This window comes from Actinoplanes sp. NPDC048988 (assembly GCF_043197815.1).
Classification (GTDB): Bacteria; Actinomycetota; Actinomycetes; order Mycobacteriales; family Micromonosporaceae; genus Actinoplanes.
The window spans coordinates 1,477,632-1,534,053 of record NZ_JBICTW010000001.1 but is presented as its reverse complement, the minus strand read 5'-3'; the positions used below and the strand labels follow the sequence as shown (position 1 = coordinate 1,534,053).

Annotated in this window: 53 protein-coding genes (1 of these 53 running past the window's edge); 35 read left to right on the top strand and 18 right to left on the bottom strand. The window is 70.1% G+C overall.

Features of this window, described 5'->3' with window-relative positions:
- The first annotated feature begins 339 nt into the window (after positions 1-339).
- From dacB to folE, 6 genes are all read left to right on the top strand, one after another.
- On the top strand, positions 340-1,566 hold the full coding sequence (gene dacB, locus ACGFJ7_RS06970; RefSeq protein ID WP_360247291.1) for a D-alanyl-D-alanine carboxypeptidase/D-alanyl-D-alanine-endopeptidase: 1,227 nt from the start codon (positions 340-342) through the stop codon (positions 1,564-1,566).
- Positions 1,567-1,620: 54 nt separating this feature from the next.
- Positions 1,621-2,682, top strand: a complete 1,062-nt coding sequence (locus tag ACGFJ7_RS06965) for a zinc-dependent metalloprotease (protein WP_360247289.1) — start codon at positions 1,621-1,623, stop codon at positions 2,680-2,682.
- A complete protein-coding gene (gene tilS / locus ACGFJ7_RS06960) occupies positions 2,683-3,615 on the top strand; it encodes a tRNA lysidine(34) synthetase TilS (protein ID WP_392641233.1) in 933 nt (310 codons plus the stop codon).
- Positions 3,616-3,753: 138 nt separating this feature from the next.
- Positions 3,754-4,338 carry a hypoxanthine phosphoribosyltransferase gene (gene hpt, locus ACGFJ7_RS06955; protein ID WP_392641231.1) on the top strand — a complete coding sequence of 195 codons (585 nt, stop codon included), beginning with the start codon at positions 3,754-3,756 and terminating at the stop codon, positions 4,336-4,338.
- Between the two features lie 291 nt (positions 4,339-4,629).
- Positions 4,630-6,645, top strand: a complete 2,016-nt coding sequence (gene ftsH / locus ACGFJ7_RS06950; RefSeq protein WP_360247283.1) for an ATP-dependent zinc metalloprotease FtsH — start codon at positions 4,630-4,632, stop codon at positions 6,643-6,645.
- Entirely contained in the window at positions 6,642-7,289 is a 648-nt protein-coding gene (gene folE / locus ACGFJ7_RS06945) for a GTP cyclohydrolase I FolE (RefSeq protein ID WP_360248261.1), read from the top strand. The genes ftsH and folE overlap by 4 nt, the downstream gene beginning before the upstream one ends.
- On the opposite strand, the gene ACGFJ7_RS06940 is transcribed toward folE, so the two are convergent.
- Entirely contained in the window at positions 7,290-7,697 is a 408-nt protein-coding gene (locus ACGFJ7_RS06940; protein ID WP_392641229.1) for a carboxymuconolactone decarboxylase family protein, read from the bottom strand.
- A gap of 146 nt (positions 7,698-7,843) precedes the next feature.
- On the opposite strand from ACGFJ7_RS06940, the gene ACGFJ7_RS06935 reads away from it, so the two are divergent.
- Positions 7,844-8,299, top strand: a complete 456-nt coding sequence (locus tag ACGFJ7_RS06935; RefSeq protein ID WP_360247279.1) for a MarR family transcriptional regulator — start codon at positions 7,844-7,846, stop codon at positions 8,297-8,299.
- Here ACGFJ7_RS06935 and ACGFJ7_RS06930 read toward each other — a convergent pair.
- Together ACGFJ7_RS06930 and ACGFJ7_RS06925 are read right to left on the bottom strand one after the other, a co-directional pair.
- Complete coding sequence (locus ACGFJ7_RS06930; protein WP_360247277.1) at positions 8,292-8,969, bottom strand: hypothetical protein; 678 nt, start codon at positions 8,967-8,969, stop codon at positions 8,292-8,294. The genes ACGFJ7_RS06935 and ACGFJ7_RS06930 overlap by 8 nt on opposite strands.
- Entirely contained in the window at positions 8,966-11,005 is a 2,040-nt protein-coding gene (locus ACGFJ7_RS06925; protein ID WP_392641227.1) for an FtsK/SpoIIIE domain-containing protein, read from the bottom strand. Before ACGFJ7_RS06925 ends, ACGFJ7_RS06930 begins: the two co-directional genes overlap by 4 nt.
- A 644-nt stretch (positions 11,006-11,649) precedes the next feature.
- Between ACGFJ7_RS06925 and ACGFJ7_RS06920 the strand changes: the two genes are divergently transcribed.
- Positions 11,650-12,207 carry a hypothetical protein gene (locus ACGFJ7_RS06920; protein ID WP_392641225.1) on the top strand — a complete coding sequence of 186 codons (558 nt, stop codon included), beginning with the start codon at positions 11,650-11,652 and terminating at the stop codon, positions 12,205-12,207.
- A gap of 2 nt (positions 12,208-12,209) precedes the next feature.
- Here the strand turns inward: ACGFJ7_RS06920 and ACGFJ7_RS06915 are convergent, their stop codons facing one another.
- From ACGFJ7_RS06915 to ACGFJ7_RS06885, 7 genes are read right to left on the bottom strand one after another with little or no spacing between them, the layout of a single operon-like run.
- Entirely contained in the window at positions 12,210-12,809 is a 600-nt protein-coding gene (locus tag ACGFJ7_RS06915) for a hypothetical protein (protein WP_392641326.1), read from the bottom strand.
- Positions 12,809-13,921: a M23 family metallopeptidase gene (locus ACGFJ7_RS06910; protein ID WP_392641223.1), complete on the bottom strand. Its 1,113-nt coding sequence runs from the start codon at positions 13,919-13,921 to the stop codon at positions 12,809-12,811. The genes ACGFJ7_RS06915 and ACGFJ7_RS06910 overlap by 1 nt, the downstream gene beginning before the upstream one ends.
- Positions 13,918-14,466 (bottom strand): hypothetical protein, encoded by a 549-nt coding sequence (locus ACGFJ7_RS06905; protein ID WP_392641221.1) that lies wholly within the window; start codon positions 14,464-14,466, stop codon positions 13,918-13,920. The genes ACGFJ7_RS06910 and ACGFJ7_RS06905 overlap by 4 nt, the downstream gene beginning before the upstream one ends.
- Before the next feature lie 4 nt (positions 14,467-14,470).
- Positions 14,471-16,468, bottom strand: a complete 1,998-nt coding sequence (locus tag ACGFJ7_RS06900) for an MFS transporter (RefSeq protein WP_392641219.1) — start codon at positions 16,466-16,468, stop codon at positions 14,471-14,473.
- 1 nt (position 16,469) lies between these two features.
- Entirely contained in the window at positions 16,470-20,630 is a 4,161-nt protein-coding gene (locus ACGFJ7_RS06895; RefSeq protein WP_392641217.1) for an ATP-binding protein, read from the bottom strand.
- Between the two features lie 34 nt (positions 20,631-20,664).
- Positions 20,665-21,027: a hypothetical protein gene (locus ACGFJ7_RS06890; RefSeq protein WP_097317554.1), complete on the bottom strand. Its 363-nt coding sequence runs from the start codon at positions 21,025-21,027 to the stop codon at positions 20,665-20,667.
- Between the two features lies 1 nt (position 21,028).
- On the bottom strand, positions 21,029-21,322 hold the full coding sequence (locus ACGFJ7_RS06885; protein ID WP_097317555.1) for a hypothetical protein: 294 nt from the start codon (positions 21,320-21,322) through the stop codon (positions 21,029-21,031).
- 341 nt (positions 21,323-21,663) lie between these two features.
- Between ACGFJ7_RS06885 and folP the strand changes: the two genes are divergently transcribed.
- The 7 genes from folP (at position 21,664) to ACGFJ7_RS06850 (ending at position 26,142) form a co-directional block, all read left to right on the top strand.
- A complete protein-coding gene (gene folP / locus ACGFJ7_RS06880; RefSeq protein WP_392641324.1) occupies positions 21,664-22,500 on the top strand; it encodes a dihydropteroate synthase in 837 nt (278 codons plus the stop codon).
- A gap of 5 nt (positions 22,501-22,505) precedes the next feature.
- Complete coding sequence (gene folB / locus ACGFJ7_RS06875) at positions 22,506-22,877, top strand: dihydroneopterin aldolase (protein WP_360247262.1); 372 nt, start codon at positions 22,506-22,508, stop codon at positions 22,875-22,877.
- Complete coding sequence (gene folK, locus ACGFJ7_RS06870; protein WP_360247260.1) at positions 22,874-23,401, top strand: 2-amino-4-hydroxy-6-hydroxymethyldihydropteridine diphosphokinase; 528 nt, start codon at positions 22,874-22,876, stop codon at positions 23,399-23,401. The genes folB and folK overlap by 4 nt, the downstream gene beginning before the upstream one ends.
- 35 nt (positions 23,402-23,436) lie before the next feature.
- A complete protein-coding gene (locus ACGFJ7_RS06865; RefSeq protein WP_360248255.1) occupies positions 23,437-23,904 on the top strand; it encodes a DUF3180 domain-containing protein in 468 nt (155 codons plus the stop codon).
- 135 nt (positions 23,905-24,039) lie between these two features.
- Complete coding sequence (locus ACGFJ7_RS06860) at positions 24,040-25,284, top strand: ABC transporter permease (protein WP_392641215.1); 1,245 nt, start codon at positions 24,040-24,042, stop codon at positions 25,282-25,284.
- 19 nt (positions 25,285-25,303) lie between these two features.
- Entirely contained in the window at positions 25,304-25,594 is a 291-nt protein-coding gene (locus ACGFJ7_RS06855; protein ID WP_360247256.1) for a hypothetical protein, read from the top strand.
- Positions 25,595-25,650: 56 nt separating this feature from the next.
- A complete protein-coding gene (locus tag ACGFJ7_RS06850) occupies positions 25,651-26,142 on the top strand; it encodes a hypothetical protein (RefSeq protein WP_360247254.1) in 492 nt (163 codons plus the stop codon).
- 7 nt (positions 26,143-26,149) lie between these two features.
- Here the strand turns inward: ACGFJ7_RS06850 and ACGFJ7_RS06845 are convergent, their stop codons facing one another.
- Positions 26,150-27,145, bottom strand: coding sequence for an ABC transporter ATP-binding protein (locus tag ACGFJ7_RS06845; RefSeq protein ID WP_392641213.1), 996 nt, complete (start codon positions 27,143-27,145; stop codon positions 26,150-26,152).
- A gap of 2 nt (positions 27,146-27,147) precedes the next feature.
- On the opposite strand from ACGFJ7_RS06845, the gene ACGFJ7_RS06840 reads away from it, so the two are divergent.
- The 4 genes from ACGFJ7_RS06840 (at position 27,148) to ACGFJ7_RS06825 (ending at position 31,349) form a co-directional block, all read left to right on the top strand.
- Positions 27,148-27,870, top strand: coding sequence for an ABC transporter permease (locus tag ACGFJ7_RS06840; RefSeq protein WP_392641211.1), 723 nt, complete (start codon positions 27,148-27,150; stop codon positions 27,868-27,870).
- Positions 27,867-28,580: an ABC transporter permease gene (locus tag ACGFJ7_RS06835; RefSeq protein ID WP_360247248.1), complete on the top strand. Its 714-nt coding sequence runs from the start codon at positions 27,867-27,869 to the stop codon at positions 28,578-28,580. Before ACGFJ7_RS06840 ends, ACGFJ7_RS06835 begins: the two co-directional genes overlap by 4 nt.
- Positions 28,581-28,719: 139 nt before the next feature.
- Entirely contained in the window at positions 28,720-29,715 is a 996-nt protein-coding gene (locus tag ACGFJ7_RS06830) for a glycine betaine ABC transporter substrate-binding protein (RefSeq protein ID WP_360247246.1), read from the top strand.
- A 110-nt stretch (positions 29,716-29,825) separates the two neighbouring features.
- Positions 29,826-31,349, top strand: coding sequence for a hypothetical protein (locus tag ACGFJ7_RS06825; RefSeq protein ID WP_392641208.1), 1,524 nt, complete (start codon positions 29,826-29,828; stop codon positions 31,347-31,349).
- 4 nt (positions 31,350-31,353) lie between these two features.
- Here ACGFJ7_RS06825 and ACGFJ7_RS06820 read toward each other — a convergent pair whose 3' ends face one another.
- On the bottom strand, positions 31,354-32,478 hold the full coding sequence (locus ACGFJ7_RS06820; protein WP_360247242.1) for an NADH-quinone oxidoreductase subunit D: 1,125 nt from the start codon (positions 32,476-32,478) through the stop codon (positions 31,354-31,356).
- A gap of 17 nt (positions 32,479-32,495) precedes the next feature.
- Positions 32,496-33,473 carry an SAM-dependent methyltransferase gene (locus ACGFJ7_RS06815; protein ID WP_392641206.1) on the bottom strand — a complete coding sequence of 326 codons (978 nt, stop codon included), beginning with the start codon at positions 33,471-33,473 and terminating at the stop codon, positions 32,496-32,498.
- Between the two features lie 118 nt (positions 33,474-33,591).
- On the opposite strand from ACGFJ7_RS06815, the gene ACGFJ7_RS06810 reads away from it, so the two are divergent.
- From ACGFJ7_RS06810 to ACGFJ7_RS06760, 11 genes are all read left to right on the top strand, one after another.
- Positions 33,592-34,455, top strand: a complete 864-nt coding sequence (locus tag ACGFJ7_RS06810; RefSeq protein WP_360247238.1) for a Rossmann-like and DUF2520 domain-containing protein — start codon at positions 33,592-33,594, stop codon at positions 34,453-34,455.
- Complete coding sequence (gene panC / locus ACGFJ7_RS06805; protein WP_360247236.1) at positions 34,452-35,285, top strand: pantoate--beta-alanine ligase; 834 nt, start codon at positions 34,452-34,454, stop codon at positions 35,283-35,285. The genes ACGFJ7_RS06810 and panC overlap by 4 nt, the downstream gene beginning before the upstream one ends.
- Positions 35,285-35,710 (top strand): aspartate 1-decarboxylase, encoded by a 426-nt coding sequence (panD, locus tag ACGFJ7_RS06800; RefSeq protein ID WP_360247234.1) that lies wholly within the window; start codon positions 35,285-35,287, stop codon positions 35,708-35,710. The genes panC and panD overlap by 1 nt, the downstream gene beginning before the upstream one ends.
- 73 nt (positions 35,711-35,783) lie before the next feature.
- A complete protein-coding gene (locus tag ACGFJ7_RS06795; RefSeq protein ID WP_360247232.1) occupies positions 35,784-36,689 on the top strand; it encodes a septum formation family protein in 906 nt (301 codons plus the stop codon).
- A 61-nt stretch (positions 36,690-36,750) separates the two neighbouring features.
- Positions 36,751-38,397 (top strand): L-aspartate oxidase, encoded by a 1,647-nt coding sequence (locus ACGFJ7_RS06790; RefSeq protein ID WP_360247230.1) that lies wholly within the window; start codon positions 36,751-36,753, stop codon positions 38,395-38,397.
- Positions 38,394-39,242 carry a carboxylating nicotinate-nucleotide diphosphorylase gene (nadC, locus tag ACGFJ7_RS06785; RefSeq protein ID WP_360247228.1) on the top strand — a complete coding sequence of 283 codons (849 nt, stop codon included), beginning with the start codon at positions 38,394-38,396 and terminating at the stop codon, positions 39,240-39,242. The genes ACGFJ7_RS06790 and nadC overlap by 4 nt, the downstream gene beginning before the upstream one ends.
- A 33-nt stretch (positions 39,243-39,275) precedes the next feature.
- Positions 39,276-40,034 (top strand): type III pantothenate kinase, encoded by a 759-nt coding sequence (locus tag ACGFJ7_RS06780; protein ID WP_360247226.1) that lies wholly within the window; start codon positions 39,276-39,278, stop codon positions 40,032-40,034.
- Between the two features lie 54 nt (positions 40,035-40,088).
- Entirely contained in the window at positions 40,089-41,597 is a 1,509-nt protein-coding gene (gene lysS, locus ACGFJ7_RS06775) for a lysine--tRNA ligase (RefSeq protein ID WP_392641202.1), read from the top strand.
- A gap of 106 nt (positions 41,598-41,703) precedes the next feature.
- Entirely contained in the window at positions 41,704-42,060 is a 357-nt protein-coding gene (locus ACGFJ7_RS06770) for an Lsr2 family protein (protein WP_360247222.1), read from the top strand.
- Between the two features lie 480 nt (positions 42,061-42,540).
- Positions 42,541-45,063, top strand: coding sequence for an ATP-dependent Clp protease ATP-binding subunit (locus tag ACGFJ7_RS06765; RefSeq protein ID WP_097317573.1), 2,523 nt, complete (start codon positions 42,541-42,543; stop codon positions 45,061-45,063).
- Between the two features lie 89 nt (positions 45,064-45,152).
- Positions 45,153-45,752: a DUF4291 domain-containing protein gene (locus ACGFJ7_RS06760; protein ID WP_392641200.1), complete on the top strand. Its 600-nt coding sequence runs from the start codon at positions 45,153-45,155 to the stop codon at positions 45,750-45,752.
- Between the two features lie 58 nt (positions 45,753-45,810).
- On the opposite strand, the gene ACGFJ7_RS06755 is transcribed toward ACGFJ7_RS06760, so the two are convergent.
- Together ACGFJ7_RS06755 and ACGFJ7_RS06750 are read right to left on the bottom strand one after the other, a co-directional pair.
- Positions 45,811-46,845, bottom strand: coding sequence for a family 43 glycosylhydrolase (locus tag ACGFJ7_RS06755; RefSeq protein WP_392641198.1), 1,035 nt, complete (start codon positions 46,843-46,845; stop codon positions 45,811-45,813).
- Positions 46,842-49,271 (bottom strand): alpha-L-arabinofuranosidase C-terminal domain-containing protein, encoded by a 2,430-nt coding sequence (locus ACGFJ7_RS06750; protein WP_392641196.1) that lies wholly within the window; start codon positions 49,269-49,271, stop codon positions 46,842-46,844. The genes ACGFJ7_RS06755 and ACGFJ7_RS06750 overlap by 4 nt, the downstream gene beginning before the upstream one ends.
- Positions 49,272-49,383: 112 nt before the next feature.
- Between ACGFJ7_RS06750 and ACGFJ7_RS06745 the strand changes: the two genes are divergently transcribed.
- Entirely contained in the window at positions 49,384-50,334 is a 951-nt protein-coding gene (locus ACGFJ7_RS06745; protein ID WP_392641194.1) for an arabinan endo-1,5-alpha-L-arabinosidase, read from the top strand.
- A 50-nt stretch (positions 50,335-50,384) separates the two neighbouring features.
- On the opposite strand, the gene ACGFJ7_RS06740 is transcribed toward ACGFJ7_RS06745, so the two are convergent.
- On the bottom strand, positions 50,385-51,275 hold the full coding sequence (locus ACGFJ7_RS06740; protein ID WP_392641192.1) for an A/G-specific adenine glycosylase: 891 nt from the start codon (positions 51,273-51,275) through the stop codon (positions 50,385-50,387).
- Positions 51,276-51,296: 21 nt separating this feature from the next.
- On the opposite strand from ACGFJ7_RS06740, the gene ACGFJ7_RS06735 reads away from it, so the two are divergent.
- From ACGFJ7_RS06735 to ACGFJ7_RS06720, 4 genes are all read left to right on the top strand, one after another.
- On the top strand, positions 51,297-51,800 hold the full coding sequence (locus tag ACGFJ7_RS06735) for an ACT domain-containing protein (protein WP_360247210.1): 504 nt from the start codon (positions 51,297-51,299) through the stop codon (positions 51,798-51,800).
- Positions 51,797-52,324 (top strand): peptide deformylase, encoded by a 528-nt coding sequence (locus tag ACGFJ7_RS06730; protein ID WP_392641190.1) that lies wholly within the window; start codon positions 51,797-51,799, stop codon positions 52,322-52,324. Before ACGFJ7_RS06735 ends, ACGFJ7_RS06730 begins: the two co-directional genes overlap by 4 nt.
- An 82-nt stretch (positions 52,325-52,406) precedes the next feature.
- Positions 52,407-53,201, top strand: coding sequence for an adhesin (locus tag ACGFJ7_RS06725; RefSeq protein ID WP_360247206.1), 795 nt, complete (start codon positions 52,407-52,409; stop codon positions 53,199-53,201).
- The gene (locus tag ACGFJ7_RS06720) at positions 53,202-53,717 is read left to right on the top strand and encodes a 2'-5' RNA ligase family protein (RefSeq protein WP_360247204.1); all 516 of its coding nucleotides are present in this window, start codon (positions 53,202-53,204) and stop codon (positions 53,715-53,717) included.
- 975 nt (positions 53,718-54,692) lie between these two features.
- Here ACGFJ7_RS06720 and disA read toward each other — a convergent pair.
- The gene (gene disA, locus ACGFJ7_RS06715; RefSeq protein ID WP_360247202.1) at positions 54,693-55,880 is read right to left on the bottom strand and encodes a DNA integrity scanning diadenylate cyclase DisA; all 1,188 of its coding nucleotides are present in this window, start codon (positions 55,878-55,880) and stop codon (positions 54,693-54,695) included.
- Positions 55,881-55,931: 51 nt separating this feature from the next.
- Positions 55,932-56,422 carry the end of a DNA repair protein RadA gene (gene radA / locus ACGFJ7_RS06710; RefSeq protein WP_360247200.1) on the bottom strand. Its footprint extends 940 nt past the window's final position, so the window shows 491 of its 1,431 coding nt (coding positions 941-1,431); its start codon lies beyond the right edge, outside the window — the gene reads right to left on this strand; its stop codon occupies positions 55,932-55,934.

Genomic DNA, 56,422 nt, shown 5'->3' with positions numbered 1-56,422 from the left:
ACTGTTGATCTCGCTTCGCAGGTCGCGGGAGGTGGCGGGCTTGGCGCTGGGGCGGCCGGGCGGGCGGTGCCGGCCTCCAGCGCTGTTGTGCGTGACCCCGCGCTTCGGCCCGTAGCGGGCGCTACGGCCGTGACCGACGACGAACCTCGCCGGGAAAAGCCGGGGGCTGGTCGGAGGACGCGTACAAAATGGGTTTTGGCGTCTTTGACAGTAGTTTTGGTGGGTCTCGCGGCCGTTGTCGGGATTGTTCGGCCTGGGCCCGTCAAGGGGTGGCTGGGGGCCGAGCCGAGTGCGGCGCCCACGACGGCGGCGCCTACGGCTGAAGCGGCGCCTACGCCGGTGCTGGCGGCGGCCGCTGGTGGGGGGACCGCGCTGACGGCGGCCGGTGTCAAGAAGGCGCTCGATCCGCTGGTGGGGTCGGCGGCGCTGGGGAACAAGGTGCATGTTCGGGTGCTGGATGTGGCGTCCGGGGACGTGCTCTACGCGCGCAACGCCGACACGATGACCACGCCGGCCTCCACCACCAAGCTGTTGACGGCGGCGGCTGTGCTGGCCGCGCGGGGGCCGGCCTACCGGTTGAGCACCCGGGCCGTGGCGGGCAGTGCGCCGGGTGAGGTCGTGCTGGTCGGTGGTGGGGATCCGTCGCTGTCGGTGGGGGCGAAGGGGCAGTTCCCGGGGGCGGCTCGCCTTGACCAACTCGCGGCGCAGGTGAAGAAGGCGCTGGGCGCGGACAAGCCGACCAAGGTGACCATCGATACCTCGCTGTTCAGTGGGCCGGAAACGGCGGTCGGGTGGGATCCTTCCGACATTTCTCCCGGTGGGCAGGTGTCGCGGATCCAGTCGCTGATGACCAACGCGGGGCGGATCAAGCCGGTGCACAACGAGTTCGGTGGGGATCCGCGGTATCCGGATCCGGCGGTCGCGGCCGGGAAGGCGTTCGCCAAGCAGCTCGGGGTGTCGGCGGCGACCGTGAAAAGGGGCAAGGCGCCCGAGGCGGGGCGTCAGCTGGGAGCCGTTCTGTCGCCGCCGATGGTGCAGCTCACCGACTGGATGCTGGAGCAGAGCGACAACACCATGGCCGACGTGCTCGGGCGGCAGGTGGCGCTCGCGGCGGGGCGGCCGGCGACCTTCGACGGCGCCACCGACGCCATCGTGAAGAAGCTGACCGACCTGGGGCTTCCGGGGGAGGAGGCCGATCTGTACGACGCGAGCGGGCTCTCCCGGAACAACGGGATCAGCCCGACGATGCTGACCCAGTTGCTCTCGCTCGCCGCGAGCGGGCAGCAACCGGCACTGAGCAGCCTCTTCGGAGGGCTGCCGGTCGCGGGGTGGTCGGGGACGCTGACGAAGCGCTTCGTGGCGCCCAAGACCAATCAGATCGGGCAAGGGGTCGTACGGGCCAAGACCGGCACCCTGAGCGGGGTCAACACGATGGCCGGAGTGGTCACCACCCGGGAGGGGCGGCTGCTGGCCTTCGCGATCATGGCCAGTGGCTCGGGGAACGCGGTGACCGCGCGGGCGGCGTTGGACCGGGTGCCGGCTCGCCTAGTTACTTGTGGGTGCTGATCTCGGGGATTCACCTGAGGTGAAGGCTGGAAATGCGCGGGTACGGTGGGGTGCATGGCGCAGTTCGTTGATTGGGATCTGGCCGCCGCGACCGCTGGCGCGCTGTCGAAATCCGGGCCCGCGGTCTCCTACGACGACGCGATGGCGGTGGTCTCCGAGCTGCGGGCGCTCACCGACGAGGCGGCCGGGCACGTCGCGGCGTACACGGGGCTGACGTCGCAGGTCGAGGTTCCTCCGGTACGGGTCGTCGACCGCAAGGACTGGGCGGCGACGAACATCGAGGGCCTCAAACAGGTGATCATTCCGCTGGTCACCCGCCTCTCCGGCGACAAGCAGCCGGGCGGGCTGGCCGACGCGATCGGCTCGCGGGTGACCGGCGTGCAGGCCGGCACGATCCTGGCCTACCTCTCCGGGCGGGTCCTGGGGCAGTACGAGGTGTTCTCCGGCAACCCGGGCCAGCTGCTGCTGAACGCGCCGAACATCGTCGAGGTGGAGCGCAAGCTGGGCGCTGACCCGCGCGACTTCCGGCTCTGGGTCTGCCTGCACGAGGTCACCCACCGCACTCAGTTCACGGCCGTGCCGTGGATGCGGGGGTACTTCCTGGGTGAGGTGCAGGCCTTCGTCGACGCGTCGCAGAGCACCGAGCACATCCTCGAGCGCATGCGCCGCGGCGTGGCCACCCTGTCCGACGCGCTGCGCGACCCCGAGTCGCGTTCCTCGGTGCTCGACATCGTGCAGACCCCGGGGCAGAAAGCGGTGCTCGACCGGCTGACCGCCCTGATGACCCTGCTCGAGGGGCACGCCGAGTTCGTGATGGACGGCGTCGGGCCGGACGTCATCCCGAGCGTCGAGTCGATCCGGGCCAAGTTCAACCGCCGCCGCGAGAGCGGCAACCCGCTGGAGAAGGCGATCCGCCGGCTGCTCGGCATCGAGGTCAAGATGCGGCAGTACGCGGAGGGCCGCAAGTTCGTGCACGGTGTGGTCGAGCGGGTCGGCATGGACGGCTTCAACAAGATCTTCGACTCGCCGCTGACCCTGCCCCGGCTCGACGAGCTGGGCGACCCGGACGCGTGGGTGACCCGGGTGCACGGCCCGCAGCCGGCGATCGGGGGGTAGGTGGCGCGGATTCCGCCCTCGGTGGCGGCGGTGCGGCTCGCCGTGCGGCGGGCCCTGCCGGCCGACGGGCTGGTCCTCGTGGCCTGCTCGGGTGGGGCGGATTCGCTGGCTCTGGCTTCCGCGGCCCGTTTCGTCGGGCGCCAGGTGGGCTTGGTGACTGTTGATCACGGTCTGCAGGACGGGTCGGCCGCCCGTGCCGCTGATGTCCGGTTGTGGGCTGAAAAAACCGGATTTGTTCCCGCGGAGATCGCTACCGTGTCGGTCGCGGGGCGGACGGGTGGGCCCGAGGCGGCGGCGCGGACGGCGCGATACGAGGCGCTGACCGAGGCGGCTCGGCGGCACGATGCGGTGGCGGTGCTGCTGGGGCACACGCGGGACGACCAGGCTGAGACTGTTCTTCTGGCGCTGGCCCGGGGGGCCGGGCCGCGCGGGTTGTCGGGGATGCCGGCCGTGAAGGGGATCTTTCTGCGGCCGCTGCTGGATGTGGCACGGTCCGATACCAGGAAGGCGTGCGCCGCCCTGGGGTTGGTTCCCTGGGAGGACCCGCATAATTCGGATCCTTCGTACGCCCGCTCGCGGGTCCGGGGGTCGGCGCTTCCCGCCCTGGTCGAGGCTTTGGGGCCGGCCGTGGTGGCCAACCTCGCGCGATCCGCCGGGCAAATCGGTCAGGACAACGAAGCGCTCGACGCCATTGCTGCGGATTTTTCCGACAATATGGCCGTCGATGCGCTGGCGATGCTGATGCCGGCGATCCGGAAACGCGTGCTGCACTCCTGGGCGCTGCGGCTCGGTGCGCCCGGCGGGGCGCTGTCGCATCGGCATGTGGAGGCGCTCGACGCGCTCGTCACCGCCTGGCGCGGGCAGGGTTCGGTGCACCTTCCCGGCGGCATTCGGGTGGCTCGCGACCGCGGAGCACTCGTTCGAGTGCCCTGACGCTCTGTGAGAGTGGTCACTCGGCATGTCCGATTCGCCGGTACTAGCGACCCGAACTGGGTGTTTTCCTGGGGTTCCGTCCGACTTGATCGCCGCCCCGTGCGGCGGGCGGCAACCTTCATGCGGCACGCTGGTGCCATGGCTGATGGCTCCTGGTACGACGCCGACATCGACCACGTGATCATCTCTGAGGAGCAGATCCGGGAAAAGATCGACGAGTTGGCGAAGCAGGTCTCCGCGGACCACGCGGACCACGCGGACGCGGAGGGCGGCATCCTGCTCGTCTGCGTGCTCAAGGGGGCGGTCATGTTCATGGCCGACTTCGCGCGGGCGCTCGGCCACCACGGGCCCTCCACCGAGATGGAGTTCATGGCGGTCTCCTCCTACGGGCAGGGCACCACGACCTCCGGGGTCGTGCGCATCCTCAAGGACCTGGACCGGGACATCACCGGCCGGCACGTGGTCGTGGTCGAGGACATCGTCGACTCCGGTCTCACGCTGTCGTGGCTGATGAAATACCTCCAGTCGCGCTCGGCCGCGAGCGTCGAGGTGGTCGCCCTGTTCCGCAAGCCGGACGCGGTCAAGGTCCAGGTCCCGGTGAAGTACGTGGGGTTCGACATCCCGAACGAGTTCGTCGTCGGTTACGGTCTGGACTTCGCCGAGCGCTACCGCGAGTTGCCGTACGTCGGTGTGCTGCGGCCCGAGGTCTACGCCCGTAGCTGAACCGTTTCTCAGCCTCTTCTCAGAAATCCGTCCTTATGGGCGGTTTTGCTCCGAAACCTCGCTGAACGGGCGGGGGCCGGGAGGTGTCCGGCCAGCGGGCTCACGGGTTCGCAACCGGCACCCACGGTGTACCGTCGAGTGACCGAAGGCGCGGTGTCACAAGCGCTGGAGGGCCGGGATGATTCACCGTCATCAGGCGGGGTATCGCTCCGGCAGCCGCCGTGGGCGGCACCGTTGAGGTGACCAGGACGCCGATCAGGAGGGTCCGGGCGCTTGGCGCCCGACAACAGTATGGAACGTACGCGTTTCTTCCGCCGCCCGGTGGTCTGGATCATTCTGGTGATCATCGGCGTGATTGCGCTGAGCTCGTTCTTCACCAGTGGTCCGAGCTACCAGCGCGTAGATACCTCGGTGGCGCTCGAGCGCCTCAATCAGCCCGGCATCAAGAAGGTCGTCCAGAAGGACAAGGAGCAGACGCTCCAGATCGACCTCGCCTCGCCGGAACGATTCGATGGCAAGACCACTGACAAAATCGAGACCCAGTACCCGTACGAGGTCACCCAGACGATCTGGAACGAGGTCAACGAGGCCAAGACCGCGGGCCGGATCACCGGCACGGTCGACGCCACGGTCTCGGGCGACAACATCCTCTTCAGTCTGCTGATCAACCTGCTGCCGATCGCCATCCTGGTGATCCTGCTGCTGCTGTTCATGTCGCAGATGCAGGGTGGCGGCTCGCGGGTGCTCAACTTCGGCAAGTCCAAGGCGAAGATGATCACCAAGGACACGCCGAAGACCACCTTCGCCGACGTCGCCGGCGCCGAGGAAGCGGTCCAGGAGCTCCACGAGATCAAGGACTTCCTCCAGAACCCGGCGAAGTACCAGGCCCTCGGCGCCAAGATCCCGAAGGGCGTGCTGCTGTTCGGCCCGCCCGGAACGGGTAAGACGCTGCTGGCCCGCGCGGTCGCCGGCGAGGCCGGTGTGCCGTTCTACTCGATCTCCGGTTCGGACTTCGTCGAGATGTTCGTCGGTGTCGGCGCCAGCCGTGTCCGCGACCTGTTCGAGCAGGCCAAGTCGAACGCGCCGGCGATCGTCTTCGTCGACGAGATCGACGCGGTCGGCCGTCACCGCGGCGCCGGCATGGGCGGCGGTCACGACGAGCGCGAGCAGACGCTCAACCAGCTGCTCGTCGAGATGGACGGCTTCGACACCAAGGGCGGGGTCATCCTGATCGCGGCCACCAACCGGCCCGACATCCTCGACCCGGCGCTGCTGCGTCCCGGCCGTTTCGACAGGCAGATCGCCGTCGACAACCCGGACATGGAGGGCCGCAAGCAGATCCTCCGCGTGCACGCCAAGGGCAAGCCGTTCACGCCCGACGTCGACCTCGACTCGGTCGCCCGTCGTACGCCCGGCTTCTCCGGCGCCGACCTGGCCAACGTCATCAACGAGGCCGCGCTGCTGACCGCCCGTAACGAGAAGCGGGCGATCTCCAACGAGTTCCTCGAGGAGTCGATCGACCGGGTCATCGCCGGTCCCGAGCGGCGCACCCGGGCGATGAGCGACAACGAAAAGAAGATCACCGCCTACCACGAGGGTGGTCACGCGCTGGTGGCGTACGCGCTCCCGCACTCCGCCCCCGTGCACAAGGTGACGATCCTTCCGCGTGGCCGCTCGCTGGGCCACACGCTGGTGCTGCCGACCGAGGACAAGTACACGCAGACCCGCGCCGAGATGATCGACACCCTGGCCTACGCGCTGGGTGGCCGGGCCGCCGAGGAGCTCGTCTTCCACGAGCCCACCACCGGCGCCGGCAACGACATCGAGAAGGCGTCGGGCCTGGCCCGGGCCATGGTCACGCAGTACGGCATGAGCTCCAAGCTGGGCGCGGTCAAGTACGGCACGAGCGGCGACGAGCCGTTCATGGGCCGCAACATGGGCCACGAGCGGGACTACTCCGACTCGGTCGCGGCCGACATCGACGCCGAGGTGCGCGCGCTCATCGAGCTGGCGCACGACGAGGCGTGGGAGATCCTGGTCGAGTACCGCGACGTGCTCGACAGCATGGTCCTCGAGCTGATGGAGAAAGAGACCATCACCCGCGAGGACATGGACCGCATCTGTGCCCGGGTCGTCAAGCGCCCGCCGATGTCGCCGTTCAACGGCTTCGGCAAGCGCATGCCGTCCGAGGCGCCGCCGGTGCTCACCCCCGCCGAGCGCGAGAAGCTCAAGGCCCAGGCCGTGGCTGACGGCCAGGCTGCCATCGGTTCCAACCCGAACGGCAGCGCTCCGGAAAGCAGCAACTGATCAGCGACGACGACGCCCTCGACTATCTCGCCGCCCGCCTGGTCGACGGAAAGCTCACCGGTGCTCCGGTCGAGCAGTCCGTCGACCTCGGGCGGATCGAGAAGGCGGTCCGGGAAATCCTTATCGCGATCGGTGAGGACCCGGACCGGGACGGGCTGGAGCGCACCCCGGCCCGGGTCGCCCGCGCCTACGCCGAGCTCTTCGCCGGCCTGCGCGTCGACCCGGCCCAGGTTCTGAAGACCACCTTCGAGGCCGACCACGAAGAGCTGGTGCTGGTACGCGACATCGAAGTGATGAGCATGTGCGAGCACCACCTGCTCCCCTTCAAGGGCGTGGCCCACATCGGCTACGTCCCCGGCACGCACGGCCGGATCACCGGTCTCTCCAAGCTGGCCCGCCTGGTCGAGGTCTACGCCCGGCGCCCGCAGGTGCAGGAGCGCCTCACGTCGCAGATAGCCGATCTGCTGATGGAGAAGCTCGAATCCCGCGGCGCGATAGTCGTCCTCGAGTGCGAGCACCTGTGCATGGAGATGCGCGGCATCCGCAAGGTCGGCGCCCGCACTGTCACCTCGGCCGTCCGCGGCGCCTTCCAGACCGACGCCAAGATCCGGGCCGAGGCCATGGCCCTGATCAACGCGCGCTGATCAACGCGCGCCGACCATCCGGTTGGCCAGGGTCGACATCGTGTACGTCCCGATGCCCAGCACCACCTCGAGCGCGTTGCGCCGGGTGTAACCGGCCGCGAGGAAGCCGTCGACCGGGGTGTCCCCGGCCGTGGCGAGCACCTCCAGCGTGAAGACCCGCAGCGCCTCCAGCCGCGGGTCGGCCAAGGCACGCTGCTCCCGTAGCGCCGTGATGAGCTCCGAGCCGGCGTTCAGCTTCCGCAGCCGGCCGGTGTGCATGGCGAGGCAGATCCCGCAGTCGTTGCGGGCTGCGATGGTCATGACCACCACCTCCCGGGCGAGCGGGTCGAGCGTGCTCGCCTCGAAGAGGTGGCTGGCGTGCAGGAATCCGCCGAGCATCTCCGGTGACTCGGCGAGCCGTCCCACCACGGCCGGCAGGGGACCTGGAAGGGATTCCATCAAGGGCCGGGACGCGGGGGGAGCGGATTCGAGGGTGTGCTGAGCGAACATCGTGGACTCCCGTAGGATCGACAACGTGGTTGTCCAAACCGTAAACCAGGTTGTCGAGTTTGCCAATGGCTGAGGGCTACGAGCTGCCGCTGCTGCTGTTCGCCGGCTTCCGCACGCTGATCGACGAGCTGCACGCCGAACTGGCCCGGCGTGGCCACCCCGACGTGCGCCCCGCCTACGGCTTCGCCATGCAGGCGATCGGGTCACGCGGCGCCTCGGCCAGCGACATCGGGCGCCGCCTGGGCGTCTCCAAACAGGCCGCCGGCAAGACCGTCGACCGGCTGGCGGCGCTCGGCTACGTCGAACGGTTCGACGACCCGGCCGACGCCCGGCGCAAGCTGATCCGGCTCACCCCGCGCGGCCTCGACTCGCTGACCCAGTCGGCCGAGATCTTCGACCTGCTGCGGGCCCGCTGGGTCACCGAGCTGGGCGCCGAGCGGGTCGAGCTGATCGAATCGTCGCTGCGGACGGTCGTGTCCGGCCCGACCTTCCCGGTCGACGTGCCGGGTTGGTTCAGTTGAAGAACGACGCCAGCCCGACGCCCATGCACGTCAGCAGGACCGGGGTCAGGCAGGCGATCGCGCCGACGATCGGGGTGCGGTCGACGCTCTCCTGGCCGCCGCCCCACACGAAGCCGATCGTCGCCCAGCCCAGCCCGAACGCCACCAACGGCATGCTCAGGCCGCACAACAGGGCGTAGGTCGGCACCGAACCCGGCGAGGCCACCAGGTACAGCGCGATCTGCACGATCAGCACCACCACCGCGAACGGCCCGTACACCAGCAGGTTGCGCGTCCACGGTCGCCACGGCCGGCCCGGCGCCGGGCCCGTCAGCAGGGCCTCAGCGGTCTCCGCGGTCCGGCGGGCCTGTTGCAGCGCGGCCAGGGCCGCGCCGGGACCGCCGGCCACGGCCTGAGCGGCCACGTCCAGGTCGGCCCGGGTCGGTCTGAGTTCGGTCACGGGTACGCCGAACTCCGCGCCCAGACGCGCTTCCTGGTGAGCGAGCTGGGATCGTACGGCCGAAAGCTCCTGACTCGCGGCCGTGGCCGCGGCCTGATGCTCGCCCGAGCTCGAGCTGGCCGCACGGCGAACCGCGTCGAGCCGTTGCGCGGCGGCCAGGTAGTCGGCCCACGGGCCCGGCGCCGGAGGGGTCGCCTGGGCCGGGATCGCGTTGGTCTGCTGGTCGGTCACGACTCCTCCCGGTCCGGCTCGAGGAAGGGCACGAGAGTCACCGTGCGGTCGGCGTGCCGGTCGTGCAGCAGAGCGCGGTTGGGGCGCGGCTGCCACTCCAGCGGCCGGCCCACCATCGCCGCCACCTCGGCCGCGGGCACGTTCAGGAAGAGCAGACCGGCGACGTCCTGCGCCTCGTCGCCCAGCCGGCGCGGATCACGCCACCAGGAGAGCAGATGCGCACCCTGGCCGGGCCCGTCCCGCAGCAGGTCCCGCAGGCCCGGCAAACCGTTGAGCGGCGTCGCGTCCATGCCGAAGACCACCCGGTAGCCCGGCCGGTTCGGGTCGAGCTCGGCGGCCAGACCGGCCGCGTCCACCATCACGACCTCCTGCCGATGCCCGATCTCGGCGGCGAGGGCCTCGGCGAGCCGGTCACCCTCGGCGACCAGCGAGGCGATGACAAACCGGGTGGTACGGGGTGGGTGGCAGGCCGCCACACTACGGGCGGCCGCGTCGAGCACCTCCGAGCCGGCCGCCTGCGTACCGAAAATGGCCAGATGGCGTCCCGGCGAGGCGTCCAGCGGGAACGCGGCGGTGGAGAGATTGACGTCGAGCGCCCGGCCGACCAGCGCGGTGGGCCGCACCGCACGCCCGGCCAGGGCGGCCCGGTAGGTGGGATCGTCGGCGAGATGCTGCGCCGCGTAGCCGGCGAAGACGCGCGGCGGCTGCGCCTCGGGATCACGGGCACCCCACAGCCGGTGCCGCAGGTCGCTGAGCAGTTCCTCGTCGGCGTGCGGGTCGGGGAAGCGGACCACCCGCTCATGACCGCGGGTCGCGCCGCGAGGACCGCCGAGACCACCGGCCGTGTTGACCACGGCGGTACCCAGCGGCAGGCCGGCCGCGGAATCGTTGGCCGGCTCGAGAACGTCGCCGCCGCCGGGCAGGGCGATGCGCACCGGGAACTGGCCGAAGAAGTCCCGCGGGCCGTGCACCTGAACGTTCTGGCTGGCCAGGATCAGATGGATGCCGCACGAACGGCCCCGGCGGGTCAGCGCGTCGAGCAGGGCGGCGGCCTCGGTCGCCACCGGGTCGGCGCTCGCGAGAAGCACCGGGAACTCGTCGATGACGCAGAGGACGCGCGGCAGCTTCTCCGCCTCCAGCTCCGAGAACTTGGACACGCCGGCCCGTTCGAAAGCCGCCGAGCGCCGGGTCAGCTCGGCGTCGAGCTCCCGAAGCACGGCCAGCCCGTACTCCCGGTCCGCCTCGACACCGACGGCCCGGGCGTGCGGCAGCCAGGTGCGGTCGCGGCGGGTCGGCACGAACTCGGCGAAGGTCACGCCCTCCTTGAAGTCGAGCAGGAAGAGCGAAAGCTCGGCCGGGCTGTACCGGGCGCCGAGCCCGTAGAGAACGTTCACCAGGAAGGCGGTCTTGCCGGCGCCGGAACGGCCGCCGACCATCCAGTGCGGAGTGAGATCGTTGAACCGCAGGACCAGCGGCGTCTCCCCGTCGTGGCCGACCACGGTGCTCAGCCCCTCGGCGGCATCACCGGCCCACAGCCGCTCACCCGGCTCGGGCAGCAGATCGGCGAGGGTGACATGCGAGGCGGCGGCCGAATGGGCGGCCAGCTCCCGGCAGACGGCCTCCACAAGATGAGGCGGCGGGTCCTCGTCGAGGAACACGGGGGCGTTCAGCCAGGAGACGCTGGGAATCGACCCGTAGGTGGCGCCGGGCGGATCACCGATGACGGCATAGGGATTACGGACGGAGACCATTGTCGTACGGGGTAGAGGCGCCTGAGTGGTCTCGGCGGTCAGCGGAGGCGGCGGCCATCCGGCCACAATGAGATGAAGCCCCGAATCGGGCCCCTGCTGAGCGAGCGCGGCGATCCGGCGCAGCTCCTCACCCTCGGTCAGCTCGGGCAGACTGGCGATGACAACAAGCATCATCCGGTCCCGGCGGCTCCGGCGCGGGGCGACCCCACGGCCCGGTCGCAGCCATTTCTCGGCCTCGGCGAGCACATCCCGCAGCCCCTGCCGGTCGGTGGCCGGAGGAGACATCAGCCCCGCATCCCGGAGCCCGGCAAAAGGCGCGAAAACCTCGCCGGCCCCGACCCCGTCGACGGCCCGCACCAGAAGAGACCCGGCCGGGGCGGCAGCGAGAAGGCGAACGAGCAGAGACCGCAGAAGACCGAAAACCCGGGAGTCGGTGGCGGTGGCGTCGACAGTGAGATGCCCGGTGCCGAGAAGAGGAACAAGGGCGGGAAACTGAGCGTCGTCAAGCGGCTGAGCGGCACCGAGCCGAACAAACTGAGGAGGATAGACGCCACCGAGCGGCGTGTTGAGCGACTGAGCCTCGAGCGGCGCCCCCAGCCACCCCGGCGCGAGGGCAGCCGCGGCAACCCGAAGCTCCTCGACAAGCCGATGCTGCTCGAGCGGATCGGGCGTCATCCCCCCGTCCCCATCGAGGACAGCCGTGGCGGCATCAGCCACAGCAGCCGCCTGCCGGTGCAAAGCGGCAGCCTGATGGACCCGCGAAGCCGGATCAGACACCGCTCTCACCTCCTGTGTGTGCGGATAAAACTTATCCCAGAGCAACCCAGCCATCGCGTTCCCGGTACACCGTCTCTGCCCGAGTCGCGAAGCTTGTGCCACTCGGTAGCCGAGAGAGCAGATACGAGTAACGAGGCACTACTGTCGTACGTGTGCAACCGCAGGAGCCCGCACCCGGCCCGTTCCCCCCACCCGAGCCGCCCCACCAGCCGGACAGTGGAGTGCCGCCGCAGGCCCCGGAAAAGCCCCAGAAGCCCCGCAACCCCCGCCGCCGCTTGTGGCTGGCGGTAGCCGCCGGCATAGTCGCCCTGCTATGCCTGGGTGGCGCCGGCGTAGCCGTCCTCCTATACGACAAGGAAACAAAAATCGACCGCGCCGCCCCCGACGCAGTCGTCGACAATTTCCTCCGCGCCTACCTCGTGAACCGGAACGAAGAAGAGGTTGCGTTGTACGCCTGCAAGTCCGGCGGCGATTTCGCCGCTCTGGAGGCGTACCGGACCGACATTCAGAATCGCGAGAGCCGGTTCTCGATCAGTATTCAGATCAGCTGGGAAGGCCTTCGAGTGGCCACCAACAGCACTCAGGGAACAGTTGACGCGGACCTGACTCGTGCCATCGGCGACGGCAGCGAACAGATCACCGACAGTTGGCGCTTCGCCGTCATCGACGAAGACGGCTGGCGCGTCTGTGGCGCTACCAAGACCGGTTGAACCTACTCCAGCCAGAGCATGTGCACTGGTACCTCCAGAGTCCTTGGCGTGCGGCCGCTCCATGCCCAGCGGTACCACTCCAGCTCGGGGGCTACTCGTACGCAGATGTCGCCGTTGTTGTTCGTGTGTATCTCGGTGACGGCTCGCAGGTTGCGTTGTTCATCGCCGGAATCGAGCATCCGCACGACGCGTAGGCCCGTGAGGCGCGCGGAATCGATTGCCTTGATGGGGCCGCGCCGGGAGGGTTCGTCGAGCGACACCAGCTTCGATGTCACGTCCGTGGCGGTCGGCGTCAGCCCACTGATTCCATACTCTTCGACCCAAACTCGTTCGACCGGGATCAAGGGAGCGAACACCTCGGTCTGCTCGGACTCGGCGCGGTACCACTCGCCTTCCTGCATGACCGGCACATAGGTGCGGCTGCCTTGCACCACCTTTTCGTCCGACCGGAGGTCGCCTCGCCAGCCATGACCAGGTGATCCGACCAGGACGCGCTTCCCTCTCAAAGACCCGCTCATGGCTGCCGGCGTGGGCACGATCGGTCGCGGCGGCTCCAGCGATCCGTCGGGCATGGCAAAGGGGTCGGGCACCGGTCCGCCGATCATCCCGCACCTCCCAGCGGCGCTCCCTGCTGTCGCATGAACGTTACGGGGTCGATGGCGCCGGCTTTCGACCGGTCGTTGTTGAGGTGCACTTCGTAGTGCAGGTGCGGGCCGGATGAGTTACCGCTGGTACCGACGCGGCCGATGATTTCGCCCGCCGTCACCTCCTGCCCCTCCTTGACGAATGGGCGCTGCACCATATGGCAGTACCTCGTCATGACGTTTCCCGCGTGCTGAATTTCCACCATCCAGCCGCATCCGCCCTTGCCCGGGTAACCGTCGGTGTTGCAGGTCTGTCGTCCATTGTGGTCTTCGTCGCACTTGACCTTCGAGACGATGCCGCTCGCCGCGGCGGCGATCGGCGTGTACCGCCCGATGATCAGATCCACGCCCTGGTGGTTCGGACGCGACGCGCTCCGGAAGCCCGACCCGACGACCGCGCTGACCGGAAGAGTCCAGCCGGAGGCGGCGATTTGACCCGCAGAGGTGCAAACCATGGCGAGTGAGCTGCCGACCGCGTTCGCCGCTCCGTCAGCCAGCTGGTTCACGATCCGGGTCGCGAGTGGCTCGTGCTTCGCGTAAGCGTCGGGGTACGCGCTGATCTGCACCTTCTGGGCGGCCTCGGTGAGTGCCATGCTTTCCCAGCCGGAGATCGTCTTAAGCTTGTCGTAGAACTTTGTGGCGGCGTAGACCGGGTCCATGACCTGGGCCGGCGTACCCCAGCCTGTGCTTGGACGCTGCTGGAAGAGACCCAGCGAGTCGTGGTCGTTCCGTGCGCCGAGGTTGCCGAGGTTGGTGAGCCGCGACTCCTGCATGGCTGTAGCGATGGCGATGACCCAGGCCCTAGGCGGCATCTTCAGGTCCGCACCGACGTTGATGATGACCGCCGCATTGCGCATCTGAGTTGCGCCGTATGGCCGCACACGCGGCAGCTTCGAATCCGGGTCGACCGGTCCGCCCTTGCCGCAGCCCATCGCGGCGTTCAGTTTGTTGCCCTCATCGGCGAGACCACCGAACAGCAGGGCCGTGGCGCTGCCTCCGCAGCACAGCAAGACAAACGTCGCAGCGAGAGCGACCAGAAGGACAATTTTACGCGGCCGAGGAACACTCACGCCGATTCCCAGTCGATGCCGTCGACCAGCCAGTGACCGTTCGGTGAAATCAGGCGGAGGCTGAGCTTGCCCGAGTCCATCGTGACGACCGCGTTCACCACGGTGGTGCCGACTGGGACGAGACTCGGCCGCCCGACGACCCGGTCGGCCGGGACGCTGGCCGGGTCCACCCCTTCAAGCTCGTTCGCGAGTTTCTTGGTGGCATTTGGCAGCAGCTGATCGCGCCACGCCTTCGGGGTGATGTCCTGGTGGTCGGCCCAGGCCGACGCGAAGGCGTAGGCGACGGCCTCCGGCTGAGCTCGTCCGGGACTTGTCGACGGTCTCGGCGGCGGCTCCGTGTCGATGACGCTGTCGTCTTCGGACGGGTCGACGCTGACAGCCGGCGCGGGCGAACCCGCACCTAACGAAGGTTGTGAGGAGTCGTGGTCACCGGCGAACAGGCGACCGAGTCCGACGATCGCCAGCACAATCACCGCGAGGACGATGGCGACACCCCACCGGGACCTGAAAATCCGGTTCAGGCCGAGTTCCAGTGACCGCGGCATTTGATCACTTCGCCTCGGAGCGCACCCGCGGCGTGGCCGGTGCTGCCGGCTCCGGCGCTGTAGTGCCAGTCTCCGGCCGGTAGATCGCGAAGGACGCTGGCCGCTCGGCCTCGTCCGGCTCCGTCCAGGTGGACGTCGGCCGCGATCGGGAGGCTGTGGTGGCTTTCTCCTTCTTGCCGGCGGAGTCTTTCTCGGAAGCCGGCGCATCAGCGATGTCACGAACAGACTCGTTACCGTCCGGCCGGGTCGGGCCGCTGTTTCGCCTCCCGGATCCAGCGATGACGGGAGCCGAATCGCCGCGGCTCGCGGCGGAGTGCGCGGGGTCCTCGAGCCTGGCTTCGGGTCGCAGGTTCGTCTGATCGACGTACACGGTGCGGCCGCCCTTGCCGACAACCTGACGATTGTCGCCATCGGCGGTTTCGGTCTTCGCCGCCTCCCGCATGTCGCGGAAGAAGTTCCGGGTCCAGGAACCTGTGGCGATCGTCCGCGCCCCATCCTTGCCGCCGAGTTGCGTGATGCGACGGTACGGCCGGAGAAGCAGCCAGCCGGCGACGCCACAGAGCCAGACCAGTGTGACCTGCAGCCAGCCCGGCAAGCTGACAGTGCTCATGATCATGTCGACCGCGAACAGGTAGATCGCCGCGCCGGTCCCGAAGATGAGGATGTTGAACACCGCGGCCACAACGGCGTTGCCGAGCCGCTTGATGCCCGCGCTCGCCGGGCGGAGAAGACCGATGGTTCCCAGGATGGGAGCCGCGATCACGGCCCAGCGGAAGACGAGGAAGCCGAGAAGAACCAGCACCGACGCCGTAAGGTCGAACATCGCGAACAGGATCGCGGCAAGCATGGCTATGAACCCGGCACCAATGCGGTCCATTCCGTTGGTGCCTTTGAGGTACTCGTAAGCTTCCGGGTCCTCCTGCTTGATCTGTTGCGCGACCGTCGCCCACTGCGTCTGCTTGGCCAGGAGTGTCGCGTCGCGTGTCTCCGGGTTCTGGCGGATCTTCTCCGCCTCGCTCCAGGAGAGCGAGCGTGCGTCGTAGAGGGCGCGTCCATACTTCTGAGCCGTGACACTGTCCGCTGAGCCGAGGATTCCCCTCAGCCAGTTGCGGTAGAGCATGGTATCCGTCACCGTGTCGCTGGCGCGAACGGCCGGCGGCCGGTTGTCCTTGCAAGCGGCCGGATCGCCGAGCTTGCAACCGGCGGCGGCGTCTCCGTCAGCGGGCCGAGGACCGACCGCGTCATGGACGACGCTCAGTGTGGAGATCAGTGTCTGATCGGCGATGTTCGCCGATTTGATGGGCCATGCGGCGATCGCGGTGACAATCACCATGATCAGGATGGCCCAGCCGGCGGTGGTCGTCGCAGCGCCCATCTCGGCCTGGCGGGAGCGCCAGAGCAGGTAGATGCCCACGACTGCCAGAGTGACAACGCCGAAGACGCTGAAGACCTTCTCGTAAACGGCCTTCGTGGCCTGATCCACCAGGGGGTCGGCCCAACCCCACAATGAGGCTGGGTTCCAGGCCCGTTCACGCAGTGCGTTGGACGCTCCGATGACCGCCGTTGCGATCATGAATTCGCCGTTAGCCACCGTCGTCTCGAACTTGTAGTCCGGGTCGATAAGCGTCGATGCGCAGCCGCTGTCCAGGTCATAGGTTGTGTAGCTGTATCCCGCATAGCCGTATCGGCTGTAGATGCCCTGCGGTCCGGGCTTGGTGGCCGACTCGGGACGTTCCGCGAACCATCCAGCAAGACCTGAATCAGGAGTGCTTGGCGTCGGTGGTTTCTTACACTCAACATCATCCGACACCGCGCCCGAGAGCCGCTTGACGCAGCCGGGGATGTCCTGCTGCCACTCCTCGACGCTGCAGGCGCCGCCTGGGACCTTTGCTGGTAGCCCCGACGGAGCGGCTGAGGCCGCTGGGGCGGCGACTGCCCATGCGATCGACGCTGTGACGATGACGAACATCGTCAGCAGCAGCGCCAATCCCCGCCGCACCATCTCAAGCCTCCAGGTCAGACGGCGACATCGGAATGGCCGTCGGTGGTGCCTTTGCGGCCGTCGGTGTCGTGTCCAGGTGTTCGAGCAAGCCCTCGACGTACGACACGTCGACCCGGACCTTCTGCACGCGCCCGTCCACGTCACGCATCACGAACTCGCGGAAACCCAGTCGCGTCGACGACGAAGTGTCCACTTGCGACAAAGAGGCTAGCGTCGCCTCGTAGCCGTCGTGCACCGGCACCCGGAGCAGGCGCAGCGCCTCCGAGGCGATCTCCTGGTCCTCCGCGATGCGGCCCACGAAGACCGTCGACACCAGGTTCTGCACGTCCAGGCCCAGGATGTCGCGCGGGTTCTGCGAGGCCACCAGCGCCGCCAGGTTCCACTTCCGGGAGTCACGGGCCAGGCGTACGAGGAACGAACGGCCCGACCGCCAACCCTCCATGAAGTGCGCCTCGTCCAGGCCCACCATCTTGCGGGACGACATCGACCCGCCGTAGCAGCGGCGGACCGCCAAGCGGTGCGCCGTGTGCAGCATCGGCAGGGCCAGCGACTCCTCGGCCGACCAGTACTCGCGTTCGATCTTCAGGTCGGGCAGGCGCAAGCCGGCCATCGTGATGACCGTCAGCGCCGCGTCCGCGCCCAACAGGTGTTGTGGCGGCGAGCCGAAGAACAGCAGCGCCAGCGGCATCTCCGCCGTGTCGAGCAGCAGGTTGGCCAGTTCCTTGCCCTCGTCGTTGTCCAGGTTCTGCAGGGTGCGGACCACGTCGTCGAGGGTGGACGTCTCCTCGGCCGGCACCTGCCGTACCGCGTGCCGCAGCAGCGTCGCCGTCGACGCCTCCTTGGCCACCTGCGGCGGCACCAGCATCGAGCAGATGTCCTGGACCAGCATGCGGCGTTCGGCCCGGGCGTTGGAGACCGCGATCTCGAACTCGCGGTCGCCGCCCGGCCCGGTCGCGAACTCCGAGCGCACCGGTGTCGGAATCAGCGCGTACGGCGCCAGCGTGCCCTGTTCAGAACCGGTCAGGTTGAGCACCCGCGAGTACGGCCGCAACTCCGGCATCTGGCACAGCCGGGCCAGCGGGCCGGACGGGTCGAGCAGGGTCACCTGGACGCCGCGGCGGGCGTTCAGATAGCCGAGCGCACCCATCAGCGTCGACTTTCCACCGCCGGGCTCGGCCACGAACACGCCGAGGCCGGAACGTTCCCGCACCTCCATCGGGAAGTGCAGGTCGAGGAAGACCGGCCGCCGGCAGGTGCCCGCCGTACGCCCGATCAGGTCGCCTCGCCGGTCGCCGACCGTGGACGCCGCCTGCGGCAGGGCCGCCGCCAGCAGCTTCACCGGCATCCGGCGGACGTAGCCGGTGTTGGCGATCGGCTCGCCCGGGATGAACTCGCGGGCCAGCTGGTCCTGGTTCTTCGGGTGCTGCAGCGAGATCCGCATCTCGCGCGAGTAGAGCTGGATGAGCCGCCGGGCCCGTTCCAGGCATTCCTCACGGGTGGCGCCGCCGACCGCGATGCGGTGCCAGCCGTGCGCGCGGGCCGACTCGACCGGCAGGCCGGTGGTCATCTCGTCGCCGATGACCAGGGCGCGCTTGGCCAGGCGCTCCAGTTCGGGCGGGGCGTCGATGCCGTGCTCGGCGTAGTCGAGCTGCTGCGACCGGATCATGCGGAGCCGGTGCTCGAGGTTCTTGAACGAGCTGCCGGAGCCGAGGATGTCGATGCGCGAGGAGATCTCCATGGGCCACGGCAGCCGCTCGTGGAAGTGCAGCCACGGCTCGTGCTTCTCGGGGATCTCCAGCGGCTCCATGCGGCCGACGGACAGCACCGCCACGTGCCTTTCCTCGCCGGTCATGCGGTTGACCAGCTTCACCGTGGAGCCGTACGGCGTACGGTAGCGCTCCACCTGCTCGGTCAGTGCCAGCAGATCACCGGTGTCCCACTGCCCGTTGGTGACGGGCGAGAGCGGCCCGGGCGGCGACATGCACAGCGCGACCGAGCGGAACAGCAGCCATTCCAGCTCCTGCGGGGTGACCCGGCGCCCGCGCATGCCGAACGCGTTGAGAACTTCGTCGAACTGCTCGACCGTACGGCCGAGCTTGCGCCTTTCGCTGTCCGACGTGCCGCGCCCGAAGATGCGCAGGATGCGCTCGGAGAACGTGTCGCCCAGCGAGCGCCGCGCGAAGGTGACGCCCAGGTAGGTCTGCCCTTCGGCGTGGTTGACCGAGAGCAGGTGCCGTTGGGCGGCGACGAGATGGTCGGACCAGCTGGTGCCGCCGCGCACGTCGGGCAGCGGTTTCGCGGTGAACGAGTCGACCGTGCGGGCCCACTCGTCGGCCGGGAAGGGCCGGTTGGTGCGGCGCAGGTGCAGCCGGAAGCCGGCCAGGCCCGCGTACTGCTCGGAGATGGCGCTGAGCAGGGCTTCCCGCTCGGCGTCGGGACGGAAGGCCCAGCGCACCTCGGGCAGCGAGTACCAGGCGGTGACCGTGCTCTGGGTGAAGGTCAGGTGCCCGGCGATCTCACTGATCTCCAGCTCCATGGCCGGATCGCGGTCGTTGAACTTCAGCTTGTGCGGCCGCAGCGGCGCCGGCCGTGCCTTCTTGTCCTGCCGGACCGGCAGGTTCTTCGGCTCCTTCTTGCGCTTGGCCGGGGACTTCTCCTTGCGCTTGGCGGGGGCTTTCTCCTGCGCGGGCACGGGGAGCGGTGCTTGCGCTTGCTGGGTGTACGGGTCGGCCAGCTCTTGGGCGTACGGCGCATCCGGGCTCGCCGCGCTCCGGCGATCCCGCACCGGCGGAAGACCGGAGCTGCCCACGGTCTGCCAGAGCGGCGGCGTCGACACCGGTGGCGCCGGCACCGGGTCGGTGGCGGGCGGAGTGGCCGCGCCGACCTGCGGCGACGCCGGCCAGTTGTCGAAGTCGGGCCAGTCGTCGTCGCTCAGGTCCCCGGTCGACTCGAAGAAGTCGGCCTGCGGCCCGATGGGCGCACGGCTGTACGGCGACACCGGCTCCGGCACACCCCAGGCACCGGCCGCGCCCTGATCGAAATCGGACGACGGGGCGGGTACGGGGGGACCGTCCACCGGCACGACACCAGGCTCGACCGGCACCGGTGAGTAGGCCGGCGGCGAGGAGTCCCGGCCCGAGTAGGCCGATGGCGAGAGGTCAGGCGGCGAGAAGTCAGGCGGCGTGGAGCCAAGCGGCGTGGAGTCAGGCGGCGAGTAGGCCGACGGCGGGAAGGCCGGGTCTGCGGAGTCCGGCCGCGACGAGACGGGCTGGGCGGAGACAGGCTGGGCGGAGCTGGGCTGCGCGGAGACCGGCCGCGAAGCGGAAGGCGGCGGGACCGGCTGCGCGGAGACCGGCCGCGAAGCGGAAGGCGGCGAGACCGGCTGCGCGGAGACCGGCCGCGAAGCGGGAGGCCGCGAGATCGGCGGGAACGAGACCGGCCGCGACGATTCGGGCGGCGATGAAACCGGCCGCGAGGTTTCGGGCGGGGACGACACCGGCCGCGACGAGACGGGCGGGGACGACACCGGCCGCGACGAGACGGGCGGGGACGAGACCGGCCGCGACGAGACGGGCGGGGACGAGACCGGCTGCGAGGATTCGGGCGGGGATGAAACCGGCCGCGACGAGGCGGGCGGGGATGAAACCGGCCGCGAGGAGAAGGGCGGAGATGAGACCGGCGGCGAGGAGATCGGCGGAGATGAGACCGGCGGCGAGGAGATCGGGCGCGACGGAATCGGCGGCGCGGGGGGCGCGGCGGCCTGCGGCGGCTCGGGGTCGGCGACCGGGGGTGGGCCGAAGCCGTTGGCCGGCCGGTCGTCGAAGTCGAAGCCGAAGTCGAACTCGGCCCCGTCGTCGGGAATCGTGCGGGATTCACTCGCCGGAGTGCTCTGGGCGGGAGCCGGTGCGCCCACCCCGCCGAACAGGTCGAGGAACGGCGAATCGATGTCGAGCGTGGTGTCGACGGCGGAGCCCCGCGGCCGTACGGGCTGAGGTGGCTGGAAGACGCCCACCCCGCCGTGCCCCGGCGCGGCGACGAGGTCTTCCGCCCCCTCGTCCGGGGAATCTGGCGAAGCGTAGTGGTCCGAACGCACACCGTTACTCTGCATGCCCGGCCGCTGGGCCGCCGCGCGGGGATGCCCGGGCGGAATCGGTCCGGTCATGCGCCTGCTCCGTGGAAGAGGGCGATGGAACTGGTCATACCAACTCCTCCCGAACCCGGATGCGAGTGGCGACAAGACGCGGATCGCGCCGCTCGTCGGCCGGCTCGCGGGTGCGGCGCCAGTCGGTGAGCGCGGTGCGGATGACGACTCGAGCCGGACGGTCGGGGTCGACGTGCCGGAACACGTACGACGTGGTGACCATCGCCAGCGCGATCTCCCAGGCGGGGAAGGCGTCGAACTTGAACGTCATCAGATAGTGCAAGAGCATGAACAGGGGCACCAGCGCCACGAACATGCCGTACTGGGCGTAGGGCAGGTGGACGGGCAGGGTGTATCCCGGGGGGCCGAGGTAGAGCAGGCGCGCCCGGTAGATGTCGTCGTCGGTGCGAAGCCGCATCTCAGCTGAAGATCAGATCGATGAGGAAGTCGCCGACGAAGAACAGGGTGGCCGCGCCGGCGATGAAGGCCAGGCCGACGATGGCGATGGCCGAGCTCGTCAGCACCTTGGAGATCTCACCCCGGCTGGCGCGTCCAATGAAGATCACGCCGAGCACCGCGAGCAGGATCGGCGCGATGTTGCTGGCGAAGAACTTGACGACGCCATTGGTGTCGATGCCCTTGGGTTCGGGCGCGGCGAGTGTGGCCTGATGGAGCAAGGCCGCGGCCTGCGTGGCGAGCTCAGTGGCGATCATCGGTAAACCTCCCCGTGCCCGGCTAGGGGGTTCCGGACACGCTGCAGTTGTGAAGCCTCACGGCAACGCCCATATCGTGCTACTTCCCCACCCTGCGCGTCGAGTGAGCCGTTCGGGCAGTGCCATGCTCGTCTGCTCTCTCCGGTTGGTTCAATGATGCCCAGATCCGAAGAGTACGGCTCGCACTTCTTGGCTACAAGCGTCTGAAACGTTACGCAAGGTGATGGCGTGCGTGAAAATGAGTCACGGTCCATCGTACGCACGTGCGACAAGAGTGCTCGCCGTACCCTCGTCCTGTGACGACTCAGCCGACGGAATCGCAGGTCGCGGGCCACCGCCTGATGCATGTGGATCACCCGGTCGTGATGGGGATCCTCAACGTCACGCCGGACTCGTTCTCGGACGGTGGGAAATACACGGACGAGGAGTTCGCAGTTGCGCACGGGTTGGATCTCCGGAAAGCCGGCGCGGACATCGTGGACATCGGCGGCGAGTCGACACGCCCGGGCGCGGAGCGGGTGGACGCGTCGACCGAGATCGCGCGGGTGGTCCCGGTGATCGAGCAGTTGGCCGCGGCGGGGGTGCTGATCAGCGTCGACACCACGCGGGCGGCGGTGGCGGCGGCCGCGCTCGAGGCCGGCGCCACGGTGATCAACGATGTGTCGGGCGGGCTCGCCGACCCGGGGATGACCCGGGTGGCGGCCGAGGCCGGCTGTCCGTTGATCTTGATGCACTGGCGTGGACACTCGCGGCACATGAATGAATTGGCCGTCTATTCCGACGTGGTGGCCGAGGTACGCGACGAACTGCTCCAGCGCGTGGACGAAGCGCTCGCCGCGGGAGTCGCGCCCGGACAGATCATTCTCGACCCCGGTCTCGGCTTCGCCAAGACGGCCGAGCACAACTGGGCCCTCAGCGCCCACCTCGACGTCCTCGTCGGCCTCGGCTTCCCGGTGCTGTTCGCGGCCAGCCGCAAGACCTATCTCGGCCGCCTGCTGGCCGGCCCGGACGGCACGCCGCGACCGGTCGAGGAGCGCGAGGCGGCCACGCTCGCCACCTCTCTGCTGGCGGTCGCGGCCGGAGCCTGGGGAGTCCGCGTGCACGACGTGCGATCCACGGCCGACGCGCTCGCGGTCTGGCGCGCCACCGGTGCTCCACGCCTGCGTACGGCAAGCTAGAGATCATGAACGAGGAGCAGGGGCGGATCTCGCTCAGTGGGCTGCGCGTGCGAGGCCGGCACGGCGTGTTCGACTTCGAGCGCGAGCAGGGCCAGGACTTCGTGATCGACGTACGGCTCGACCTCGATCTGCGCCCGGCCGCGGCCAGCGACGACGTGACCGACACGGTGCACTACGGCGAGCTGGCCGAGCGCCTGGCCGCGATCGTCGGCGGCGAGCCGGTCAACCTGATCGAGACGCTGGCCGACCGGCTGGTCACCGCCTGCCTCGAGGATCGGCGGGTCGCCACGGCCGAGGTCACCGTCCACAAGCCCCAGGCGCCGATTCCCCTCGAGTTCGCGGACGTCGCGGTCACCCTGCGCCGGAGCCGGTCGTGACGCGTGCCGTCCTGTCGCTGGGCAGCAACCTCGGCGACCGGCAAAGACATCTTCAACAGGCCGTACGCATCCTCGGCGCCAGCGTCGTGACGATGTCCGGTGTCTACGAGACGCCGCCGTGGGGCGACGCCGACCAGCCCCCGTACCTCAACGCGGTGGTCCTGGCCGTCGACCCGAAGGCCGCGCCGCACGACTGGCTCCAGCGCGCCCGGGCCGCCGAGGCCGCCGCCGGGCGGGTCCGTGACCCGGAGCGCCGATTCGGGCCGCGCACCCTCGACGTCGACGTCATCGCCGTCTGGGACGCCGACGATCAGCCGGTGACCAGCGACGACCCCGAGCTGACGCTGCCGCACCCGCGGGCCCACCTGCGGGCGTTCGTGCTGCGCCCGTGGATCGACATCGAACCGTACGGGCGGCTGCCCGGGCACGGCCGGCTCACCGATCTGCTGAACGACCCCACCCTCGCGGGCGACCTCGCCGGGCTGACCCCGAGGCCCGACCTCCCACTAGAGTCGGACGCGTGAGCAGCAACCCGCAGGCGCCCAAGTCGGACCCGTCGATGCGCCCGACCAGCATCTCGGTGCTGATCGTGGCCGGGCTGGCCTCGGCCGCCGTGGGCTGGCTGCTGCTCAGCTTCTCCTATTCCTCCCTGCCCGAGCTGCCCTGGTCGCCGGTGATCGTGCTGGCCGTGCTCGCGGTGGCCGAGGGCCTGCTCGCGCAGAACACGAGCGCCCGCATCCAGCGCAAGCCGGGCACCATGCCGGTCGACCCGCTGGCGGTCGCGCGATATGTCGCTCTTGCCAAGGCGTCCTCGCTGGTCGGTGCGATCTCGGCCGGGTTCTCGGCCGGCCTGCTGGCCTGGCTCGCGATGGAGCCGACCCAGGCCGCGCACGACGACCTTCCCAAGGCCGTCGGCGGCGTCGTCGGTGCCCTCGCACTGATCGGCGCGGCTCTCTGGCTGGAGCGGGCGTGCCGCGTCCCGGAGCGTCCCGACTCCAAGGACGAGGAAGATTCCGACCTGCGCTGATATCGCAGGAAAAGCCGGTGTTTTCGGCCTTGAACTGAGACCGACCTCTATCCGTATGCTCTGGGCGCGGGGGCTTGCGACCCGGCGGATCTCGGCGTGCCGACGCGCGGGGACGCACAGGAGGGAGGCACGGCTATGGCGTACGACGAGGCGACCTACCGCCGGCCGGCCGAGGAGCAGCCGACCGACCCCGCCGCGTACCGCGCGAACACGCTGGCCGCGGCCGAGCAGCGCCGCCGCGCCGAGCAACTGGACGATCCGGGCGACAGCACGACGACCGACGTCATGCGCCGGGTCGACGCCGACGAGGACGGGCGGGACCGGCTCGGCATCCACCTCGGCTGGGAGGTCGTGCTGCTGGTCGCCGCCGTGGCGATCGGCTACATGCTCTGGCGGGCCGACTCGGACGCCCTGCAACGCCCCGGCCTCGACAACCTTCTCGTCACCGGCGCGGCCATCGGCCTGCTCACCCTCGGCGCCGGACTGACCCTGCGGGCCGGCGTGCCCAACCTGGCGCTCGGCCCGATCGCCCTGGCGGGCGCCCTTCAGTACGCCGAGCAGGGCGACCAGGGCCTGGTCAAGTCGGTCGTGCCGGCGCTGATCATCGCCGCCGCGGGCGCCGTGGTGATCGGCCTGCTGATCCTCGTGCTGCACGTGCCCGGCTGGGCGGCCACCCTCGCCGCCGGCTTCGGCGTGATCGTCTACGACCAGCTGCGGATCGCGCCGGTCGTGGTGCAGGGCGACTACGACCCGACCGACCAGGCCTTCTTCCTGTTCGGCGGGTTCGCGCTGCTGGCCGTGCTCGGCGGCGCCCTCGGCACGGTCGGCCCGGTGCGCCGCTGGCTGGGCCGGCTGCGACCGGCCGGTGACCCGGCCACCCGCCGGGGCGCGGTCGTCGCCGTGCCGGTGATCGGGACGCTCGTGCTCTCCTCGGCCTTCGCGGTGGTGACCGGCGTGCTGTTCGCCGCCCAGTCCAGCACCCCGATCGTGCCCGGCACGGGCTTGGAGTGGACCGGCATCGCGCTCGGGCTGGCCATGCTCGCCGGTACCAGCGCGTACGGCCGCCGGGGTGGGATTTTCGGGACCCTGTTCGCGGTCAGCGCGCTGACGCTGTTCCTCGACTACCAGACCCGCGAGAAATTCGACATCGCGCTGTTCGCGATCGCGGCCGCCGTCTTCGGCGGCGGGCTGATCGTCACCCGGCTCGTGGAGACGTACGGCAAGCCCCTGCCGGCCGCCGGGGAGCCGGACTGGAACGCGGCGCCCGCCGCCACCGGCGCCAACTGGTCGCCCGACCTGCCGGAGACCTGGTCGACGACGACGACCTCGACCGGCCGCACCGACCGCTGGGACGCGGGTCCGTGGGGGACCAGTCGTTGATCGCTTTATGCTTGCCTGCATGACCTCTGGAAGCTTCGCCGAGCTGGACGCCCTGCCCACCGAGGAGCTGCGCGAGCGCGCCTTCGCCCTGGCCCGGGAGCGGCACGACATCAAGTTCTTCTGGACGGTCTTCCGGAACCTGCCGGACGCCGACGAGGCGGCCGAGCTGGACGGCGCGCCCAACTCGATCGGCCCGATCATCGACGAGGCGGTCGCGCTCTGGCGCGAGTTCGAGGGCCACATCGCGTACGGAGAGCAGGAGCCCTTGCTGCGCGCCGCCTTCATCGATTATCTCCAAAAGGACCACTGACCAGCGCATTCATCAGCATCGTTTGAAACGGGAGCCGCGCTGGGAATTAGCCGCGCATGGCTCTCGGTAACCGATACAAGTCTGTGCCTGGTGCGGGCACCCTTGCCGCGCTCATACTCGTGCTCGTCTTCGGCAGCCCCTGGTACGCCGACTGGGCGAGCAAGAACGCCGACCCCGAAACCGCCGGCGGCTGGTTCCTCAACCTGCTGGCCTGGCCGCGCTGGTCGTTCGACACCAGCGACTCGCTGCGCGACATCATCGTCACCGACCTCAAGGCGATCCTGCTGGTCGTCCTGACCGCGCTCTTCCTCTACCTGCTGCCCGGCTCGCAGCTGGCCCGGGCCCGCGGCACGATCAGCCAGTTCTTCTCCGGCTGGTCGGCGTACATCTTCGCGGGCGGGTTCGCCGCCCTGTTCACCACCCTGTTCCTGGCCAACCCGTCGCTGATCAACGCCTTCCGGGCCGCGGGCAACGGCGCCTCGTACGGCCTGTTCGTGGGCTGGATCATCGGCCTGGCCACCCTCGGCGGGTACCGGGGCACGCGCTAGACCTGGATCAGACCGAGGCCGGGGTGTCGAAGATGGCGGACCGCGAGACCGTGCCGACGGGCCGGCCGTCCTCGACCACCACCACCTCGACCGCGTCCACCGTGAGCATCGCCGCCAGCGCGTCGTGCAGCGTGCCGGTGATGTCCACGGTGGGCCGGTCACCGGCCTGCAGGCCGTCGGCCGGTTGCAGCGCGTCGCGCACCGGGGTGACCGCCAGCCGGCGGATGCCCCGGTCGGCGCCGACGAAGCTGGCCACCGCGGCCGAGCTCGGCCGGCTCAGCAGCTCGGCCGGCGGGGCGAACTGCTGAAGCTTGCCACCCTCGGCCAGCACCGCGATCCGGTCCCCGAGCCGCACCGCCTCGTCGATGTCGTGGGTGACCATGACGATCGTCTTGCGGACCTCGGCCTGAAGCTTGAGGAACTCTTCCTGAAGCCGGCCGCGGGCGATCGGGTCGACCGCCGAGAACGGCTCGTCCATCAGCAGCACCAGCGGGTCGGCGGCGAGCGCGCGGGCCACGCCCACCCGCTGACGCTGGCCGCCGGAGAGCTCGTGGGGGTAGCGGTCGCGGTATTTCGCGGGGTCGAGGCCGACCAGGTCCAGCAGTTCGTCGGCGCGGGCCTTGACCCGGGCCCGGTCCCAGCCGAGCAGCTTGGGCACGGTGCCGATGTTGGCGCCGATCCTCTGGTGCGGGAAGAGTCCGACGTTCTGAATCACGTAGCCGATGTGGCGGCGCAGCTCGACCGGGTTGCGATCGTGGATGTTCTGCCCGTCGAGCAGGATCGTGCCCCTGGTCGGCTCGATGAGCCGGTTGATCATGCGAAGGATCGTCGACTTGCCGCATCCCGAGGGGCCGATCAGCACGGTCAGCTCACCGGCGCGGACCTCGAGGCTGAAGTCGCCGACCGCCACCGTGCCGTCCGGGTAGGTCTTGCCGACGTCCTGGAGTGTGATCGAGGCAGCGCTCCGGCCGGGTCCGCCCTCGGTGATCGCGGTAGCGTCCACGTATGTCCTTCCTGTCGTGGGCCCCGGCGGGCGCCCCGCCGCTGGCCGCACCCGCCGACGACGGGCCGGGGAATCCGTGGTTCTCCTGGCAGTACGTCCAAGACAACTCCGACATCATCCTCGACAAACTAGGATTTCACGTCGGCATCACGATCGAGACTGTGATCATCGCCCTGCTGGTGGCGCTCCCGCTCGCCGTCCTGGCGTACTGGATCAAACCGCTGACCGGGCCGATTCTCGCACTGTCGGGCGTCCTCTACACGATTCCGTCGCTGGCGTTGCTGGCCCTGCTCGCTCCGCTGCTCGGCGCGACCAGCCGGGTGCCCGTGCTGATCGCGCTGGTGCTGTACGCGCTGCTCATCGTGATCCGCAACGCGCTGACCGGCCTCACCCAGGTGCCCGACGAGGTCAGGGACGCGGCGGCCGGCATGGGGTACGGCCGCTACGGCCGGCTCTGGCGGGTCGAGCTGCCGCTGGCGCTGCCCGGCATCGTCACCGGCCTGCGGCTGGCCACCGTCTCGACGGTGGCGTTGGTCACCATCGGCTCGATCATTGGCAACGGCGGCCTCGGCGATCTGATCCTGGGCGGCTTCGCCAACAACTTCTACAAGGCCGAGATCCTGACCGGCACGGTGCTGTGCGTCGCCCTGGCCCTGATCCTCGACCTGGCGCTGGCCGGCTTCGGCCGCCTGCTGACGCCGTGGAGCCGCCGGAGGGCCTCGTGAGCTACTTCTCGGACGGCATCACCTGGCTGAACGACCCGCTCAACTGGACCAACCCCGGTGGTCTGCTCGATCGGCTTCAGGAGCATCTGGTCATCAGCTTCTGGGCCGTCCTCATCGGCTGCGTGGTCGCCCTGCCGCTCGGCATCTGGCTGGGCCACCGGGGCCGGGGCGGCGGCCTGGTGATCACGGTGGCCAACCTGACCCGGGCCATCCCCACGCTCGCCCTGCTCACGATCCTGCCGCTGACCGCGCTCGGCTTCGGCAAGCTGCCGGTCATCGTCGCGCTGGCCGTGTTCGCGGTGCCGCCGCTGCTGGCCAACGCCTACACCGGTCTGCAGGCGGTCGACCCGGAGACCAAGGACGCGGCCAGGGGAATGGGACTCTCCGGCGGCCAATTGTTGCGCCGGGTGGAACTCCCGCTCTCGGTCCCGTACCTGGCCGCCGGCCTGCGGACGGCCGCGGTGCAGGTGGTGGCCACGGCCACGCTCGCAACATTTGTCAACGGCGGTGGGCTCGGGCAGATCATCACGGCCGGATTCGGGCTCGGCATCAGCGTCGGCGGGGGTCAAATTGTGGCCGGCGGCATAGCTGTGGTGGTCCTCGCACTTCTCGTCGAAGGGATCTTCGCCCTCGTGGAACGCCTGGTCACGCCCCGTCCACTGAGGTCCGTACGCCGGCGGAAGGTGGCCGCGACCGACCCGGCCGGGTAACGGACCCGCAACTTTGCCGAAAGTTGTCACACCCAGCGGGTAGACCTTTCTAGGCAGAGAAACGGGCAACGCACAGCGGCTGCCCGTCCGGACACGCGGCGCGGCCACCTGGCCGCGCCGGGACACAGAAGGCGGCAGTATGCGTCGAAACATCTTCTTGGCGGCCGCCGCGGCAACCGTGGCCGTCGTCTCGCTCGCCGCGTGCGGCGACGCGGGCTCCTCCGGCACCGAGGCGCCGCCGTCCGCCGCCGCGGGCGCCGGGTGCGCACCCGTGGCCGGTGACGCGCTCGTCGTCCTCGAGGACGACAAGAAGCTTCAGAACACTGACAACGTGATCCCCGCGATCAACAAGAAGGCGTCGTCGCCCCAGCTGATCGCGGCCCTCGACAAGGTCTCGGCCGCGCTCGACACGACCAAGCTCATCGCGCTGAACAAGGCGGTCGACATCGACCGCAAGTCGTCCAAGGCGGCGGCCCAGGAATTCATGACGGCCAACAACATCGCGGCCGGCCTGGCCAAGGGCCCCGGCGGCAAGATCACCGTCGGCGCCGGCAACTTCACCGAGAGCGCCACCCTCGGTGAGATCTACGGCCTGGCCCTGACCGCGGCCGGCTACACGGTCACCGTCCAGCAGATCGGCAACCGTGAGCTCTACGAGCCGGCGCTCGAGAAGGGCAGCGTCGCGGTCGTGCCGGAGTACGCGGCCACCCTGGCCACCTTCCTGCAGGGCAAGGTCGACAAGAACGGCGCCGACCCGTCCTCCAACGACCTCGACACCACGGTGAAGAACCTGACCGCGCTCGGCGAGAAGGTGGGTCTCGTCTTCGGCAAGCCCGCCGCCGCGCAGGACCAGAACGCGTTCGCCGTGACCACCGCGTTCGCCGACAAGAACGGCCTCAAGACGCTGTCCGACCTGGCCGCCAAGTGCTCGGGCGCGGCCACCGTGCTCGGCGGCCCGGCCGAGTGCCCGCAGCGTCCCAAGTGCCAGCTCGGCCTGTCCGAGGTGTACAACTTCCAGGCCGGCAAGTTCTCCAGCCTGGACGCGGGCGGCCCGCTCACCAAGAGCGCGCTCAAGCAGGGTCAGATCAGCGTGGGCCTGGTCTTCAGCTCCGACGGGTCGCTGGCCGCGGGCTGACGGTTTCCACTGTTCGCGCAGTGTTGCGAAGGTGAGCGCCGGGTTTCAGCCATCTGAAGCCCGGCGCTCCACATTTGCCCTCCCGCCCACCCTGGGTAATATCGGCGCCCATGCCGGAAGAGGAACCTGTCGCGGGTCACAGCGCGCGCCTTCTCCGCGGCCTTGTCTGGGCGGGCGTTCTGCTCGCCCCGCTGGCCGCGGTGGTCGTGCTACTCGGCGACAACTCGGGCTCGGTGCGCTTCGCCGTGCTGCTCATCGCGGCCAGCGTCGCCCTGATCGGCGCCTCGGTGCTGATCCGCGGCGACACGGTGCTCCAGCGCGCCCACGTCGAGGACCGGGTCGCCGAGGAGGTGGCAGTCCTCCGCCGCGATCTGCGAGCCGAGTTCGGCCGGCCCGCCGCCCCGGTACACGCCGCGCCACCCCCGATGCCCGAGCCGGCCTATGACGAGCCGTCCTACGACGAGCCGGCCTACGACGAGCCGGCCTATGAGAAGCCGGCCTACGAGAAGGCGGCCTACGACGAGTCGCCTTATGAGGCGCCGTCCTTCGACACCTCTCCGTACGACGACTCGCCCTTCTTCGCCGAGGACCACGGCGACGCGATGGCGCCCGCGCCCCCACCCGCGCCCGGCCGCGCGGGTGTCGCGGCCGCGTCCGGCGCGGTGCGGCCGCCGGCCCGCACGGGCCCCGGCATGAGCACTGGTGGCCGCAAACCGGCCCCGGCGCCCGCCGCCCGTCCGATGCCGGCCCCGGCCGCCGCGGCCGCGGCCGCCGTGCGGGTCCCCGCCGCCTCCGCTCAGGTCCCGTCCGGCGCGGCCTCCGTCCCGATGGGCGCGGCTTCGGTTCCGACGGGTGCCGCCTCGGTTTCCGCAGGCGCCGCCTCGGTTCCGGCGGGTGCCGCCTCGGTTCCGGTGGGCGCGGCCTCAGTTCCAGCCGGCGCGGCCCAGGTTCCCGGTATGGCCCAAGTTCCCGGTGGGGCTCAGGGCCCGTCCGGCATGGCCCAGGTACCCGGTGGGGCTCCGATGGCCGGCGCGGCCCAAGTTCCCGGCAGTGGCCCGCTGCCGCGTCAGCGCGGAGCGGCCTCGGTACCGGCTCCACCCGCTCGGGGTACGCAGTACGGCGGCTCGGCGGCGCCCGAGTTCCTCGAGGACGACTTCGGCGCCAGCAACGGCTACCTCGACACCCCGGAACCCCCGGCCCCCGCGGTCTACGGCTCGCAGGCCGTGGGCGCCACCTACGGCGCGCCGTCGTCGCACGACGAGTTCGCCGCCCCCGACGGCTACGGCTACCAGGGCGAGCAGGGCTACTACGACGACTACCCGGAGGCGACCGGTTACGGCCGGCCCACCGAGTACGGCCGCCCGGCCGACTACGACGAGTCCGCCGACTACGACCACAGCGGCGAGTACGGCACCTCCGGCGCCTACGGGCAACCGGCCACCTACGGGCAGCCCGCCACCTACGGCCAGCCCACCGACTACGGGCTCGACGGTGGCTACGACGAGGCCCCCAGCGACCCCGCCTACAAGGCCAAGCGCCATCGCCCGTCCGCCAACGACACCAACGTCGGCACCCTCGCCGACTTCGCCTCGTACCCGGCCGGCGGCGACGAGGATCACGGCCCGCGCTACTGAGCGGCTATTTGTCGATGTCCCCGACCACGAAGAACATCGAACCGAGGATGGCGATCAGGTCGGGCACCAGGCAGCCCGGGATCAGCGTGGCCAGCGCCTGCACGTTCGCGTAGGAGGCCGTGCGCAGCTTCATCCGCCACGGGGTCTTCTCGCCGTGGGACACCAGGTAGTAGCCGTTGATGCCGAGCGGGTTCTCGGTCCACGCGTACGTGTGCCCCTCCGGCGCCTTGACCACCTTCGGCAGCCGCACGTTGACCGGGCCGGCGATCCGGTCGACCCGGTCCAGGCACTCCTCGGCCAGGTCGAGTGACACGTACACCTGCTCGAGCAGCACCTCGAAGCGCGAGTGGCAGTCGCCGGCCGTGCGCGTGACGACCGGGACCTCGAGCTGGTCGTAGGCCAGGTACGGCTCGTCGCGCCGCAGGTCGAGGTCGAGTCCGCTGGCCCGTGCCACCGGCCCGGACGCGCCGTACGCGGCCGCCTGCTCGGCGCTGAGGACTCCCACGCCGACCGTGCGGGCCAGGAAGATGTCGTTGCGCCGGATGATGTTGTCCAGGTCGGGCATGCGCTTGCGGACCGTGCCGATCGCCTCGCGGGCCCGCCCGGTCCAGCCCGCCGGCACCTCCTCCTTGAGGCCGCCGACCCGGTTGAACATGTAGTGCATGCGGCCGCCGGAGACCTCCTCCATCACCGCCTGGAGCGTTTCGCGCTCGCGGAACGCGTAGAACATCGGCGTGATGGCGCCGATCTCCAGCGGGTAGGAGCCGAGGAACATGAGGTGGTTGAGCACCCGGTTGAGCTCGGCCAGCGCCATCCGCAGCCAGGTCGCGCGCTCGGGCACCTCGATGCCCATGAGCCGTTCGACGGCGAGGGCGACGCCGAGCTCGTTGGAGAACGCCGACAGCCAGTCGTGCCGGTTGGCCAGCACGAGGATCTGCCGGTAGTCGCGCACCTCGAACAGCTTCTCGGCGCCGCGGTGCATGTATCCGACGATCGGCTCGCAGGAGACCACGCGTTCACCGTCGAGGGTGAGCTTGAGCCGCAGCACGCCGTGGGTCGAGGGATGCTGCGGCCCGATGTTGAGCACCATGTCGGCGGTCTCGAGGCCGGCCCCGGTCCCTACGGTCATCTCGCGCAGCGCATCGGTCACAACAGCATGCTCCCACGCGCTCGAGTCCCGACGCTGTGCAGCAGCCACCAGTGCCCCCCGAGCCCCGCCGGCTCGATCAGCTCGGCCGCGGCTCCGGCGGCGGCGAGACCGCGGACGTAGGCCGCCGGGTCGGTGCGGGCAAGGTCCATCGATGGTCGTCCGCCGTCGATTCCCAGCGCTTTCAGCGCCTCACGCTGGCGGATCATTGTGTACGGCGTCCCGGCCGCCCACGCCACGGCGTCCATCGCCACGTGCGCCGTGACGTCGCAGGACCCGTCCGGTACGGGCGTCACCTGCCGCCCGGCGCGGAACCCGGTCAGCGTCCCGAACGCCGGCCGCTCGTCGCGCAGGTGCCCGTAATCCACGGCGAGCGCCCACCCGTCGCGTACCCGTTCGACCGCCGAGGCCCACGCCGCGTCCCGGGTCCAGCCGATCTCGGCCCGCCCCCGGCCCGGCCACCAGCGCCGCAGCCAGAACAGGTCGGCCGCGTCGACCGCCCCACCCAGCGACTCGTTCCCGGTCGCCGGATCGACCAGCACCTTGCGCAGGTGCCCCGCGTCGTCGAGGTCGGCCACGTCGAGCGGCACGTTGTCCAGCCACTCGGTCGCGATCAGCAGCCCCACGATCCCGTCCGGCACGTCCCGCCGCCAGGCGATCCGCTCCGGCAGCCCGGAGGGCCGAGGGGCCACTTCCACCCCGGTCAGCCGTACGCGCCGGGACAGCTCCGCCGGAAGCATCGCCGCCAGCGTGGCCAGCAGCTCACCGCGCCCGGCGCCCACGTCGACCAGGTCGAGCGCCTTCGGCCTTCCCAGCGCCTCGTCGGCCCGCTCGACCAGCCGCAGCAGCGCGCCCGCGAACAGCGGCGAGGCGTGCACGCTCGTCCGGAAGTGCCCGGCCGGCCCGTCGTCACCCCGTACGAAGAACCCGCCCGGCCCATAGAGGCCGGCCGTCATCGCCTCCCGCCACCCGGTCATGAGGGCCAGCGTAGGGCGGCCGATGGTGTTCTTCACATGGTCTTGTCACGCGCGTGTTACGGCGGCGCATACTGGCGCCACGACCGGTACCCGCACGAGTGGACTGGATCTTACGAATATGAATAAACATCGATTGACCGTCGGCGTGGTCGGCGCGGGACGGGTCGGTGCCGTCCTCGGCGCCGCGCTCCTCGCCGCCGGACATCACGTCGTAGCCGCCGCGGCCGTCTCGGCCGCCTCCCGGGAGCGAGCCGCCCGCCTTCTGCCGAGCGCCGCGATCCTTCCGGCCGACGAGGTCGCCCGCGCCGCCGACGACCTTCTCCTGCTCGCCGTCCCCGACGACGCCCTGTCCGGTGTCGTCTCCGGCCTGGCCGCGACCGGCGCCCTGCGCCCCGGCCAGATCGTGGCGCACACCTCGGGCGCTCATGGCGTCGCCGTTCTGGGCGATGTACAGGGCATGGCCCTGCACCCGGCGATGACCTTCACCGGCGCCGATTCCGACCTCGACCGGCTTCCGGGCATCGCCTGGGGTGTCACCACGGCCGACCGGGCGTTCGCGACCCGGCTCGTGGCCGATCTGGGCGGCGCGCCGGAGTGGATCGCCGAGGATGCCCGCCCGGTCTACCACGCGGCCCTCGCGCACGGCGCCAACCACCTGGTCACGCTGGTCAACGAGGCCTCCGACGTGCTCCGGGCGGCCGGCGTCGAGCACCCCGGCCGGATCCTCTCGCCGCTGCTGCACGCGGCCCTCGACAACGCCCTGCTCCTCGGCGACGCCGCCCTCACCGGGCCGGTCTCGCGGGGTGACGCTGGGACCGTGGGCAAGCACCTCGATCGGCTGCCGGCGGAGGCCGTACCCGCGTACCTGGCCCTGGCCCGGAGGACCGCCGACCGAGCCATCGCGGCCGGCCGCCTGAGGCCCCAGGACGCCGCGTCGCTCCTGGATGTTCTGTCTCGCGTTCGAGTGGGGAGTCCCGCATGACCTACGTGATCCACACCCGGGCCGAGCTGGCCGAGGACGTCTCGCACGCCAACGGCGAGGTCGCGGTCGTGATGACCATGGGCGCGCTGCACGAGGGACACCGGCAGCTCATGCGCGAGGCGCGGAAGCGCGCGAAGTTCGTGATCGTCACCATCTTCGTGAACCCGCTGCAATTCGGGCCGAACGAGGACTTCGACAAGTACCCGCGGACGCTGGAAGCCGACGTCGAGGCCTGCCGGGCCGAGGGCGTCGACCTGGTCTTCGCACCGAGCCGGGACGAGATGTACCCGGGCGGCGCGCCGTCGATCACCATGAACGCCGGGCCGCTCGGCGAGATCCTCGAGGGCGCCAGCCGGCCCGGGCACTTCTCCGGCATGCTCACCGTGGTCCAGAAGCTGCTCATGCTCACCCGGGCCGACGTGGCCTTCTTCGGCGAGAAGGACTTCCAGCAGCTCGCGCTGATCCGCCGGATGGTCGGCGACCTCGAGCTGAGTGTCGAGATCGTCGGCGTGCCGACCGTGCGCGAGCCGGACGGCCTGGCCATGTCGAGCCGTAACCGCTACCTCTCGGCCGCCGAGCGCCGGGCCGCGCTCGCGCTCTCCCAGGCGCTGCGCGAGGGTGCCGCGCACACCGACGCCGAGTCCGCGCTCGCCGCCGCCACCAAGATCCTCGAGGACGAGCCGGGTGTACGGGTCGACTACCTGTCCCTGACCGGCGCGGACCTGGGCGACGCGCCCGCCGACGGCCCGGCCCGGCTGCTCGTGGCCGCGCGGGTCGGCGCCACCCGCCTGATCGACAACGTTCCGCTGACCCTGGGAAGGGCCGCCTGATGTACCGCACCATGCTCAAGTCCAAGATCCACCGGGCCACGGTGACCCAGGCCGACCTGCACTACGTCGGCTCGGTGACCATCGACCTCGACCTGCTCGAGGCGGCCGATCTGCTTCCCGGCGAGCAGGTGGCGATCGTCGACGTCACCAACGGGGCCCGCCTCGAGACGTACGTCATCCCGGGTGAGCGCGGCAGCGGCGTGATCGGCATCAACGGCGCCGCGGCCCACCTGGTCCACCCCGGCGACCTGGTGATCCTGATTTCGTACGGTCAGATGGACGACGCCGAGGCCCGTGTCTACCAGCCCCGCGTGGTGCACGTCGACGCCGACAACAAGATCATCGAGCTGGGCGCCGACCCGGCCGAGGCGGTACCCGGGATGGCCGACGATCTCGTACGAGGGGACCTCACGCTCCTCGCCTGAAACGCCTCCCATGCCCGGTTGATCACCATATGATCGGTCCGGGCATGGGGAGGCGTGCGGAAGGCGGAGGTAGATGCGGCACCGGCTGGGCATCGGGCTCGCCGCTGTCGTCATCCTGCTGACCGCCGGCTGCGGACGTCCCAGCGGCGTCGACGGCGACCTCACCAACGGCTGGGGCGCGATGGCGCCGGCCACCGGCTTCGAGCCCACCGCGGGCGCCTGCCACGGCGCCAACTTCAGCGCGGTCGGTGCCCGCAGCACGTACGAGGAGATCGACTGCTCGCTGCGGCACCGCACCGAGACCGTCTACGTGGGCACCTACGAGTCGCCGGCCGCCGACGCCGACGAGCCGCCGGCCGACGGCTCGGCCGGAGCCCGTACCGCCTATCAGGTCTGCGACCAGAAGACGACCACCTACGTCGGCGGGCCGTGGCGCAGCGCCCGCCTCTGGATCGGCGTCACCCGCCCCACCGCCGCCGCCTGGTCCGGCGGCGCCCGCTGGTACCGCTGCGAGGTGCTCGAGCTCAGCTCGGTCGAGGACGACGGCAGCCTCGTGCAGCGCGACACCAGCCTGCGCGACGAGCTCGCCGACGGCACCTCCAGCCTGCTGCTCGGCTGTTACGCCATCCAGCTCGACGGCGACGGCGCGATCGCCACCATGCCCGGCGTGGACTGCACGGCCAAGCACAACGGCGAGTTCGCCGGCCTGTGGATCGCCAAGGATCTCGAGTACCCCAAGGACACCCGGAGCTGGGCCCGGTTCCACGAGGGCTGCCGGCAGACCATCGCCGATTACGCCGGCGTGCCCAACGACAAGGACCTGCAATATCGTACGGGCGTGGTCTCGCTCCCCGGCGGCGCCGACGTCTGGGCCCTCGGCGACCGCGGCGTGCGGTGCTACCTCTGGCTCGAGGGATCCGAGCTCACCACGTCGCTGCGCGGCAAGGGCGTCAAGAGCCTGCCGATCCAGTACAAGTAACCGTTGCCACTGATGCCGCCCCCGCCGCGAAACTGTCGTACCGGCGGGGTGTACTGAGCAGATGTCACCTCTCGCGGACCTCCCGGAGCTGCCGCGCCGGCTCGCCGCCGCCGACCCAGGATGGAGCGAGACCACCGACGTGCTGGTCGTCGGCTCCGGCGTCGCCGGCCTGACCGCCGCCCTCCACCTGCGCGAGCAGGGCCTGCACGTCACCGTCGTCACCAAGGTCAACATCGATGACGGCTCCACCCGCTGGGCCCAGGGCGGCATCGCCGCGGTCCTCGACCCGCTCGACACCCCGGCCGCCCACGCCAACGACACCGAGATCGCCGGCGTCGGCCTGTGCGACCCGGCCGCCGTGCGGGTGCTGGTCGAGGAGGGCCCGGTGCGGGTCCGCGAGCTGATGCGCCTGGGCGCCGCCTTCGACCGCAACGCCGACGGCTCGCTCATGCTGACCCGCGAGGGCGGCCACCGCGCCGACCGGATCGTGCACGCCGGCGGCGACGCCACCGGGGCCGAGGTGCAGCGGGCGCTGCACGAGGCCGTCCACCGCGACCCGTGGATCCGCCTGGTCGAACACGCGCTCGTCCTCGACCTGCTGCGCGCCGCCGACGGCCGCGCCTGCGGCATCACCCTGCACGTGCTCGGCGAGGGCAGCGAGGACGGCGTGGGCGCGATCCTGGCCCGCGCGGTCGTGCTCGCCACCGGCGGCATGGGCCAGATCTACTCGTCCACCACCAACCCGTCGGTCTCCACCGGCGACGGGGTGGCCCTGGCCCTGCGCGCGGGCGCGGTGGTCACCGACGTCGAGTTCGTCCAGTTCCACCCGACCTCGTTCGTCACCGCCGGCCTCAGCTCGGTGCAGCGCCCGCTGATCTCCGAGGCGCTGCGCGGCGAGGGCGCCCACCTGGTCGACGAGTCCGGCAAGCGCTTCATGGTCGGCCAGCACGAGCTGGCCGAGCTGGCCCCGCGCGACGTGGTGGCCAAGGGCATCCACCGGGTGCTGCGCGCCACCGGCGCCGACCACGTCTACCTGGACGCCCGCCACCTCGGCAACGACTTCCTGGAGCAGCGCTTCCCGACCATCGTGGCCTCGACCCGCGCCGCCGGCGTCGACCCGGCGACCGAGCTGATCCCGGTCGCCCCGGCCGCCCACTACGCCTCGGGCGGCGTCCGGACCGACCTCGCGGGCCGCACGAGCATCCCGGGCCTCTACGCCTGCGGCGAGGTCGCCTGCACCGGCGTGCACGGCGCCAACCGCCTGGCCAGCAACTCGCTGCTGGAGGGCCTGGTCTTCGCCCGCCGGATCGCCGACGACATCGCCCGCGACCTGCCCGAGCAGGCCGACCCGGTCACCACCCCGGCCGCCGCCGGCTGGGTGGCCGACCCGGCGATCCGCTCCGAGCTCCAGCGCTCGATGACCCGTGGCGCCGGCGTCCTGCGCTCGGCCGACTCGCTGACGGTCACCGCCAAGGAGCTGTCCCGGCTGGCCGAGCAGCGCGCCACCCCGCACAACGCGGCCTGGGAGTCGACGAACCTGCTGACCGTGGCCACGGTGCTGGTCGCGGCCGCCCGCACCCGCCGCGAGACGCGCGGCTGCCACTGGCGTGAGGACTTCCCGGGAGCTGCGGACGAGTGGCGCGGCCACCTCCTGCACACTCTCGACCGCAAGGCTCAGCTTTCACAGACCTTCGAGGAGATGGCATGACCGGGCTCGATCTGGCCGAGGTGGAGCGGGTCGTCTACACCGCGCTGGCCGAGGACCTCGGTGACCCGCCGCGCGACGTGACCAGCGAGGCCACCATCCCCGGCGGCCAGGTGGACACGGCCGAGCTGGTCGCCCGGGCCGACGGCGTGGTGGCCGGCCTGCCGGTGGCGGCCCAGGTCTTCGCTGTCACCTCCGGCGGCACGGCCACCTTCGACCAGCGCGTCGAGGAGGGCGCCCGGGTCACCCGCGGCGACGTCCTGGCCGTGATCACCGGTCCCACCCGGTCGCTGCTGACCGCCGAGCGCACCGCGCTCAACCTGATCAGCCGCATGTCCGGCGTGGCCACCCACACCCGCCGCTGGGCCGACCTCCTCGAGGGCACCAAGGCCACCGTCCTCGACACCCGCAAGACCACCCCGGGGCTGCGAGCTCTGGAGAAGTACGCCGTACGGGCCGGTGGGGGCACCAACAAGCGCATGGGCCTGTACGACGTCGCCATGATCAAGGACAACCACAAGCTCGCCGCCGGCAGCATCACCGCCGCCTACAACGCGGTCCGGGCGAAGTTCCCCGACGTCGCGGTCCAGGTCGAGGTCACCACCCTGGCCGAGGCTCGTGAGGCGGTCGAGGCCGGCGCCACCTTCCTGCTCTGCGACAACATGACACCTGAGCTGCTGCGATCGGTTGTCGAAGCGGTCGGTGACCGGGCCGAGCTCGAGGCCACCGGCAACCTGACGCTGCAGACCGCCGAGGCGTACGCGGCCACCGGCGTCGACTACCTGTCGGTGGGCGGGCTGACCCACTCCTCGCCCATCCTCGACATCGCCCTGGACCTGCGACCATGAATGTCCACAGCCGTATCCGGAAGGGACCGCACCGTGCTGCTCTGCATTGACATCGGTAATACGAACACGGTGCTGGCGACCTTCGACGGCGACAAGCTCGTGCACAACTGGCGGATCAAGACCGATGCCCGCTCCACGGCGGACGAGCTCGGCCTGATGTTCCGCGGGCTGCTCGCCGGCGACGCCGTGGAGATCACCGGGGTGGCGGCCTGCTCGACCGTGCCGGCCGCCCTGCGCAGCCTGCGCACGATGCTCGCCCGCTACTACGGCGACCTGCCCAACGTCATCGTCGAGCCGGGGGTGAAGACCGGCGTCCAGCTCGCCATCGACAACCCCAAGGAGGTCGGCGCCGACCGGGTGGTGAACACACTGGCCGCCCACGCCCTGTACGGCGGGCCGTCGATCGTGGTCGACTTCGGCACCACCACCAACTTCGACGTGATCAGCGCCAAGGGCGAGTTCCTGGGCGGCGCCTTCGCCCCCGGCATCGAGATCTCCTTCGACGCCCTGGCCGCCCGCGCCGCCCAGCTGCGCAAGGTCGAGCCGGCCCGGCCCAAGTCGGTGATCGGCAAGAACACGGTCGAGTGTCTTCAGTCCGGCATGTACTTCGGCTTCGCCGGTCAGGTCGACGGCATCGTGTCCAAGATGATCGAGGAGATCGGCCCGGTCTCCGCCGTCATCGCCACCGGTGGCCTGGCCGGGCTGGTCAAGGACGAGTGCCGGACGATCACCGCCTATGAGCCGATGATCACGCTGATCGGGCTGCGGATGGTATATGAGCGGAACGTCTGATCGCGGCTGAGTAGGCTTTCAGGGCCCATACCAGCCCGTACAGAGAGTCGTGCCGTGACCGAGCAGAATGTGCCCGCAACTGACCCCGCCGAGGACCTACCCGAGCAGATGCGGGTCCGCCGGTCGAAGCGGGACCGGCTGCTCGCCGAGGGGATCGCTCCCTACCCGGTGACCGTGCCGCGGACCGCGACGCTCAAGGAGCTGCGCGAGAAGTACACCGACCTGCCGATCGACCACGCCACCGGCGACCAGGTCTCGATCACCGGCCGCGTGATCTTCATCCGTAACGGTGGAAAGCTCTGCTTCGTCACCCTGCGGGACGGCGACGGCACCGAGCTGCAGGCCATGCTCTCCCTCGACAAGGTCGGCGAGGCCGCCCTGACCAGCTGGAAGCAGCTGGTCGACCTCGGCGACCTGGTCGGCGTCACCGGCGAGGTGATCACCAGCCGGCGCGGCGAGCTGTCGGTGCTCGCCGACACCTGGCAGATGAACGCCAAGGCTCTGCGCCCGCTTCCGGTCGCCCACAAGCCGCTCTCCGAGGAGACGCGGGTACGCCAGCGGTACGTCGACCTGATCGTGCGACCGCAGGCGCGGGAGACCGTGCGGACCCGCGCGACGGTCGTTCGCAGCCTTCGCGAGTCACTGTTCCGCCGCGATTATCTCGAGGTGGAAACGCCAATGTTGCAGTTGCTGCACGGCGGCGCCGCGGCCCGGCCATTTGTGACACACAGCAACGCTCTGGATACCGATCTCTATCTGCGGATCGCGCCGGAACTGTTTTTGAAGCGGGCCGTGGTCGGCGGCATCGATCGCGTCTTCGAGATCAACCGGAACTTCCGCAATGAGGGTATGGACTCGACCCACTCGCCGGAGTTCGCGATGCTCGAGGCGTACCAGGCGTACGCCGACTACAACGTCATGCAGACGCAGGTTCGCGAGTGGATTCAGGAAGCCGCGACCGCGGTCTCCGGATCGCACGTGGTGACCCACTTCGATGGACACGAGTTGGATCTCGGCGGCGAGTGGGCGACGGTCACGCTCTACGGTTCCCTCTCGGCCGCGCTCGGTGAAGAAGTCACCCCCGAGACCGATCTCGCGCAACTCCAGCGGTACGCGGAAAAGCACGACCTTTCCGTCGATCCGAAGTGGGGGCCGGGCAAGCTCGTCGAGGAGCTGTTCGAGCACCTGGTGCAGCACACGCTCCAGCAGCCGACTTTTGTACGGGATTATCCGGAAGAGACCGCTCCGCTCACCCGGGCGCACCGGGAAACGCCCGGTCTGACCGAAAAGTGGGACCTGTACGTGATGGGCTTCGAGTTGGCCACCGCCTATTCCGAGCTCGTCGACCCGGTGGTTCAGCGTGATCGGCTGGTCGCCCAGTCGTTGCTGGCGGCCGGCGGCGATCCCGAGGCCATGCAGCTCGACGAGGATTTCCTCCGGGCGATGGAGTACGGAATGCCGCCGTCGGGTGGGATGGGAATGGGAATCGACCGGCTGTTGATGGCGCTCACCGGGCTGGGCATTCGGGAAACGATCCTCTTCCCGCTCGTGCGTCCCGAGTAACCTTCACCGAAATGTTCTGACCGCCATTGACGCGCCGCGCCGCCCTGGCGTTATTGTCTGTGCGTTGCTTTAAGGGGAGAACCTGTGCTCGGGAGGATAGCGGCGCGTGGCCAAGCAGATCATTCACAAGCTGGTCGATGACCTCAGCGGAGGTGACGCCGACGAGACCGTGAAGTTCGCGCTCGACGGCATTCAGTACGAGATCGATCTCTCGGAGAAGAACGCCGCCAAATTGCGGGAGGTCTTCGAGCCGTACGTGTCGGCCGGTTCCAAGGTCGCCCGGGGCGGCGTGGTCGTCGGCGGCCGGGCCGCGCGCGGCCGTGGCGGCGCGACGGCCGACCGGGAGCAGAACAAGGCGATCCGGGACTGGGCCAAGAAGGCCGGCAAGGACATCTCCGACCGGGGCCGCATCCCCCAGGAGATCGTCGACGAGTTCCACTCGAAGGGCCCGGGCAGAGCTTAATTGCTCCGCTTCGCTCCGCGGGCGATCGCCTTGTAACCGGTGAGATGACCCGCGACTCTCCGGCGTCCGCACACCCCGCGGACGACGAAGAGCCGAGGGCCATCTCACCGGCGGCGATCGCGGGTGGGGGCCGGGCTGTACAGGAGGAGGCCCGCCGCGCGCCGCGCGGCGGGCCTTCTTCGTCTTTCGGTCGTTCTTCGGTGGGGATGCGTAGGGTTATCCACAGGCACGGGGCGGTTGTCCACAGGCTGTGGACAGAGCTTTACGGGATTTCGCTGTCCGCGTAGACGTTCCACTGGGGGAACAGCCACTGAGCGTGCGAAGTTGGCTAAATCAACGTTGCGGACGGTTTCAAGGGACCGCGAGGACCCAGCAGAGCCACCCGGCGGCGATAGAGTAGTAACAGCACGGGCATCACCGATGCCGAGTGCGCTGGCCCCGCCAGTTCATTGGCGCACGGCACGTGAGGAGCACGAGGGCATGTTCGAGCGGTTCACCGACCGAGCGCGACGGGTTGTCGTCCTGGCCCAAGAAGAGGCCCGGATGCTCAACCACAACTACATCGGGACCGAGCACATCCTGCTCGGCCTGATCCACGAGGGCGAGGGCGTCGCCGCCAAGGCTCTGGAGAGCCTGGGCATCTCCCTGGAGGGAGTGCGGCAGCAGGTCGAGGAGATCATCGGCCAGGGTCAGCAGGCGCCGAGCGGGCACATCCCGTTCACGCCCCGCGCCAAGAAGGTTCTCGAGCTGTCGCTGCGCGAGGCGCTGCAGCTCGGCCACAACTACATCGGCACCGAGCACATCCTGCTCGGTCTCATCCGCGAGGGCGAGGGCGTCGCCGCCCAGGTGCTGGTCAAGCTCGGCGCCGACCTCAACCGGGTCCGCCAGCAGGTCATCCAGCTGCTCTCGGGCTACCAGGGCAAGGAGCCGGCCGCGGCCGGCGCGGCGGCCGGCGAGGCCGCGCCGTCGACCAGCCTGGTGCTCGACCAGTTCGGGCGCAACCTGACCCAGGCCGCCCGCGAGGGCAAGCTCGACCCGGTCATCGGGCGCGAGAAAGAGATCGAGCGGGTCATGCAGGTGCTGTCCCGCCGTACCAAGAACAACCCGGTGCTGATCGGCGAGCCCGGCGTCGGCAAGACCGCCGTCGTCGAGGGGCTGTCCCAGTCCATCGTCAAGGGCGAGGTGCCCGAGACGCTGAAGGACAAGCAGCTCTACACGCTCGACCTCGGCGCGCTGGTCGCCGGTTCCCGCTACCGCGGTGACTTCGAGGAGCGCCTGAAGAAGGTGCTCAAGGAGATCCGCACCCGCGGCGACATCATCCTGTTCATCGACGAGATCCACACCCTGGTGGGTGCGGGTGCCGCCGAGGGCGCGATCGACGCGGCGAGCATCCTCAAGCCGATGCTGGCCCGTGGCGAGCTCCAGACCATCGGCGCCACGACGCTCGACGAGTACCGCAAGCACCTGGAGAAGGACGCCGCTCTCGAGCGCCGCTTCCAGCCCATCCAGGTCGGCGAGCCGTCCCTGGCCCACACCATCGAGATCCTCAAGGGTCTCCGCGACCGGTACGAGGCGCACCACCGGATCAGCATCACCGACGCCGCCCTGGTGGCCGCGGCGACGCTGGCCGACCGGTACATCTCGGACCGCTTCCTGCCGGACAAGGCGATCGACCTGATCGACGAGGCCGGCGCCCGGATGCGTATCCGCCGGATGACCGCGCCGCCGGACCTCCGCGACTTCGACGAGCGCATCGCCCAGGTGCGGCGCGACAAGGAGTCCGCGATCGACGCGCAGGACTTCGAGCGGGCCGCGCAGCTGCGCGACAAGGAGAAGCAGCTGCTGGGCCAGAAGGCGCAGCGGGAGAAGGAGTGGAAGGCCGGCGACCTCGACGTCGTGTCCGAGGTCGACGACGAGCAGATCGCCGAGGTGCTGGGCAACTGGACCGGTATCCCGGTCTACAAGCTCACCGAGGAGGAGACCTCCCGGCTGCTGCGCATGGAGGACGAGCTCCACAAGCGCGTCATCGGCCAGGAGGACGCGGTCAAGGCCGTCTCCAAGGCGATCCGCCGTACCCGGGCCGGTCTGAAGGACCCGAAGCGCCCGTCCGGCTCGTTCATCTTCGCCGGCCCGTCCGGTGTCGGTAAGACCGAGCTGTCCAAGGCCCTCGCGGAGTTCCTGTTCGGCTCCGAGGACGCGCTGATCCAGCTCGACATGTCGGAGTTCCACGACCGGTACACGGTGTCCCGCCTCGTCGGTGCCCCTCCCGGCTACGTCGGCTACGACGAGGGTGGCCAGCTCACCGAGAAGGTGCGCCGCAAGCCGTTCTCCGTGGTCCTCTTCGACGAGATCGAGAAGGCCCACCCGGACGTCTTCAACACGCTCCTGCAGATCCTGGAGGACGGTCGCCTGACCGACGGCCAGGGCCGCATCGTGGACTTCAAGAACACGGTGATCATCCTGACCACCAACCTGGGCACGCGCGACGTGGCCAAGGCGGTGTCGCTGGGCTTCCAGGCCTCCGAGGCCGAGGAGTCCAACTACGAGCGGATGAAGGTCAAGGTCAACGACGAGCTGAAGCAGCACTTCCGCCCGGAGTTCCTCAACCGCATCGACGACACGATCGTCTTCCACCAGCTCCGCCAGAACGAGATCCTCGAGATCGTCGACATCTTCACGGCGCGGATCGAGTCCCAGCTCAAGAACAAGGACATGGGCCTCGAGCTGACCGACAACGCGAAGAAGTACCTGGCGAAGAAGGGCTTCGACCCGGTCCTGGGTGCCCGGCCGCTGCGCCGGACCATCCAGCGTGACCTGGAGGACGCGCTCTCCGAGCAGATCCTGTTCAACGAGCTGCGCCCCGGCCAGATCGTCGTGGTCGACTGCGAAGGCGACCCGGAGAACATCGAGCAGTCCAAGCTGGTCTTCCGTGGCGCCGACCGTGGCGTCTCGGTCCCCGACGCGGTGCCCGCCGACCTCGGCGCCACCGCCACCGAGGAGTAAGCACCAGTTAGCAACGACCAACGGCCCGGCTGCGCGAGCAGCCGGGCCGTTGCGTATTTCGGTCGCCTCCCGCGCCGGAGACGATCACCATGGCGATCGTGAACTACCGAGAAGTCAGGGCGGTGTACACCGATACCGCCATCACCGTCTACCAGGCGTACGCGACGCCGATCGCCGGCGCCGCGCTGAGAGCCGGCCGCTTCGTGGCGCCGTTCAAGCGCGAGCGGATGACGTGGATCAAGCCCTCGTTCCTGTGGATGATGTACCGCTGCGGCTGGGCCACGAAGCCCGGCCAGGAGCACGCGCTCGCGGTCTCGATCGCCCGGGACGGGTTCGAGTGGGCGTTGCGCCAGGCGGTGCTCAGCCACTACGACCGCGACCTGCACGCCGACCACGCGCAGTGGAGCCGCGAGCTCAAGCGCAGCCCGGTGCGGGTGCAGTGGGATCCGGAGCGTTCGCTGCGCCTGGGCGAGCTGCCGTACCGTTCGCTGCAGGTCGGCCTCTCCGGCGAGGCCGTGAACAGGTACGTGGACGAGTGGACGGTCGAGATCACCGACGTGACCGCCCAGGCCCGGGAAATCCGGCAGCGGCTGGACAACGGCGACGAGCCGGGCGCCGCGGCGCTGCTCCCCGAAGAGCGGGTCTACCCACTGCCCGCGGACGTGGCCGAGCGGATCGGTGCTGGATAGACCCGAGGTGGGCGCGCCGGGCCGGGTGGGGGGGCCGTCGCCGGCCCGGCGCGCGGAATCAGGTGAGAGGGCCGGCGCCGCCGGAAGGGACGCCGAAGGCGGGGGTGCCGTCGGGGTTCCAGTTCAGGCGCTGGATGCGGGTGTGGCGGTTCGGGTCGTAGAGCGGATCGCCGGTGATGTCGCGATAGTCGCGGGCGTGATAGACCAGCACGTCGGTCACGCCGTCCTCGGCGACCGTGAACGAGTTGTGGCCCGGCCCGTACTGCGATGTCGCCGGGTTCGAGACGAAGACCGGGTCGGGGGTCTTGACCCACGAAGCCCGGTCGAGCAGATCGGCGTTCGCCGGAGCGGTGAGCAGGCCCATGCAGTAGCGGGCGTCGGTGGCGCTGGCCGAGAAGCTCAGGAAGATGCGGCCGTTGCGGATGATCACGGCCGGGCCCTCGTTGACCCGGTACCCCTGGATCTCCCACGGGCGGGTCGGCGTCGTGATCCGGGTCGGCTTCGTAGCGAGCGTCCACGGGTTGCTCATCCGGGCGATGTAGAGGCTCGTGTTCACCGCGATCTCCGGCTCGCTCTGCGCCCACACCAGGTAGCGGCTTCCGCGATGGGCGAAGGTCGTCGCGTCGAGAGTGAACCCGTCCCACTCGGTCTTCAGCTTCGCCTTGAGTTGCCAGCCGCTCGCGTCCAGCGGGTCGGCCAACGGCGACTCCAGGACGTACGTGCGGATCCGGAACACGTCGTCGGAGTCGCCGGCCGCGAAGTAGATGTACCAGCGGCCGTCGATCCGGTGCAGCTCCGGCGCCCAGATGTGCCCGGCCATCGTGCCGCTGGCCGGCCGCCGCCAGACCACGGTCTCCGGCGCCGTCGACAAGCCGGTCAAAGTGGAAGCTCCGCGCAGGGCGATCCGGTCGTACTCCGGAACCGAGCCGGTGAAGTAGTACTTCCCGCCGGTCCGTGGGGTGATGAACGGGTCGGCCCGCTGGGTGATCAGCGGCGTGGCCGGCGCGGCCGCCGCCGCCGCCGAGGCCGCCGACAGCCCGGCCAGGGTGGCCAGCCCGATCGATCCGGTGAGCAGCGTTCGGCGGGTGGTCATGCGGTCCTCCTCAGGCGCAGGAACGAGATCGAGTTGGCCGGGAACTCGCGGGTGAACGTGGAACCCAGCCCGCGGACCGTCGAGGTGACCGGCTGGATCGGCTCGGCGCTGCGGGTGTTCTGCTCGCCCGGGTCGCCGGCCAGCACGGTCATCCGCCCGGTGGCGGCGACCTTGATGCCGTCCAGGTCGACCTTCGTCAGCGCCGGCTTGTCCTGCGCGTTGACGACCTTGACGATCAGGTCGTGGCCGTCCTGGGTGATCACCTGGGCGAACGGCTCGGTGACCTTGTTGTCGTCGAAACCGCCCCACACCTCGCCGTCGCGGATCAGGGTCACCTTCGTACCCCGTACCTGAATGGTCAGGTTGTAGGTCTGTCCCGTGACCACCGAGTCCGGCCGGGTCAGGATCTGCTCCTTGGCGTCGGCGCTGCCGGACGCCTTCTCGACCGCGCCCTGCGTGTTGTTCCAGCCGCCCAGGTTCCACCAGTACCAGTTGTCGGAGCCCTTGATCCCGAACGGGATGAGGAAGCCCTCGGCGCCGGCGGTCTTGGTCGCCTTCAGCGTGATGTCGTAGTCGGTCGCCGTGATGTCCGTAGCCGCGGCCACCATCGTGTTGGTCGCGGCGGTGTCCGACTGCACGTACGCGCCATCCTGCACCGCCCAGGCGCCGCGGTTGGTCAGCGAGGTCCAGCCGTTCGCGTCGCCGTCGGTGAAGTCGTCGCTGAACAGGACCGTGCCGTCGGTGCCGGTGACCTTGACGTCGTCGTAGCGGGCCGCGGTGGCCCAGGTGGACAGTCCGACGCGCCCGGCGATGGGCTTGGGCTGCACGACCGCGCCGGTCACCGACGACGGCACCACCCGGTCGCCGACGTTGTTCATGAACAGCTTCTGGGTCTGGTAGCTCGTGGTGCCCCACGACTCGTCGGCGTCGAACCAGATCAGGTCGGGCCGCCACTGCACATGGTCGATGTTGGCCAGCAGCGGCGCGTAGGACGCCATCTTGACCACGTCGGCGTTGCGCTCCAGGCCGGTCATGTACGCGGCCTCGGCCAGCGAGTTGGCGAACTTGGCGTCCTGCGACGCGTACTCACCGAGGAACACCTTGGGCCCGGCGCGGTCGTAGCCGTTGTAGCGGGCGTTGTTCTGCAGGAACCAGGACGGGCTGTTGTAGTAGTGCTCGTCCACCATGTCCGATTTGGCGTCGCGGTTGAGCTGCCACAGCCGGTCGAAGGTGGCGCCCTGGTCGTCGGGCCCCGAGTTTCCAATGACGGTGATTCGGGGGTACGCGGCCTTGATCGCATCCCGGAACTTCAGATAGTTGGCGAAGTACGCGTCCGGCAGGTTCTCCTCGTTGCCGACCGCGATCATGCTCAGCCCGAACGGCTTCGGATGGCCCATCCGGGCCCGCAGCTTGCCCCAGGTCGAGGTGACCGGCCCGTTGGCGAACTCGATCAGGTCGAGGGTGTCCTGGATGTGCCGTTGGAGCAGGGCCGGGTCGTCGGTGGCCCGGTTCTGGCCGCAGCCGGTGACCAATGCCGGCACGACGGGCAGGGAAGCGGCGCCGATGTCCTCGGCGAACTGGAAGTACTCGTAATAGCCGAGGCCGTAGGTCTGGTTGTAGCCCCAGAAGTTGGCGTTGGTGGCACGGGTCTCGACCGGGCCCACCGTGTCCTTCCACTGGTACGAGCGGGCGCGCGGATAGCCGGACGCGGCGTCGTATCCGTACATGCTGCCGGTGTTGACCAGACAGCCGCCGGGGAAGCGGACGAAGCCCGGATTCAATGCGGCGATCTTGGTGGCCAGGTCGGTGCGCAGGCCGTGGTTCTTGAACGTCTTGCGCGGAAAGAGCGAGACCATGTCCAGTTTGACCGGTCCGTCGCTTTCCACCTTCAGCGCGGCCTCGTCGGTCGTCGTCGTAGCGTGGAGCGTCCCGCTGTACTTGACCCACTTGCCACTTCGGACATTGAGGGTTCGTCGGGCGTTTCCTAGCGTGACCGTCAGGTGCGCGGCGTTGTCGGCTCGCGCCCATACGGAGAAGTCGTAAAAATCGCCCGCCTTGGTGGCGAACGGCGAGCTTGTCACCGCACCGTTCATATTGAGGTATGTCCGGTTGCGCTCATTGAGTCGAGCGTCGTCATCGACGGCTGAGGCGGTTCCGGCGACAGTCCAGCCGGTAAGTCCGTTATAGGAAGAGTTATCCGTGGGGGAGAACTCGAAAGACCTGTTCCGGACGAGTTCGGCGTAGAGCCCGCCGTCCGCAGCCCAGTTGATGTCCTCGAAGAAGACCCCGTACATCGAATCGCTGATCGCGGCGCCGCGGGCCGAGGAGTCGACGGTGATCGTGTAGTCGGGGGAGACGGCCGGTGGCGCCCCCGTAAGCGGTAGTGCCGCCAGCGCGACGAGGGCACCGGCGAACAGGCGTGGCATAGATGATCCTCTCTGTTCACGTAAACAGCGAGCATGCCATAAACCTTGACGAGCATCTATGTGAACGTTAACCCTAGTTCTAACGCAACCGAAATGTCAGGAGCCTCGAAGCATGAGATTCAAGAGCCTGATCGCCCTCGCCGCGGCGGCCACGGTGCTGTTCGCGGCCGAACCCGCGCTGGCCTATCCCGGGCCGGGTGTGGTCACCGGAAGCATCAACGTCCACGATCCCGGCATGATCAAGAAGCCGGACGGTACGTACCTGATAGCCCACACCGGCAACAACATCGCGCTCAAGACCTCGACCGACCGCACCGCGTTCCGCGACGCCGGGGTCGCCTTCCCGAACGGTGCTTCGTGGACCACCTCGTACACCGGGGGCAGCGCCAACCTGTGGGCGCCCGACCTGTCGTACCGCAACGGCCGTTATTACATGTACTACTCGGCCTCGACCTTCGGCTCGAACCGCTCGGCGATCTTCCTGGCCACCAGCACGACCGGCGTCGCCGGATCATGGACCAACCAGGGCCTGGTCATCGAGTCCCGCACGAGCGACAACTTCAACGCGATCGACCCCAACCTGTACGTCGACCCGTCCGGCCGCTGGTGGCTCTCGTTCGGTTCGTTCTGGACCGGCATCAAGCAAGTGCAGCTCAACGCCTCCACCGGCAAACGGCTCGACAGCACCATTCGCTCCCTCGCCGGCCGCGGCGGCGGCGCGATCGAGGCGCCGTACCTGTACCGGCACGGCTCGTACTACTACCTGGTCGTCTCGTTCGACCGCTGCTGCCAGGGCGCGTCCAGCACGTACCGGATCATGGTCGGCCGTTCCACCAGCCCGACCGGCCCGTTCACCGACCGCAACGGCACCGCCATGACCAGCGGCGGCGGCACGGAGATCCTGGCCGGCCAGGGCAGCATTCACGGCCCCGGCGGCCAGTCCGTCTTCACCGACACCGACGCCGACGTGCTGGCCTACCACTACTACGCCGACAACGGCACAGCCCGCCTAGGCATCAACCTCCTGGCGTACGACTCCGCGGGCTGGCCCTACGTCTACTAGCGCCGGTCCCATCCGGAGTCGGGCCGTACCACCAGCAGAGCCATCCCGGCTTACAACGTCTGCACCTCGTACGAGTCGCCGGCCAGGACGAAGGACGAGGCGCCGAACGGTTCGACCAGACCGTCGTCGACCAGGCCGGACAGGGCCCGCGCCCGCTGTACCTCGTCGGCCCAGACCACGTCGAGGCGCTGCTTCGGCACCGGGCCGGTCGCGTGCCGCAGCACCTCCAGGAGCAGGCCGCGCACCTGGCGGTCCGTACCGGCGTACGTCTGCCGTTTGCGACTCGGTCCCGCCATCGGCGGTGAGCCGTCGAGCCGCCAGGCGCAGACCCGCTCGAACGGGCATTGCGGGCACCGCGGCGAGCGGGCCGTGCAGACGATCGCGCCCAGCTCCATGAAAGCGATGCTGGCCCGGGCCGCCTTCGCGACGTCGGCCGGCAACAGCTCCTCCATGGCCGCCAGGTCGGCCGCGGTCGTGGCCGGGCCGGCGTCCGGCTTGCCCTCGACCGCGCGGGACACGACCCGGCGGACGTTGGTGTCGACGACCGGGTGACGCTGGCCGTACGCGAAGGTCGCGACCGCCCGCCCGGTGTAGGTGCCGACGCCGGGCAGCGCGAGCAACTGATCGAGATCGGACGGGACGTCGCCGCCGTGCCGTTCGACCATCGCCACCGCGCAGGCGTGCAACCGCATCGCCCGGCGCGGGTAGCCGAGCCGGCCCCACATGCGGATCGCCTCCGACGGCGGGTCGGCGGCGAGCGCGGCCGGCGTCGGCCAGCGGGTCATCCAGGCGTGCCAGGCGGGCCCCACCCGTACGACCGGGGTCTGCTGGAGCATCACCTCGCTCACCAGCACCCCCCACGGGGTTGTGTCGGGCTGCCGCCAGGGCAGATCGCGGGCGTTGGCGTCGTACCAGGCGATGGCGTCTTCAGCGAGAGTCATGGCAGGTCCTACTGTAGGTGAGTGCATGAGCTGGCCATCACCGTGATCGGGCCGGACCGTCCCGGCATCGTCGCCGACGTGTCCGAGGCGCTCGCCGCGCTCGGCGCCAACCTGACCGACTCCACCATGACCCGCCTGCGCGGGCACTTCACGATGACGCTGATCTGCACCGGTCCGGCCTCGGCCGAGGCCGAGGCCGCGCTCGGCGCGCTGTCCGGGGTGGTCACCCAGGTGCGCCCGGTTTCCCCCGAGTCGTACGGGGTGAAGGACGGCGAACCGTGGGTCGTGAGCGTCCACGGGGCCGACCGGCTCGGCATCGTCGCCGCCGTGACCCGGGTGGTGGCCGCGGCCGGTGGCAACATCACCGACCTGTCGACCCGCCTCGTAGGCTCCCTCTACGTGCTGGTGGCCGAGGTCGACCTGCCGCCCGCGGCCGCCGACGAGCTGGCCGAGCAGCTGGCCGTGGCCGCCGCCGAGCTGGGCGTCGACGTGACGCTGCGCCAGGCCGAGCCGGAGATCCTGTGATCGCTTGGGACGGCCCCGACGGCCGTGTGCTTCCCGTCGTCACCGCGCCGGCGCCCGTGCTGAGCGCGGTCGGCGACGAGGTCGACCCCACGTCGCCCGAGGTGCTCCGGCTGGCGGCCGACCTGGTCGCCACGATGCGGGTCTCGCCCGGCTGCGTCGGGCTGGCCGCGCCGCAGGTCGGCGTCGGCGCGCAGGTTTTCTGCGTCGACGTGACCGGCCATCCGAAGGCGGCCACGGTCCACGGCACGTTCGTCCTCTGCAACGCCAAGGTCGTCGAGGCCAGTCGCTGGAAAGCCGGCCGCGAGGGCTGCATGTCGGTGCCCGACCTGACCGGTGACGTGAAGCGGGCCGGCCGGGTCGTGGTCTCCGCGGTGCTGCCCGGCAGCGGCGAACCGGTGACCGTCACGACCGACGCGTTCGAGGCGCGGGCGCTGCAACACGAGATCGATCACTGCGACGGAAAGCTTTTTCTGGATCGGGTCGCCGGGGCGCACGCCATCTACCAGCGCAAGGTCTATCTCTAACGACACAGCCGTGAGTCGGTGTCGCATACCCCGGCGCGTCGCGGCCTTCGTCTGAGGCGTCCGGGTTTACGGTGACCCCACTATGCGATCGACGGTTGGTCCCCTTCCCTCCGCCGTCTACTGGCGGCGTCGTGCGGTCGTGCTGGGTGCTGTCCTGCTCGGCATCATCGTGCTGTTCGTTTCCTGCTCCGGCAACGACGACAAGGACAACCCCAAGGGCACCTCGTCGTCGCAGCTGCCGACACCGGCGCCGGCGTCCGCGCCGAGCACCGAACCGTCGTTCCTGGACGGCGCCACCGGCGGCGGCCCGTCCCTGCCGGCCCCCGGCGACGTCGAGTCGCCGCAGCCGGGCCAGCAGCCCACCGCCACGGCCACCGGCCCGACGCTGCCCGCGAACACGGCGGCCAACGGCGGCCAGAACGCCAACGGCAGCCAGAACACCAACGGTGGCCAGAACGCGAACGTCAACGCCCCGGCCGACGGCACCTGCACCGACGCCGAGATGTCGGTGACACCCGTTCCGGCGCAGACGCAGCTCAAGCGGGGCAGCGCCGTCCAGATAGAGCTGAAGATCAAGAACATCGGAACCCGCACCTGCTCGCGCGACGTGGGCCCCGACCCACAGGAGCTGTACATCGACTCGGGCGCCCAGAAATACTGGTCGTCGGACACGTGCAGCACGGCCAAGGGCGGCGACGTCCGCCAGCTGGCCGCGGGCCAGGAGCTGAACTACAAGGTGACCTGGAACGGCCGCCAGTCGAGCAGCTGCTCCGGCGGCGCCGCCTCGGGCCCGAACCCGCCCCCCGGCACGTTCGAGCTCCGCGGCCGCCTGGGCACCCTGGTCAGCCAGCCGGTGACACTGACCATCGTGTCCTAAGTGGTCGCTGCGCTCGAGCTCTACCTGGACGTCGAAGCAACCAGGCGGGTACGGACGTTGTGGCGCGCCCTCGAAGAGGAGGGCGTGCCCACGATGGCGTCACTCCTCAACGACAAGCACCGCCCACACGTCTCGCTGGCCGCGGCGCGAACGCTGCCACCCTCGGCCGTGGTGTCAGCCCTGTCCGACATGACGGTGGCCCGCCCCTTGACCCTGCACCTGGATTTCGTGGGCCAGTTCGTGGGCCGCGTCCTGTGGCTGGGCGTAACCCCGACCGCTGAGCTGCTGGACCACCACCGCCAGGTGCACGAGCGCCTGGCGGCCGGCGGCGTGGAGACGTGGGAGCTGTACCGCCCCGGCAAGTGGGTCCCCCACTGCACGGTCTCGATGCGAGTCCCCAACCCGGTGATGGCCCCGGCGATCCGCCGCTGCCTGGAAATGCTCCCCCTGACCGCCACGGTCACCGGCGCCTCAGTCACCGACCACGCAAACGGCATAGCCGAGCCACTGCCCTGACCCGACCCCCAGCAGTCCCGGCCGCCGGCAGCGGAGGGGCGCCGGCAGGCGGATGGGCGCCGGCAGGCGGATGGGCGCCGGTAGGCGGATGGGCGCCGGTAGGCGGATGGGCGCCGGTAGGCGGATGGGCGCCGGTAGGCGGATGGGCGCCGGTAGGCGATGGGCGCCGGTAGGCGGATGGGCGCCGGCCGAGGTGGATGCTGCGCGAAGGCGGCCGCGGGTAGAGGTGGACGCCGGCATAGCTGAGCCGCTGCCCTGCTGACTCGATCACCGCAGCCAGATCCGCGGCCGCGACAGCACCCAGGTGCGGCCTCAGGGACGGCGTCCACAAGGGCAGAGGTGTCACCAACCCGCACGGCGCGGTCCAGTTCCAGGCCAGCAGCGAGTACGGCGAGACCACGGCGGCCGAGGCGATCCACCCGACCACCGCCGCCATCAACCCCACCGGCGGGCGGCCCGAACCGAGTAAGGCGGGATGAAGGTGGGCACGGGCGCGGTGAGTGCGGGCCGAGCCGGGCGTGGATGGGGTGAGTGCGGGCTGGGCCGGGCGCTGGCGAAGTGAGTGCGGGCTGGGCCGGGCGCTGGCGAAGTGAGTGCGGGCTGGGCCGGGCGCTGGCGAAGTGAGTGCGGGCCGAGCCGGGCGTGGACCCGGGGTGAAGTGCGGGCCGAGCCGGGCATGGTGAGTGCGGGCCGAGCCGGGCGGGGTGAGTGCGGGCCGAGCCGGACGCGAGCAAGGACCCGCGTGGATAGATGTGGGCGCGGGCAGAGACAGGCGCCCGGCATAGCAGAGCCGCTGCCCTGAACCGACCACCCCGGCCAGATCGCGCGGCCACGGCCGGCGCGGACGGAGTGAGGCGTGGTGAAGGTGAGTGCGGCGTAGTGAGCCGGGGTAGGTGCGGCTAAGTCTGGGCGCGGCGGAGGCTGGCGCGGGTGGAGCTGGGCGCTCGGTGAAGGTGGGGCGGGGCAGGCGTCGGGTCAGACGTAGCGTTCGAGGATTGAGGCCTCGGCCAGGCGGGAAAGGCCCTCGCGGACGCCGCGGGCTCGGGCGTCGCCGACGCCGTCGACGGCCTGGAGGTCTTCGACGGTGGCGCCCAGGAGGCGCTGGAGGCTGCCGAAGTGGTCGACCAGGCGGTCGACGATCTGGGTGGGCAGGCGTGGGACCTTGGCCAGCAGGCGGAAGCCTCGTGGGGAGACCGCCGCGTCGAGTGCGTCCGAGGCGCCCGGGTAGCCGATGGCCTTGGCCACCGCCACCAGGTCGATCATTTCGGTGGCGGTGAGCAGGTCCAGCTCGACCAGTGCCTCGTCCAGCGTGCGGGCCTTGCGGCCGGTCGGCAGGTAGTCGCGGATGACCAGGGTGCGGTCGGAGTCGACGCCGGCCATCAGCTCGTCGAGTTGGAGGGCCAGGAGGCGGCCGTCGGTGCCGAGCTCGACCACGTAGCCCGAGATCTCGTCGGCGATGCGGCGGACCATCTCGAGGCGCTGCACGACCGCTACGGCGTCACGCACGGTGACCAAGTCTTCGATCTCCAGCGCGGAGAGCGTGCCCGACACCTCGTCGAGGCGGAGCTTGTAGCGCTCCAGGGTGGCCAGCGCCTGATTCGCCCGCGACAGGATGGCCGCGGAGTCGTCGAGGACGTGGCGCTGGCCGTTCACGTACAGGCCGATGATGCGCATCGACTGGCTCACCGAGATGACCGGGAAGCCGGACTGCTTGGCCACCCGCTCGGCCGTACGGTGTCTCGTGCCGGACTCCTCGGACGGGATGGAGGGGTCGGGCATGAGGTGGACGGCGGCCCGGACGATGCGGGTGCCGTCGCTGGAGAGCACCACCGCGCCGTCCATCTTGCACAGCTCGCGCAGGCGGGTGGCCGAGAACTCGACGTCGAGCGGGAAGCCGCCGGTGCAGATCGACTCGACGACGGCGTCGTAGCCGAGGACGATCAGGGCGCCGGTGCGGCCGCGCAGGATGCGCTCGAGGCCGTCGCGCAGGGCCGTACCGGGCGCCATCAGCGCCAGATTGGCGCGGAGCGGATCGGCTGTCACGCCGCCGCCGGTGAGGCCGGTGCTGGGTGTGGTCGCCGCACGATGGGCCGACCCGTTGACGCCGGGTCGTGGCGACGGAGAGGCGGCGGCGGGTTTGGAACCATCGCGGTCGAGCGGCACCTGTACATTCTACGGACCCTGTTCCAGGTCAACGAGGCGTGGTTCGATGAATCACCGACGGTCACCACCGTGGGCGGCCGAGGCCCGGGCCGCGGACTGGAGCGCCGAGCGCAGATCGGCCACCTCGACGACCTCCATGCCCTTCAGCGAGCCGCTGGTCTCGGGCGCGCAGCCGGGCGGGACGAGCGCCACCTTGAAGCCGAGCCGGGACGCCTCGGCCAGCCGCCGGCCGACCGCGCCGACCCGCCGGATCTCGCCGGTCAGGCCGACCTCGCCGATCGCCACCAGGTGGGGCGCCATGGCCAGGTCGAGGCCGCCGGAGGCGACGGCCAGGGCCATCGCGAGGTCGGCCGACGGCTCGGTGAGCCGGATGCCGCCGACGGTCGCGGCGAAGACCTCGCGGTTGTAGAGCTTGAGTTGCTTGGTGCGGCGCTCCAGCACCGCCAGCACCATGGCCAGCCGGGCGCTGTCCAGGCCCGACACCGTACGCCGGGGGGAACCTTGCACCTCGGCCCCGATCAGCGCCTGCACCTCGGTGACCA

What these genes read in the sequence shown, in the direction of transcription:
- ACGFJ7_RS06740 (WP_392641192.1), bottom strand. Translation starts at nt 51,275, where the DNA reads ATGACTCTCGCTGAAGACGCCATCGCCTGGTACGACGCCAACGCCCGC.
- ACGFJ7_RS06885 (WP_097317555.1), bottom strand. Translation starts at nt 21,322, where the DNA reads ATGATCGCCACTGAGCTCGCCACGCAGGCCGCGGCCTTGCTCCATCAG.
- ACGFJ7_RS06965 (WP_360247289.1), top strand. Translation starts at nt 1,621, where the DNA reads ATGGCGCAGTTCGTTGATTGGGATCTGGCCGCCGCGACCGCTGGCGCG.
- ACGFJ7_RS06830 (WP_360247246.1), top strand. Translation starts at nt 28,720, where the DNA reads ATGCGTCGAAACATCTTCTTGGCGGCCGCCGCGGCAACCGTGGCCGTC.
- ACGFJ7_RS06750 (WP_392641196.1), bottom strand. Translation starts at nt 49,271, where the DNA reads ATGCCACGCCTGTTCGCCGGTGCCCTCGTCGCGCTGGCGGCACTACCG.
- hpt (WP_392641231.1), top strand. Translation starts at nt 3,754, where the DNA reads ATGGCTGATGGCTCCTGGTACGACGCCGACATCGACCACGTGATCATC.
- ACGFJ7_RS06905 (WP_392641221.1), bottom strand. Translation starts at nt 14,466, where the DNA reads ATGCCGCGGTCACTGGAACTCGGCCTGAACCGGATTTTCAGGTCCCGG.
- ACGFJ7_RS06825 (WP_392641208.1), top strand. Translation starts at nt 29,826, where the DNA reads ATGCCGGAAGAGGAACCTGTCGCGGGTCACAGCGCGCGCCTTCTCCGC.
- ACGFJ7_RS06795 (WP_360247232.1), top strand. Translation starts at nt 35,784, where the DNA reads ATGCGGCACCGGCTGGGCATCGGGCTCGCCGCTGTCGTCATCCTGCTG.
- ACGFJ7_RS06925 (WP_392641227.1), bottom strand. Translation starts at nt 11,005, where the DNA reads ATGTCTCCTCCGGCCACCGACCGGCAGGGGCTGCGGGATGTGCTCGCC.
- ACGFJ7_RS06810 (WP_360247238.1), top strand. Translation starts at nt 33,592, where the DNA reads ATGAATAAACATCGATTGACCGTCGGCGTGGTCGGCGCGGGACGGGTC.
- ACGFJ7_RS06745 (WP_392641194.1), top strand. Translation starts at nt 49,384, where the DNA reads ATGAGATTCAAGAGCCTGATCGCCCTCGCCGCGGCGGCCACGGTGCTG.
- ACGFJ7_RS06935 (WP_360247279.1), top strand. Translation starts at nt 7,844, where the DNA reads ATGGCTGAGGGCTACGAGCTGCCGCTGCTGCTGTTCGCCGGCTTCCGC.
- ACGFJ7_RS06790 (WP_360247230.1), top strand. Translation starts at nt 36,751, where the DNA reads ATGTCACCTCTCGCGGACCTCCCGGAGCTGCCGCGCCGGCTCGCCGCC.
- ACGFJ7_RS06900 (WP_392641219.1), bottom strand. Translation starts at nt 16,468, where the DNA reads ATGGTGCGGCGGGGATTGGCGCTGCTGCTGACGATGTTCGTCATCGTC.
- ACGFJ7_RS06860 (WP_392641215.1), top strand. Translation starts at nt 24,040, where the DNA reads ATGGCGTACGACGAGGCGACCTACCGCCGGCCGGCCGAGGAGCAGCCG.
- ACGFJ7_RS06815 (WP_392641206.1), bottom strand. Translation starts at nt 33,473, where the DNA reads ATGACCGGGTGGCGGGAGGCGATGACGGCCGGCCTCTATGGGCCGGGC.
- ACGFJ7_RS06895 (WP_392641217.1), bottom strand. Translation starts at nt 20,630, where the DNA reads ATGACCGGACCGATTCCGCCCGGGCATCCCCGCGCGGCGGCCCAGCGG.
- ACGFJ7_RS06725 (WP_360247206.1), top strand. Translation starts at nt 52,407, where the DNA reads ATGCGATCGACGGTTGGTCCCCTTCCCTCCGCCGTCTACTGGCGGCGT.
- folB (WP_360247262.1), top strand. Translation starts at nt 22,506, where the DNA reads ATGAACGAGGAGCAGGGGCGGATCTCGCTCAGTGGGCTGCGCGTGCGA.
- panC (WP_360247236.1), top strand. Translation starts at nt 34,452, where the DNA reads ATGACCTACGTGATCCACACCCGGGCCGAGCTGGCCGAGGACGTCTCG.
- ACGFJ7_RS06820 (WP_360247242.1), bottom strand. Translation starts at nt 32,478, where the DNA reads ATGACCGTAGGGACCGGGGCCGGCCTCGAGACCGCCGACATGGTGCTC.
- panD (WP_360247234.1), top strand. Translation starts at nt 35,285, where the DNA reads ATGTACCGCACCATGCTCAAGTCCAAGATCCACCGGGCCACGGTGACC.
- ACGFJ7_RS06765 (WP_097317573.1), top strand. Translation starts at nt 42,541, where the DNA reads ATGTTCGAGCGGTTCACCGACCGAGCGCGACGGGTTGTCGTCCTGGCC.
- ACGFJ7_RS06865 (WP_360248255.1), top strand. Translation starts at nt 23,437, where the DNA reads ATGCGCCCGACCAGCATCTCGGTGCTGATCGTGGCCGGGCTGGCCTCG.
- ACGFJ7_RS06890 (WP_097317554.1), bottom strand. Translation starts at nt 21,027, where the DNA reads ATGCGGCTTCGCACCGACGACGACATCTACCGGGCGCGCCTGCTCTAC.
- ACGFJ7_RS06755 (WP_392641198.1), bottom strand. Translation starts at nt 46,845, where the DNA reads ATGACCACCCGCCGAACGCTGCTCACCGGATCGATCGGGCTGGCCACC.
- ACGFJ7_RS06840 (WP_392641211.1), top strand. Translation starts at nt 27,148, where the DNA reads ATGTCCTTCCTGTCGTGGGCCCCGGCGGGCGCCCCGCCGCTGGCCGCA.
- ACGFJ7_RS06850 (WP_360247254.1), top strand. Translation starts at nt 25,651, where the DNA reads ATGGCTCTCGGTAACCGATACAAGTCTGTGCCTGGTGCGGGCACCCTT.
- ftsH (WP_360247283.1), top strand. Translation starts at nt 4,630, where the DNA reads ATGGAACGTACGCGTTTCTTCCGCCGCCCGGTGGTCTGGATCATTCTG.
- folP (WP_392641324.1), top strand. Translation starts at nt 21,664, where the DNA reads ATGCATGTGGATCACCCGGTCGTGATGGGGATCCTCAACGTCACGCCG.
- nadC (WP_360247228.1), top strand. Translation starts at nt 38,394, where the DNA reads ATGACCGGGCTCGATCTGGCCGAGGTGGAGCGGGTCGTCTACACCGCG.
- ACGFJ7_RS06760 (WP_392641200.1), top strand. Translation starts at nt 45,153, where the DNA reads ATGGCGATCGTGAACTACCGAGAAGTCAGGGCGGTGTACACCGATACC.
- ACGFJ7_RS06855 (WP_360247256.1), top strand. Translation starts at nt 25,304, where the DNA reads ATGACCTCTGGAAGCTTCGCCGAGCTGGACGCCCTGCCCACCGAGGAG.